Raw genomic sequence first — 54,044 nt, forward strand, 5'->3', positions numbered from 1 at the left:
GCGCACCATGCCCATGTCGCACTTCGGCCGCAGCGTGTCATTGAGACCGCCGACGAGCGTGACGACATCCGCCTGCATGGCGGCCGCCGCTTCGACCTGCTCGTCGACTATCTGGCGGATCAGCTTTCCGCGGACGGCGAGATTCGCGTACCGGAACCCGGGGGAGCGGGTGGCGAGCCGGCCGGCGAGGACGTCGGCCCAGCCGCGGTACGAACCGTCCGGCAGCAGGTCCGACATTCCCTCGGTGAACGAGTCGCCGACCGCGACAAGACTGGTGTAGGAGGCATTCATTTCCATGGCGATGCGATCGTATCGCGGTGGGGTCCGGCGCCTTTCAGGGAGACCGGACCGAGCCCGCCGGGCGGTGCGCGGGCCCGTGGGGTCGGCGCGTACGCCTGACCACCACACGGCCCGCACCGGCCCCGTCAGCGTCCTGGCGGCCGGCCCACCAACTCGCGCAGGACATCCTCCATCGTGACCAGTCCGGCCAGCTTGTCGTCCTCGTCGAGCACCGCCGCGAGGTGTGTGCGACTCCTTCGCAGCGCGGTCAGCGCATCGTCGAGCGGTGTCGCGGCCCGCACCCGGGCGATCGGCCGCATGGCCGTCACCGGGAACGGCACATCACGCGGTGTGGCGTCCAGGGCGTCCTTCACATGGAGATAGCCCAGGATCCGCTGCTCGCTGTCCATCACCGGGAAGCGCGAGAAGCCCGACTCGTACGAGAGCCGTTCCAGCTCCTCGGGTGTCGTCCCGACCCGGGTGGACACCACCTGGTCGACCGGCAGCACCACATCCCGCACCGGGCGACGGCCCAGCTCCAGGGCATGCCGCAGACGCTCGGCCGCGCGGTCGTCGACGAGCCCGGCGTCTCCGGCGTCCTTCACGAGACGGGCCAGTTCGTCGTCGGAGAACGTGGCGGACACCTCGTTCTTCGTCTCCACCCGCAGAAGTTTCAGGAGGGTGTTGGCGAAGGCGTTCACCGTGAAGATCACCGGGCGCAGCGCCCTGGCAAGGGTGACCAGTGGCGGACCGAGTATCAGCGCGGTCCGTACCGGCTCCGCCAGCGCGATGTTCTTCGGCACCATCTCGCCGAGCAGCATGTGCAGATACGTCGCCACGCTCAGCGCGATCACGAACGAGATCGCATGGACCAGTCCGTGCGGCACACCCACCACGTCGAAGACGGGCTCCAGCAGATGCGCGATGGCCGGTTCGGCGACGATACCGAGGACCAGCGTGCACAGCGTGATGCCCAGCTGTGCCGCCGCGAGCAGCGCCGACACATGCTCCAGACCCCAGATGACGCTCCGCGCCCGCCGGTTTCCGGCCTCGGCCTGGGGCTCGATCTGGCTGCGGCGTACGGAGATCAGCGCGAACTCGGCGCCGACGAAGAACGCGTTGGCGACCAGGGTCAGCAGACCGATGAAGAGCTGGACGGCAGTCATCGTCCGTCCCCCGCCCCGTCGTCGGAGCCGGGCAGCGGTGCGTGCAGCAGTACCCGCGCCGCGCGGCGCCCCGAGGCGTCCGCCACGTCGAGCCGCCAGCCCGCCAGCTCGATGGAATCGCCCACGGCCGGGATCCGGCCCACCTCCGTGGCGATCAGTCCGGCGAGCGTCTCGTACGGTCCTTCCGGCACCCGGAGTCCGATGGTCCGCAGCTGGTCGGTGCGGGCGGCGCCGTCGGCCGACCAGAGGGTGCGTCCGTAGGCGTCCTCACCGGCCGGTGCGAGGTCCGGCGTCTCGTGCGGGTCGTGCTCGTCGCGTACCTCGCCGACCACCTCCTCGACGATGTCCTCCAGCGTGACGACTCCGGCAGTGCCGCCGTACTCGTCGATGACCACGGCCATCGCGAGCTTGCCGGACAGCCGGTCGAGCAGTCGGTCCACGGTGAGGGTCTCCGGTACGAGCAGGGGCTCGCGCAGCATCTCCGACACGCGTGTGCGTGGCCTCTCCTCGGCCGGGATCGCCAGCACGTCCTTGATGTGTGCGACGCCGACGACGGTGTCGAGGCTGCCCCGGTAGACGGGGAAGCGGGACAGTCCGGTCGCCCGGGTGGCGTTCGCGACGTCCTCGGCGGTCGCCTGCACCTCCAGCGCGGTGACCTGCACGCGTGGGGTCATCACATTCTCCGCGGTCAGATCTGCGAGGTTGAGGGTGCGGACGAAGAGTTCCGCGGTGTCCGCTTCCAGCGCGCCTGCCTTCGCCGAGTGACGGGCCAGCGCCACCAGCTCCTGCGGGCTGCGGGCGGAGGCCAGCTCCTCGGTCGGTTCGAGACCGGCGCGACGCACGATCCGGTTGGCCGTGTTGTTGAGGTGGCTGATGAAGGGCCGGAAGACCGCGGTGAAGGCCCGCTGCGGGGTGGCCACGGTCTTTGCCATGGCGAGTGGCGAGGAGATCGCCCAGTTCTTCGGGACGAGTTCGCCGACGACCATCAGGAACACCGTGGACAGCGCCGTTCCGAGTACCAGCGCCACCGAGGACGCCACGCTCGGGGACAGTCCGGTCGCCTCCACCGGACCGCGGATCAGTTTCGCGATCGACGGCTCGGAGATCATGCCGACGACCAGGTTGGTGACGGTGATGCCGAGCTGCGCGCCGGAAAGCTGGAAGGTGAGGCTGCGCACCGCCTTCATGGCGCTTGCCGCGCCCCGCTCGCCCTGTGTCACCGCCCTTTCGAGCTGACCGCGCTCGACGGTGGTCAGGGAGAATTCGGCCGCGACGAAGGCACCGCAGGCGAGCGAGAGCAGTACCGCCACGAGCAGCAGGAGCACTTCGGTCATCGGTTCACCTCCGTCCCATGATCGGGCAGGGACAGGAGGATCGCTCGATGTCGGCGATGTCGGCTTCTACTGGGAGGCTCGCCCATGGGCGGACGCTCACACCTTTCGGGAGGACGGGTCGACGGTGTACTTATAGTAAAGGGTCGGCAAAGTCGCTCGTTCCGCGGGTGTTCGCCGACCGGACCTCGGGCCCGCAGGGGCTTGATCCACAACAGTCCCTGCCTGTGCCTACAGCGGTTTCACCCAGCGACGCCAGTGGTCCTCGCGGTGGTATCCAGCGGCGGCCCATGTGTGCTGCGCCCGTTCGTTGGCTTCCAGGACCATGGCGTCGACCCGTCGCCCGCCCAGGTCGGTGAATCGTTGTTCCGCTGCCTCCAGCAAGGCGGTGGCGATGCCTTGCCGGCGGCAGTCGGGGCGCACGGCCAGCCGGTAGGCGGAGCATCGCCAACCATCGAAACCGGCTATGACGGTTCCCGCGAGGAGACCCTCACGCTCGGCGAGAAGCAGGGCTTCGGGGTCTCTTGAGATGAGTCGGGCCACCCCGTCGCGGTCGTCGCTGATGCTGGTTCCTTCTGCGGCTTCGCTCCAGAACTGCAGCACGGCGTCGATGTCCGAGAGGTCCGCGCAACGGATGTAGAGATCACTCATTGGGTGAGCCAATCAGAACGCCGACCCGTTCGGCGAACGTTTTCCGAACCGAGAGCCACCGCCTGGACCGGCCTGCGGAGTCATGTGCGTCGTTCGATCATCGAAGGTATGGCCCCGAATCCCGAGCGCGCCCCTTTCGCGCCGCCGTCGATCGCACCGATGCTCGCCGTGCCGGGGCCGCTGCCGGTGCACGACGAGGAGTGGGCGTTCGAGGCCAAATGGGATGGTGCCCGCTGCGTCCTGACCAGCGCGGGCGACGGAACCGTGCAGTTGACTTCCCGGGCGGGCAACGACGTCACCGTGACCTATCCCGAACTGCATGCGCTCGGCGGGATCCTGCGTGGGCGGGGTGTCGTCCTCGACGGTGAGGTCGTGGTCCTGGACGCCGAGGGACGGCCCGACTTCGGGTTGCTCCAGCGCCGGATGGGTGTGGCGAACGCACGCCACGCCACTCGCCTGGCACAGCAGACCCCCGTCCAGCTCGTGGTCTTCGACGTGATGTTCCTTGACGGCCGCTCGCTGCTCACCTCCTCCTACCGCGAACGCCGCCAGGTCCTGTCGGGACTGGGGCTGGCCGGTCCGCACTGGTCGGCGCCCGGATACGTGCACGGACACGGTGCCCGGACGTGGGAAGCGGTGGTGCGCGAGGGGCTGGAAGGCGTGGTCGCCAAGAGGCTTTCCTCCCCGTACACGCCAGGGGCCCGCTCGCCCAACTGGCGCAAGACCAAGAGGGTCGAGACCCTGGACGTGGTCATCGGCGGCTGGACGCAGAGGCGGGGCGCGGCCGGGGATGTGCCGGGCGCGGTTCTGGTCGGCGTGGACACGCCGGACGGCCTGCGGTACGCGGGATCGGTGGGGTCCGGGATGTCCGAGCGTGAGCTGGGCGAACTCGCCGCGTACCTGGCGGTCCTCGCGCGCCCGACGTCACCGTTCACCGACCCGGTACGGGTGGCTGACGCGCACTGGGTCGAGCCGCGGCTGGTCGCGGAGGTCACCGCCTCGGAGTGGACCGCCGCCGGCCGTCTGCGTCATCCGGTCTGGCAACGGCTACGGCCGGACCTGACCCGCCTTGACTGAGTACCGGAGACGGCCGACGGCGGGGCGATGTGGCACCGCTGCCCCTTCCGCTCCGGAGGCAGATGCGTTTCTTCATGCCGCTTCGTACCGGTGGGCCCGCCCGCCGCGCCATTCGATCCAGTGCGGGTCGTCGAGGCAATGCTCGGCGTCGTAGATGCCCGCACGTCGGAGAAATTCGATCAGGTCGCGGTCGTCGTGGGCGAGGCCGGCGATGGCACCGTTGATGGTGACCGCCCGGCCACCGGTCGGTGCACAGCCGTGCACGACTATCGGGGGGCTCATCCCCTCAGGGTGCCCCCGCCCAGCCGCTCGCGCGCGCCGTGATTCAGGCGGCCTTGTACTGATGCGCTTCGGCGCCCTGCCACTGGACCACGGCGCGGTTGTCGAGGATCCGTTTCGGGTCGGCCAACCCGGCATCGGCGAGGAACACGATGAGGTCGTTGTCGCTGTGTGCGAGCCCGAGTCTCTCGTCGCGATTGTTGACGTGCACGGTAACGGGCCGGGCGCCGGACGGAGTGGGTGCGTGGATGGTGATCGGTGGTGCAGCCATGACTCCAGGGTGACCCCGCGCGAGGGCGGGCGCATCCGGCAGGTGCAGATGCGGGGGCCCGGTCCGGCATGAGGATCGGAGCGTGCGGATCGAAGTACGTTCGGTGACCGGAGTTGCACTCGGTCCCGCCAGGTGCCTCCTGCCAGGTCGGTCCCGCCCGGCCGGTGAACGCGCGCCACCATGCGGTCAGCTGCCGGCGAGCTCCTGGACGATCGGGCCGAACGCCTCCATGTTCGGCTCCAGCACCGTCAGGTACGAGAAGCCGTACCGCTCCCGGCGCTCCCTCAGCTGATCGGCGATCGCCCGAACCGTGCCCATGGCGAGCAGCGGGAGTGCAAGGGCCTGGTCCTCGTCGAGGTGCGATGTCAGCGGCAGCGCCTCGCGCACGGCCGCGCGACGGTCGTTGGTCGTCCGGACGAACTGGATGAGCAGATTCAGCTCGGCCGGGCTCTCCCGCGCGGCGGCGAACCGCCGGTAGGCGGCGACGCGCTCGTCGAGCTGCTCGGCGGTGAGGGGCACGAGCTTGCCGGTCCGGTCGCTCGCCGCCCCGGTGAACGCCACGATCTCCGCGAAGCGGGCTGCCAGACGCAGGACCCGGTCCCCGTTCCCACCGATCAGCAGTGGTGGCCTGGGGTGCTGCGGGGACTTCGGGACGTGTTTGTCGTCGCGCAGCAGCCGGTCCAGCTCCTCGACCGTACGTCGCAGATGGTCCACCCGTCCGCCGGGGGAGAGGAACTCGATGCCCGCCCGGTCGTGCTCCTCGCGTACGTAACCGGCGCCGATCCCCAGCTCCAGGCGCCCCTCGGTCAGCGCATCCGTACCGGCCGCCTCTCTGGCCAGCAGCGTCGGGTTCCAGAACGCGGCATTGAGCACGAAGGTGCCGACACGGGGCCGTTCCGTGGCCTCCGCGGCGGCGACCAGTGCCGGGAAGGGAGCCGGCAGGCCCAGGTGGTCGGGGACCAGGATGACGTCGTACCCGAGCTGCTCCGCGCGGCGGCAGCGGGTGCGCCAGTCCGTCCCGCCGGCCGGCGTCAGCATGTTCACTCCGAATCGAAACGGCCTTGTCATGGGCTCTCCTCGCGCCGGGTTGATCGATGGGCAGGCCACACACTCTGCCAAGGGAGAGCGTTGTCCGTATGTCGAACCGCTCCCCTTGCCTGTGCTAGCAATCCCGCGCTAGCTTGTTGGTGTGCCCAAGACTCAGCTGAACGTACGAGTGGACGAGGCCACCGCCGAGGCCGCGCGGCAGCGCGCGCTGCAGAGGGGGATGAGCGTGAACCGCTACATAGAGGAGCTCGTCAAACAGGATGCGGGCGAAGTCGGACATACTTTTGTCGAAGCCGCTGCCGACTTCATGAAGCAGTACGAGTCGGTCTTTGCCGAGGAGTTCGGCCCGGAGCGCAAAGGCACCCGTTGAACCTCCGGATCGACCTTTCCTGGCTGCTCATGGTCGCCGAGCACAAGACGCCCGGCGATCCACAGGTCGTCGACTGGGGTGCGCTCGTCGCCGCGGTCGCGCGTCATGAGGCGGAGATCTTCGGCAGCCCCGTATACAGCGACCCGCACATCAGGGCCGCCGCACTCCTGCAGTTGCTGCTCCATGTCCCCGCGCTGGAACACTCCAACGCGATGTTCGCCTCCGCCGTCGCCTACGGCTATCTCGTCGCCTCCGGGCTGAAGGTCATCACTTCGCCCGAACAGGTACGCGACCTGGCCCGGCTGGTCAAGGAGGGCAAGGCCGACGTCCGGGCCATCGCCGACGAGCTCCGCCAATGGAGCCTGTGACTCCTTTTGCGCGAGGTTTCGAAGAAGGAGCCGGCCGACGCACTGCGGGCGTTCGCGGACGAGCTGGAGCAGGAGGACCGAAGCGTCAGTCCACCACCGTCGTCCGGCGGGCCACGCCCAGCACGCACGCGGAGGTGGGGAGCCGGATCCCCCTCTTCGGCATCTTGACCCTGCGGTACTCCTCGACCACGAACCCGGCCCTCTCGATCGCGGCGAGCGTGTCCCGCGACGTGTGACACCCGCCGCACACCAGCGGCCACACCGTCCGGTCCAGTGCCCGCTGGGTCGTCGCCATGGCGCGGTCGTCGGCCCGTACATGCTCGAAGAAGCGCAGCTCCCCGCCGGGGCGCAGCACCCGGAGGATCTCCGCGAGCGACCGTTCCACGTTCCGTACGGTGCACAGCACGAGTGAGGCGACGGCCCCGTCGAACGCCTCGCTCTTCACCGGCAGCGCCTCCGCGGCAGCCGGCACGACATCCACCGGCATACCGGCACGCAGCGCGGACCGTAGCGCCAACTGCCGCAGGTACCACTCGGGTTCGATTGCCACCACTTCGGACACGGCAGGCGGGTAGTGAGCGAAGTTCAGGCCGTTCCCCGCGCCGATCTCGATGATGCGTCCCGACAGACCCGTGAGCAGATCCGCGCGGATCGCCGCCATGCCGGATCTGGTCTCGGCGGCCACGCTCATCCGGGCATAGACCCGGGCGAAGACCGGATGGTGCACCGCGTCCTTCGGGATCTTCGTGCTCCGCAGGCGCATGACAGACCTCCTCGACAGGACCGGCTCCACCGGGTCGGCTCCACCGGGTCGGCTCCGCCGGACCGCTCGGCGCGGGGGGAACCGGACCCGCCCGAAACCAACCGGAGAAGTCCGACCGGCACAGCACGGCTACTTGGATTCTCCCCCGTCCCGCGCCGCTCAGCCGCTCAGCCGGCGGCCGGATTTCCGGCCGGCTCCGCTGCGCGGCTCAGGTGATGGTCCGGCTTCCGCCCAGCTCCGCCGTCAGCCAACTCGCGGCCCGGGCGCGGAAGTCCACGGGCGCCAGCGCCCCCGCCCCGGCGGGCACCACGCCCAGCAGCGGCGCACCCGCCACCACCGGAAGATCGTCGAGATTGCAGCGGGCGGCCAGGTCCGGCTCGGCGGGCATGCTGCCCACCACCACCCCGAGGCACCCGAGCCCCCGTGCCCGCAGGGCCTCCGAGGTGAGCGCGGTCGTGTTGAGTGTGCCGAGCCCGGCAGACGTCACGACCAGAACCGGGGCGGCCAGCAGCCGGGCCGCGTCCGCGAGAGTGGCGCCTTCCTCGTCGAACCGTACGAGCAGCCCGCCCGCACCCTCGACCAGCACCAGATCGTGCTCGGCCGCGAGTTTCTCGGCCGCTTCCGCGATCTGTTCCGGGTGCACGGGCGCCATACCCGCGCGCCGGGCGGCCGTGTCCGGTGCCAATGGCTCGGGGAACCGCGCCAGTTCGAGGCCGGTGACCGCCTCGCCCGCCAGCCGGCGCACCTCGAAGACATCGCCCGGTTCTCCCGGCGCGACACCCGTCTGAGCCGGCTTGAGCACGGCCACCGAACGCCCGGCGGCGACCGCCACCGCGGCCACCGCCGCCGTGACGACCGTCTTGCCGATCTCCGTACCCGTGCCGCTCACTACCAGTACCGCCATCTCAGCCCTCCCGCGCTGCGGCGCACACCGCACGGCAGATGCGCGCCAGATCGTCGTCGCCGGTCACATACGGCGGCATCGTGTAGATCAGGTCCCGGAACGGACGCAGCCACACGCCCTCGCGTACCGCGGCCTCGGTGGCCGCAGCCATGTTCACGTCGTGATCGAGCTGTACGACGCCGATGGCACCGAGGACGCGTACGTCCCGTACACCCGCGATCGAAGGCGCACCGGCAAGACCGTCCCGCAGCCCTGTCTCCAGGCGCTTGACCTCCTGCTGCCAGTCCTGGCCGAGCAGCAGATCGATCGAGGCCAGGGCCACCGCGGCGGCCAGTGGGTTACCCATGAACGTCGGCCCGTGCGCCAGCACCGGCACCTCGCCGCGCGAGATGCCGTCCGCCACCCGTGAGGTGCACAGCGTCGCCGCCAGGGTGAGATAGCCGCCGGTCAGCGCCTTGCCGACGCACATGACGTCGGGAGAGATCCCGGCGTGTCCGGCGGCGAACAGCTTCCCCGTACGCCCGAAACCGCTGGCGATCTCGTCGAACACCAGCAACACGTCATGCGCGTCGCACGCCTCGCGCAGCGCCCGCAGATACGCGGGGGAGTGGAACCGCATCCCGCCCGCACCCTGCACCACCGGCTCCACGATCACCGCGGCCAGCTCATCGGCATGGCGCGCGATCAGGTCCCGCAGATGCTGTACGTACGCCTCGTCCGGCTGCGCGTCGAAACCGCCGGGCGGCTCGTCGGCGAAGACCTGCTGGGGCAGCGCGCCCGACCACAGCCCGTGCATGCCGCCCTCGGGGTCGCACACCGACATCGGCTGCCAGGTGTCCCCGTGGTAGCCGCCGCGCCAGGTCAGCAGACGCCTTTTGGCCGGGCGGCCGGTGGAATGCCAGTACTGCAGGCACATCTTCACCGCGACCTCGACCGACACCGAACCGGAGTCGGCGAGGAAGACATGGCGCAGCGGCTCCGGCGTGATCTCGACCAGCCGGGCTGCCAGCCGCACGGCGGGCTCATGGGTGAGGCCGCCGAACATCACATGGCTCATCCGGTCCAGCTGGCCGCGCGCCGCCTCGTTGAGCACCGGATGGTTGTAGCCGTGCACCGCCGACCACCACGACGACATGCCGTCGATCAACTCGTGCTGCCCATGGGCCGGTTCGGCGAGCCGGAGCCGTACCCCGGACGCGGACTCCACGATCAGCGGCTCCTGCCGGCCCGGCATCGGGCCGTACGGGTGCCAGACGTGGGCCCGGTCCAGGGTCCGCAGCTCCGCGGGCGAGAGGGGGTCAGGCATTGGGGGCGAGATCCGTCCCCGCGCCGCGTCGGCGGACCGCCACCAGATCCGTGCGCGCGGCCGGAGCCTCGGCGTCGACGACCGCGGGCTCGTCGGCCACGTCACCACAGGGCGCACAGCCCGCGGAGTGTCCGACGCAACCGCCGCCGGTCTCCGGTTCGGCCCCCGCCTCCGTACGGTGCCGGGGCAGCGTCGTCGTACCCGCACCCTCCACCTCGAAACCGGCGTCGGCGATCATGTCCAGATCCGCCTGTCCCGCCTGGCCCTCGCTGGTCAGATAGTCGCCCAGGAAGATCGAGTTGACCAGGTGCAGGGCGAGCGGCTGCATCGAGCGCAGGTGTACCTCGCGGCCGCCCGCGAGCCGGACCTCGACATCCGGGCAGACGAACCGGACCATCGCCAGAATGCGCAGGCAGCGCTGTGGGGTGAGGTTCCACTCCTTGGCGAGCGGCGTGCCCTCGAACGGGATCAGGAAGTTCACCGGAACCGAGTCCGGGTCCAGCTCGCGCAGCGCGAAGACGACATCGACCAGATCGGCGTCGCTCTCGCCCATCCCGGCGATCAGCCCGGAGCACGCGGAGAGCCCCGCCGCCTGCGCCTGCTGCACGGTCTCCACCCGGTCCGCATAGGTGTGGGTGGTGGTGATGTCCCCGTACGTCCCCTCCGACGTATTGAGGTTGTGGTTGTACGCGTCGGCGCCCGCCGACCGCAGCCGGCCGGCCTGCCCCTCGGAGAGCAGACCCAGGCAGGCGCACACCTCGACGCCCTCGTTCTGCTCCTTGATCGCCTCAATCGTCTGCGACACCCGGTCGACGTCCCGGTCGGTCGGACCGCGGCCGCTCGCCACCAGACACACACGCTTCGCGCCGCCCGCCACCCCGGCGGCGGCGGCCTTCGACGCCTCGGCCGGCTTCAGCCAGGTGTACTTGAGGATCTCGGCCTTCGAGCCGAGCCGCTGCGAGCAGTACGAGCAGTCCTCGGGGCAGAGCCCGGACTTGAGGTTGACCAGATAGTTCAGCTTCACCCGCCGGCCGAACCACTGGCGGCGTACCTTTCCGGCCGCGGCCACCACTTCGAGCAGATCGTCGTCGGAGGTCGCCAGCACGGCGAGCGCTTCTTCTCGGGTCGGCAGCTCGCGCCGCAGCCCCTTGTCCACCAGCGTGTTCAGGAGGTCCATGGCGATGATCCTTACCTACTCCACCGCCCTCAGCCAAGGAGGAACCGGACAACAGAGCCAGCAGAGGGTGTGTGTATTGCCACACCATGCCCGGCTGCGCCCCCGGTTAGGGTCTGTGAGCTGCCTACAAAAGGGACCGTGCCATGCCCTTCGCCCCGTTCGACTGGATCGACGACGAGGCCCGCCGCCGTGCGGACGCCGGACTCGTCCGCACGCTCCGCCCCCGGCCCGCCGAACCGGAACTGCTGGACCTCGCGAGCAACGACTACCTGGGTCTCACCCGGCACCCCGAGGTGACCGAGGCCGCCGCCGAGGCCGCGCACCGGTGGGGTGCGGGCGCCACCGGCTCCCGGCTGGTCACCGGCTCCACCGCACTGCACGCCGGACTCGAACGCGAACTGGCCGCGTTCTGCGGCTTCGAGGCGGCCCTGGTCCTCTCCTCCGGCTACGCGGCCAATCTCGCCGCGCTCACCGCTCTCACCGGCCGTGGCTCCCTGATCGTCTCCGACGCGGGTAACCACGCCTCCATCGTCGACGGATGCCGGCTCTCCCGGGCCGAGACCGCCGTCGTACCGCATGCCGACCCCGAGGCCGTCGCGAAGGCGCTGCACGCGCACGACGGCCGCGCCCTGGCCGTCACCGACTCCGTCTTCTCCGTCGACGGTGACGCCGCACCGCTGCCCGAGCTGGCCGACGTCTGCCGCGCGCGGGGGGCCGCGCTGCTCGTCGACGACGCGCACGGGCTGGGCGTGCTCGGGGAAGGCGGGCGCGGCGCGCTCGCCGCCGCCGGTCTCGCGGGTGGCGAGGGGATCGTCGCCACGGCCACCCTCTCCAAGTCCCTGGGCAGCCAGGGCGGCGCGGTCCTCGGACCGGCCCGGGTGATCGACCATCTGGTCAACACGGCCCGTACGTTCATCTTCGACACCGGGCTCGCACCGGCCGCTGCGGGCGCCGCCCTCGCGAGCCTGCGTCTGCTGCGCCGCGAGCCGGAGCGGGCAGGCAGGGCCCGTACGGTAGCCACCGCCCTGTACGAACGACTGACCGCCGCGGGGCTGACCACGGTGCGCCCCGACGCCGCCGTCGTCTCGGTCCGGGCGCCTTCGGCGGACGCGGCGGTGCGCTGGGCGGCCGACTGTCGTACGGCCGGGATCGCGGTGGGCTGTTTCCGCCCGCCGTCGGTCCCGGACGGCATCTCGCGGCTGCGGCTCACCGCCCGCGCCGATCTGACGGAAGCGCAGATCGCGAACGCGGTGGAGACCGTCCTGCGGACGGCTCCGGCGGCCTGACCGGAGCCGCGAAACGGCCGGCCGGCCGGTCCGTCAGCCGGCCGGACCGTCGGTCAGGCCGGAGACGAACGACTTCCAGGCCGCCACCGAGAACCGCAGCGGCGGCCTGGACACGTCCTTGGAGTCCCGCACGGCAAGCCGCTCCTGGCCGAACGGCGCTGCTTCCACACAGTTGTTCATCCCCGTGCTGCGGCTGCTGCGCCGCCACCGTAACTCGTGCTCTGCGAGGCGATCGGACATCGGGCCCCCTCGGGCAGTCTGAGGTTCCTGGTGCCCCTCCCGGCAATCCCTGCCGGTCGCGGCACTAACCGTCGCGGTCGATCGCGGCGATCAGGTCCAACGAGTGCTCCGGCGACAGCGCGTGTGCCTGCATCGTGCAGAAGGCCGAGCTGTACGCCTCAAGGTCTTCTTTCCGTTCCAGGTAGAGGCTACTCGTCAAGTGGTCGAGAACGACCACATCCAGATCAGAGGTGTTCGGAAATGAGAAGATAACGAAAGGTCCGGTGAGGCCCATGTACCCACCTACCGAGAACGGCATCAACTGCAGTTCGACGTGTGGAAGTTGGGCGACCCGAATCAGATGGCGCAACTGATTGCGCATCACCAGGCGCCCGCCGACCTCCCGCCGCAGCACCGCCTCGTCGAGCACCGCGGTCAGCCGTAGCGGCGGATCGGTCCGGAGCACCCCCTGCCGGGCGAGCCGCACCTCCACCAGCGAGTCCAACTGGCCGGCGGGCAGTCCGTCCAGCGAAGCACGGGTCACCGCACGCGCGTAGTCGGCGGTCTGCAGGAGCCCCGGCACCACCGAGGTCTCCAGCGTGCGGGCGGTTCGGGCCTGGGACTCCAGACTGATGAAGTCCCGGTACTGGGGTGGGATGAGACCGCGGTAGGCGTGCCACCAGCCGGTTCCACCACCGCCCGCCGAGCCCGCGAGCGTCTCAAGGAGCGTCCGTAACTGTGGGTCGTCCAGACCGTAGGCATCCAGCAGCCGACTCACATCGGCCGGTCTCACACCGCTGGTACCGGTCTCGATCCGACTCACCTTCGACTGATGCCAACCGAGCAGCTGTGCCGCGTCGCGACTCGTCAGTCCGGACGTGTGGCGCAGACTCCGCAGCTCCTCCCCGAGCTTGCGGCGGCGCACCGCGGGACCGTGCTGCATACCGGCCTCCCTCCCTCTCGTGCCGAGGGGCCATCTTGCCGCCCATGTGCGGTGTTCGGGGCCCGAGTTCACCGCTTCGAGCGACAGATATATGCATATCTTGGTGGATCGCCGTCATGGAGGGCCGCATCAGTGGCAGTCTGGCGCGAAGCGCATCCCGGGTCGATCGCGAGTCGGTCCGGGCGGGAAAAGGACGGCTCGCCATGGCAGACCATCAAGAAGCAAGCGTCACTCTGCCGAGCGAGCCGCTCTCGGTCTCCTCGGCCCGCAGGTACGTGGCGGAAGTGCTCGCCGACTGGGGTCTCCCCGATGACACGGAGACTGCCGACGCCATCCGGCTCATCGTCTCCGAGCTCACCACCAACGCCGTCCAGCACACCTTCGGTCAGTCGCCCACCTTCACCGTGGACCTGCGGCTGGAGCGGGAGGAGCAACTGCATCTCGGGGTGACGGACAGTCATCCCCGCTGGCCCCAGCGACTGCCCGCCGCCGTGCGGCAGGACAACGGGCGCGGCATGGTGATCATTCGCTGTCTGGCCAAGGAATGCGGCGGACGCCTCACGGTCACGCCGACCGCCGAGGGAGGCAAGACCGTCTGGATCGAGCTCCCCTGGACGCTCCCCGTCCAGACCTGACCGCCGTCCTCGCGGACCCGGACTCAGGTCCGGCCGTCACGTTTCCATCAGCCGGCAGCCGGCAGCCGGCAGTCGGTGGCGTCGCCGGTCGTCGCGACGCACGGTCACTGCCCAGCAGCCCTGCCGAAGCCGCCGCGCAGCAGTGCGCAGAGCGTCGCGGCCGCCCCACTCGCCCGGTCGCCGTGGTGCACCACCGAGATGGTCCGCCGGAAAGCCGCGGGTTCCAGCCGTCGCACGGACAGGGGCGTCGGCGCCATGGCGGCGACCATCTCAGGCACCACCGCCATCCCGATCCCCGCACTGACCAGGGCGCACACCAGCGCATAGCCCGGTGACTCGCACACCACGGCAGGTGTCGCCCCCGCCTCGGCCAGGGCGTTCTCCACCCCCCGGCGGGGCGGATGGGCCGGAGCGCTGCTGATCAGCGGCCGGCCGGCCAGTTCCGTCACCGGCAGTCGCCCCGTTCCCCCGGACAGCATCTGTCCGACCGCCGTGATCAGCAGCAGCTCCTCGACCAGCAGCGGTTCGACGCAGAGGCCGGACGGCAGCGGCACCGCGGACGCCGGCTCGTACGCGTGGGTCAGCGCGAGATCGACCTCGCCCGCGGCCACCGCCGCGATTCCGTCAGGTGGCTCGTAGTCCGCGACGGTCAGTTCCACGTCGGGGTGGGCGCGGCGGAAGGCGCTCAGTACGGGCGGCAGCAGATGGACGCCCGCGGTGGTGAACGTGCCGACCCGGAGGCGTCCGCCGGAGAGCCCGGCGAGCCGGGTCAGTTCGTGCCGGGCCTGGTCCATCTCGTCGAGGACTCGTCGGGCGCGTACGACCAGCAGCTCGCCCGCGGCCGTAAGACGCGCGCCGCGGTGGTGGCGGACCAGCAGCGTGGCGCCCGCCTCCCGCTCCAGCTTGGCGAGCTGCTGGGAGAGCGCGGGAGCGGTGTAGCCGAGCCGGGCGGCGGCGCGCGTGATCGAACCGGCCTCGGCGACCGCCACCAGTGCCGAAAGGCGTGTCGGGTCGAACATTAAGCGTTCCTTTTGGCCCACCCAGAAGATTGCAAGTACATGGTGAAGGCTACCGCGGTCCATGGTGGACCCATGGATGCACAACTGATCGCCTTCATAGGGGTCGCCGCCGGGATGGTGGCACTGCCGGGCGCCGACTTCACCGTGGTCGTACGGAACGCTCTCGCCTCACGCGTGGCCGGGGTGGCGACGGCGCTCGGCGTTGCCGGCGGACTGCTCGTCCACACCGCGCTGGCCGTCGCCGGGCTCGCGGCGGTTCTGGTCACCGTGCCCGCGCTGTTCCGTACCGTGCAGATTCTCGGCGGGGCGTACGTCCTCTATCTCGGGATCAGCGCCCTGCACGCGGCACGGCGCCGGACCACGGACGGGGGCTCGGACGCGGACTCGGGCTCGGACGCGGGGCGGGCCGGTCGGCCTTCCGTGACCGGAGCCCGACGCGCGCTGCGCCAGGGCTTTCTGACCAACGCCCTCAATCCGAAGGCGCCCGTGCTCTTTCTCAGCCTGCTGCCGCAGTTCGTTCCGGACGGGCAGCCGCCCGTGCCCCGGACCCTGCTGCTGGCCACCGTCGTCGTGCTGCTCGCGCTGATCTGGTTCCCGGCCGTGGCACTCCTGGTGGACCGCCTGGGCCGGTGGCTGCGCCGGCCGCGTGCCGCCCGCGCCATCGAGGGCGGCAGCGGCGCGGCGCTCACCGCGCTGGGGCTGGCGTTGGTCACCGGGCCCCTGCTGCACTGACCGGCGGAGGTGACCGGCAGCCCAAAAGGCGGAAGAGGCGGAGGTCAGCGGACCCGTCCGTACCAGACACTCCTCGTCCAGATCTTCTCCAGCCGCACCACGGCGCCGGTCTTCGGCGAGTGCCAGATCCTGCCCCTACCGGCGTAGATCCCCACGTGGAAGACGCTGGGCCCCCAGTGGAAGAAGACCAGATCGCCGCGGCGCCGCTGTGAGGCCGAGATGTGCCGGGTCTTGTTGTACTGCTGCTGGGCGGTGCGGGGGAGCTTCTTGCCCACCCTTTTGAACGCGTACATCGTCAGACCCGAACAGTCGAAGCGGTGGGGACCCGTGGCCCCGTACCGGTACGGCGATCCCTTCTTCGACGCGGCGATGTTGAGCGCCTTCGCCGAACGAGCCACGGCCTGGGCTTCGGCCACACTGCCGGGGGCGATCACGGAGCCGCCGACGGCGGCGAGCGTCAGAACCGTGGCGGTGCCGGCCCGGGTGAGCAGAGACGGGACATGAACCTGCGCACTCATGCGCAACCCTTCGTCAGCCGCCTGTGAAGGATGACCTGTCGGGTTCGGGCTGGCGAAGTTGCCCGGCCGCATTCGGCGGCTTCACCCCGAGGGTCGACCGGATGTCCGGTCGACCCGTTGTGCTCGGGTCCTCCACTCCTGCCGATCCACTTCTGTCGACCAGGCATCCGGGCGGCGGCAGGACTCGGCGTCCACCCGGACCGCCCCGCCGCGGTGGCGGGGGCTTGTCGTCCCACGGATCTTGACTCACCGAGTGCCGGATTTCCTAGGATTGGTAGCGATATGGAAGATTAGTCGTGATTGATCCGTACGGGTGGGTACGGTAGTTCTGTGAACCCGGCGGATCGCCCCGACCGGTCCCGTACCAGCGGCGGAAGAGCAGAGTCCGTTCACCGGTCACGCCGGAGGCGCAAGTTGAATAATCCCTCGCGCGGGGGATCTCCTACGCCGAACGAGCGAGGAATTTTGATCAGGCCGCCGGGCGTGTCGCGGAAGGGAGTTGATCAACTCGTCTGGGCAGGGGGCACGGTGACCCGCCGGGCCCGCCGCTCCCCGTCCAACACGCGGAGCGCCCGCGCCAAGGTGGCGGCGTGGATCTGCCCTTCACCGCGCTCGTGCATCAACGCGAGTGCGTTCCGCAGGCCGACGGCCCGAGAGGCGAGTGCCTGCGCCGCGCGCAGCGCGCCGTAGGTGTCGCTGCCGTGGGCGGGGTTGATCCGCCCCAACTGGTCGAGCACTTCCAGGTAACAGTCGATGAACTCGCCCTCGGCGCGCGTCAGTGCGGGCAACGGCGGGAACTCCGGTGGCTGCATCGGGTGTTCACCTCGCACCGTTCGGCGGGAGCGAGGTCTTGCGGTTCTCCAGTACGTGGTCCACCAGGCCGTACGCCTTGGCGCCCGGGGCGTCGAGGATGAGATCGCGCTCGATGTCCGCGGCGATCCGCTCGGCAGCTCGGCCGGTGTGACGGGCCAGCAGGAGGGTGAGCTGCTCACGGACGCGGATCAGTTCCCGTGCCTCGATCTCGAGATCGGACGGCTGGCCCTGCAGCGGCTCGGGAAGCGCGGGCTGCTGCACGACGACCCTGGCCCCGGGGAGGGCGTGCCGCCGGCCGGGGGCACCCGCGGCGAGCAGCAGGGCCGCGCTGGAACCGGCCTGTCCGAGGCAGAAGGTCTCCATCTCGCAGGTGAGGTACTCCATCGTGTCGTAGATCGCTGCCATGGCGTCGAACGAGCCGCCGGGGGAGTTGATGTAGAGGGAGATGGGGCGGTCGGGTGCCGCGTGTTCCAGGTACATGAACTGCGCGATCAGGTCGGTGGCGGCGGTGTCGTCGACCGGGGTGCCGAGGAAGACGATCCGTTCGGCGAGCAGCTTCGAGTACGGGTCGAGGGTGCGGGTCCCGTCGGTCGTGCGCTCGGTGAACTCGGGCAGTACGTAACGGGCGGCAGGGCGGAACATGATGAAGCCTCTCCTCCGGTGTCTGCGTCTGCGTGCGGCCTGCATCAGCGTCTGTAAAAAATGTACAGGACGTACAGAAGGTTATGATGGGGACTATGGCCTACGAGATTCCGGTGACGCAAGCCCGAGCTGAGCTCGCCGAACTGATCAACCGCGTCGTCTACGGCGGCGAGCGAGTCGTGGTGACCCGGCACGGCAAGCCGCTGGTGGCGCTCGTTTCGGCCGCTGACCTGGAGCGACTCGAGAACGAAGAAGCGGCTGCCGAGGAACAGGTGATCAGCTCGGTCTCCTCGATCGGCTCCGCCGCGTCCGCTCCGGGCGAACGGCGGCGCTTCGGCATCGCGGCGGAACACCGGGGCGGACCGACCCGGGCAACTGACGGCCTGTGACCCCGCGGTGAGGTCGCCGGACGCCCGTCGGGTACCCCCGGCCCCGGCGGTGTCACCGCGCGGCCCGGCCCGGCCGCGCCCCGGTGACGCAGCGACTCCGTGACCCGTAAAGCAAGAGCGCCGCGCACCCCCGTCCGCTACAGGCGGGGGTGCACGGCTGCTCGGGAGGGGCGCTCAGCCCGCCAGGGCCGGCTCCGGGGCGCCGGATGCGGGGGCCGCTGTCGTGGGTGTCCGGCGTCGGCCCCCGACGAGGACCGCGGTCAGTCCGGCCGCCGCCCACAGGCCGAGTGTCAGCGCCGCGCCGCCTGCCGCACTGCCGTCGAAGAAGGCGACCGACCGCAACAGCGACCCGCCCGCCCCCGGTGGCAGCAACTGCCCGACGGCGCCGAGCGGCTGAGGCAGCAGCTCGGGTGCGCTGGTGATGCCGGAGAACGGGTTGCCCAGCAGCACCATCAGCAGGGCGCCGAGCCCGACCCCGGACAGGCCGATCAGTGCGGCAAGCCCGGCCACGGTCGCGCCGATGGCCAGCACGGTGAGCCCGAGCGCCCCGGCCTCGGTCCACCAGTCGCCCGTGATCGCCCCGAGCCAGCTGCCCGTGAGGGCTGCGGCGGCGATCCCGACGAGCGCGGCGACGCCGATCAGTGCCCCGGCGGCCCGGCCGCCGCGCAGCCTCAGCATCGTGACGGCGGATCCGGCGGCGACACCCGCGATCGCCAGCGGCAGGATGCTCGCGCCGAGCGCGCTGCCGCGCGGATCCCCGGCAGGAGCCGCCACGACATCGGTGACCCGCACCTGGCTGCCGGCCAAGGCCCGGGCGGTGACGGCCTCGCGGAGCAGCTGGGCCACCATCGGGCTCGCCGCCGAGGCGGTCAGCAGCTGCGGCCCCTTCGGTGTGATCACGACCGCGCCGTATACGACCCGGTCCTCGATGGCGGCGCGGGCTTCGGCCCCGTCATCGAAGCGGTGGATCTCGAAGGCGTCCCGGTGCTGCTCGAGCTGCTGCTGGAGCCGGTCGGCGGCCGGTGCGGAGCCCGCGATGCCCAGAGGGAGGTTCCGTGGTGCGATCCGGGCGGCGGGCCAGGCGAAGGCCCAGAGCGCGATGGTCACCACCACGGGGATCAGGAGGACGACCGCCACCATGCGGCGGTTCGGAGTGGTGGACATGGAGGGCCTCGATTCAAAGAGAAGGATCGTTCGTTTTATGGGCGGCCACACTGTCCTCCGGTGCGGCGTCTTGTCAAGAAAGAACGTTCGTTTTAGATTGGGGCCATGGCTCGCGTATCCCAGGCACACCTCGACGCCCGCCGTCGGCAGATCCTCGACGGTGCCGCACGCTGCTTCGCGCGGAACGGCTTCCACGGCACCTCCATGCAGGACGTGCTGCACGAGGTCGGGCTCTCGGCGGGTGCGGTCTACCGCTACTTCAGCGGCAAGGACGACCTGATCGCGGCCATCGCCGGAGAGGCGGTCGGCGGTGTCCGGCAGGCGTTCGAGGAGGCGGCCCGGGTCGGTCCGCCACCCGCCCCCGATGTCCTGATCGGCCGCGTGACGCGGACGCTGTTCAGCGGCGAGACCCACGGAATGGACCGACGGGCCTACGCCGGGCTGATCGTGCAGGTGTGGTCCGAGACCCTGCGCAGCGAGCGGCTCGCCGCCACCCTCGGCGAGGCGTACGGAGGGCTGCGACTGGCCTGGGCCGAGCTGGTCGAGGTCTACCGCGAGGCCGGCATTCTGACCGCCGACGTGCCGTCCGATCATGTGGCCCGCACCCTGATCGCCACCGCCCAGGGATTCATCGTGCAGTTGGCCATGTTCGGGGACACCGCGCCCGAGGTGCTGGAGAACGGCCTGCGCGGCCTGATGTCCATGGACCTGCAAAAGATCAGTTAACGCGCCGGAAAAACTTCCGTCCTAACGTGCAATACCTCGGCGTGAGACACCGGTTCTGAGTTCAACAGTCTGTTGAGCGCAGTTAATGTCTCGCTGCGCCCAGTACCGGTACTGGGCGGAAGACTGTGAGGTGGAAGCGTTGCAACTGACCCCGCACGAGCAAGAACGGCTGCTCATCCATGTGGCCGCCGACGTGGCGGAGAGGCGTCGGGCGCGTGGACTGCGGCTCAACCACCCCGAAGCGGTGGCGCTGATCACCGCGCATCTGCTGGAGGGCGCCCGCGACGGCCGTACGGTCTCCGAACTGATGGCGTCCGGGCGGAAGGTACTCACCCGCGACGACGTCATGGACGGGATCCCCGAGATGATCCACGACGTCCAGGTCGAGGCCACCTTCCCGGACGGCACCAAGCTGGTCACCGTCCATGATCCGATCGTCTGACGGGGCGCCGCCGATGATTCCCGGAGAGACCCTCCACGCGGACGGGACCGTGCCGCTCAACCCGGGCCGCCCGGTCACCCGCCTCACCGTCCTCAACGCCGCCGACCGGCCCGTCCAGGTCGGCTCGCACTACCACTTCGCCGAGGCCAACCCCGGCCTCGAATTCGACCGTCGGGCCGCCCACGGCCTGCGGCTGAACATCGCCGCCGGGACCGCGGTCCGCTTCGAGCCCGGCATCCCCGTCGACATCGAACTCGTGCCCCTCGCCGGACGGCGCATCGTCCCGGGCCTGCGCGGCGAAACCGGAGGTGCCCTCGATGGCTGAGCTCAACCGCGTCGTGTACGCCGATCTGTTCGGGCCGACCACCGGCGACCGCGTCCGGCTCGCCGACACCGATCTGCTCGTCGAGATCGAGGAGGACCGCTCCGGTGGCCCCGGACTCGCCGGCGACGAGGCGGTGTTCGGCGGTGGAAAGGTGATCCGCGAATCGATGGGGCAGGCGCGCACCACCCGGGCCGAAGGGGCTCCCGACACCGTCATCACAGGCGCCGTCATCATCGACCACTGGGGCATCGTCAAGGCGGACATCGGCATCCGCGACGGCCGGATCACCGGCATCGGCAAGGCCGGCAACCCGGACACGATGGACGGCGTCCACCCCGACCTCGTCATCGGCCCGGAGACCGAAATCATCGCGGGCAACGGCAAGTTCGTGACGGCGGGCGCTGTCGACGCACACGTCCACTTCATCTCGCCGACCATCGTCGACCAGGCGCTCTCCGCCGGTGTCACCACGCTCGTCGGCGGCGGCACCGGCCCGGCCGAGGGTACGAAGGCCACCACGGTCACGCCGGGCGCCTGGCATCTCGCCCGGATGTTCGAGTCACTGGAGTCCTACCCCGTCAACATCGGACTGCTCGGCAAGGGCAACACGATGTCCGGCGACGCTCTGTGGGCCCAACTGCGCGGTGGGGCCCTCGGATTCAAGATCCATGAGGACTGGGGTGCCACGCCCGCCGTCATCGACGCCTGTCTGAACGTGTGCGACGAGAGCGGCGCTCAGCTCGCCATCCACACGGACACCCTCAACGAGGCCGGCTTCGTGGGCGACACCCTCGCCGCGATCGCCGGCCGCTCCATCCACGCGTACCACACCGAAGGTGCCGGCGGCGGGCACGCGCCGGACATCATCACCGTGGTCTCGGAGCCGTACATCCTGCCCAGCTCCACCAACCCCACCCGGCCGCACACCGTCAACACCATCGAGGAGCACCTCGACATGCTGATGGTCTGCCACCACCTCAACCCGGCCGTCCCGGAGGACCTGGCGTTCGCCGAGTCGCGGATCCGGCCGTCCACCATCGCCGCCGAGGACGTCCTCCACGACCTCGGAGCGATCTCGATCATCTCCTCCGACTCCCAGGCGATGGGCCGCGTCGGCGAGGTCGTCCTGCGCACCTGGCAGACCGCCCATGTGATGAAGAAGCGCCGCGGCCCCCTGCCCGGCGACGGGCGGGCCGACAACCACCGGGTGCGTCGCTATGTCGCCAAATACACCATCAATCCGGCCGTCGCCCAGGGGCTCGACCAGGAGATCGGTTCCGTCGAGACAGGCAAACTCGCGGACCTGGTGCTGTGGGACCCGGCCTTCTTCGGCGTCAAGCCGCAGACCGTCATCAAGGGCGGACAGATCGCATACGCGCAGATGGGCGACGCCAACGCGTCCATCCCCACCCCGCAGCCGGTGATGCCCCGGCCGATGTTCGGCGCACTCGGCCGGGCACCCGCCGCCAACTCGCTCAACTTCGTGGCGAGCGCGGCCATCGAGGACCGGCTGCCGGAACGCCTCGGACTCGGCAAACGCTTCGTGCCGATCACCAGCACCCGGGGGGTCACCAAGGCGGACATGCGGGAGAACGACGCGCTGCCGCGGGTCCAGGTCGACCCGGACAGCTTCGCCGTGACCATCGACGGCGAACCGGTCGAACCCGCGCCGGCCGCCGAACTCCCCATGGCCCAGCGTTACTTCCTCTTCTGAGACAGGCCATGTGATGAGCCGCGCAGCACTGCTCGTCCTCGCCGACGGCCGGTTCCCCGCCGGGGGTCATGCCCACTCCGGTGGCGCCGAACCGGCCGTCGAGGCAGGACGCATCCGTAACGCCGAGGACCTCGCAGCCTTCTGCCGGGGCCGCCTGCACACCACCGGCCTCACCTCCGCCGCGCTCGCCGCGGCGGCCGCCCACGGCCTCGACCCGCTCGCACTCGACGAGGCCGCCGACGCCCGCACCCCGTCACCCGCACTGCGGGCGGTCGCGCGCAAGCTCGGCCGTCAGCTGATGCGGGCCGCCCGTGCCACCTGGCCCAGTCCCGAACTGGCCGCACTCGCGGCGGCCCGTCCGCGCGGCGCCCACCAACCCGTCGTGCTCGGCCTCACCGCACGCGCGGCGGGTCTCGGACCCGAGGACGCCGCGCACTGCGTGGCGTACGAGACGGTCAGCGGACCGGCCACCGCGGCGGTCCGCCTGCTGTCCCTGAACCCCTTCGAGGCCACCGCCGTCCTCGCCCGCCTCGCGCCCGAACTCGACCGGGTCGCCGAACAGGCCGCCGCCGCCGTTCACCACGGCATCGACGCGCTGCCCGCCGCCTCCGCGCCTCTGCTCGACGTCACCGCCGAAGCGCACGCCGCCTGGCCGGTCCGCCTGTTCGCCTCATAGGTCCACCCGCACCACACCCCTCAGGAGTCGCACCCCATGCACCTCGACCACTCCCACGACGGCCCGGCCGCCATCAGTGCCGACGCCGCACGCGCCGACGGCACCCGTCGCGCCCTGCGCATCGGACTCGGCGGCCCGGTCGGCTCCGGCAAGACGGCGACCGTCGCAGCGCTCTGCCGCACGCTGCGCGACCAGCTGTCCATCGCCGTCGTCACCAATGACATCTACACCCGCGAGGACGCCGCGTTCCTGCTGCGCAACGCCGTGCTGCCGCCCGAGCGCATCCAGGCCGTCGAGACCGGGGCCTGCCCGCACACCGCCATCCGCGACGACATCTCCGCCAACCTCGAAGCCGTCGAGGACCTGGAGGACACCGTCGGCCCGCTCGATCTGATCCTCGTCGAGTCCGGCGGCGACAACCTCACCGCCACCTTCTCCAAAGGCCTGGTCGATGCCCAGATCTTCGTCATCGATGTGGCGGGCGGTGACGACATCCCGCGCAAGGGCGGCCCCGGTGTCACCACCTCCGACCTCCTCGTGATCAACAAGACCGACCTCGCCCCGTACGTCGGCTCCGATCTGGACCGGATGGCCCGGGACGCCGCGGAGCAGCGCGGCGCGCTCCCCGTCGTCCTCACCTCCCTCACCTCCGGCGAGGGCGTCAGGCCCGTCGCGGACTGGGTACGGGCGCAGCTCGCCGCCTGGACCGCATGAGCGTCCACGCGACCGCCCGGATCACCGCCGTCCCCGACGGCCGTGGCGCCACGGCTCTCCCCGTCCTCGAGAGCGACGGGCCGCTCGCCCTGCGCCGGACCAGGGCCACCGTCGCCCCGTGCGCCCGGGTCACCGTCGTCGGCGCGATGAGCGCACCGCTGGGCGGCGACCGGCTCGCCATCGAGGCGCGGGTCGAGGACGGCGCCCGGCTCACCGTGGACTCAGCGGCGGCGACCGTGGCGCTGCCCGGTCCCGGACCGGATGTCCGACCCGCCACATACGACATCGAGTTGAAGGTGGGGGAGGGGGCGGAGCTCAACTGGCTTCCGGAGCAGCTCATCTCGGCGTGCGGAAGCGATCTGCGCATGACCACCAGGGCCGAACTCGCCGAGACCGCGAGGCTGGTGCTTCGGGAGGAACAGATCCTCGGACGCCACGGCGAGACCACCGGCACTCTCATCAGCCGCCTCACCGTCCACCGCGCCGGGCGCCCGCTTCTCGATCAGCAGGTGGCGTACGGACCGGGGGCGCCCGGCGGCTGGGACGGCGGCGCCGTGCTCGGCGGACATCGAGCGGTCGGCCAGCTCCTCGTCGTGGATCCGGCATTCGCCGACAAGTGCCCCGATACGAGGCTGCTGGGACCGACCGCCGTTCTCACCCGGCTGGTCGGCCCCGCGGTACTGGTGACCGCCGTGGCCCCCGACGCACGACTGTTGCGCAGCGTCCTCGACGGTGCGCTGGACGAGGTGCTGGCCGGCTGACGCGGTTGCGCACCGCTCAGCGGGACACGGGTGTCCGGTTATCGATTCGGTAAAGAAGTGCGTGTACGCCCTGTTCTCAGGAACCTCACAGGCGACAGGATCCGCGGGAGGTCTCGATGTGAACTGCGCTGCTTATCGCGGCGCTTCAGACAATGGGGGAGGTTCCACTTGAGACGCACAGCAGTGCTCGGCTCGGCCGGCACTCTGATCGCGGGCACGCTCATAGCGGGCGCGATAGCCGCACCGACGGCCACAGCCGACAGCCGCCACCACAGTGGTTCGGAGGCGCGCGGCGTCCAGATCGCCGCCGCACGTGCGGCCCACACCGGAATCGACTGGAAGGACTGCCCGGCGGACTGGGCCCTGTCCACTCCGATTCAGTGCGGCTGGGTGACCGTACCGCTCGACTACGCCAAGCCCCACGGCAAGCAGATCAAGCTCGCCGTCGACCGGCACGTCAGCACCGGTACGAAGGCGGAGCGGCAGGGCGCGCTGCTCTACAACCCGGGCGGCCCCGGCGGCTCCGGGCTGCGGTTCCCCACTCGGATCACCAACAAGAACCCGCTGTGGACGAAGGCCGCGAAGGCGTACGACTTCGTCGGCTTCGACCCCCGCGGTGTCGGCCACTCGGCGCCGATCTCCTGCGTCGACCCGCAGGAGTTCGTGAAGGCCCCGAAGGCCGACCCGGTACCCGACAGCGAGGCCGACAAGCGCGCCCAGCGGAAGCTCGCCGCCGAGTACGCGGACGGCTGCGCCGAGCGCAGCGGCGACATGCTGCCCCACATGACGACGCCGAACACCGCACGCGACCTGGATGTCATCCGCGCCGCGCTCGGTGAGAAGAAGCTCAACTTCCTGGGCGTCTCCTACGGCACCTACCTGGGGGCGGTCTACGGCACGCTGTTCCCGGACCACGTCCGGCGCATGATCGTCGACAGCGTGGTCAACCCGGCGAAGGACAACATCTGGTACGAGGCCAACCTCAACCAGGACATCGCCTTCCAGCAGCGCTGGGAGGACTGGACGGCGTGGGTGGCCAAGAACGACGCGGCCTTCCACATCGGCACCACGCCTGCCCAGGTCGAGCAGGAGTGGCTGAAGCTGCGCGCTTCGGCCAAGAAGAGCCCGATCGGCGGCGTCGTCGGACCCGCCGAACTCATCGGCTTCTTCCAGAACGCGCCGTACTACGACTCCACCTGGGTGCTCGTCGCCCAGACCTGGAGTGACTACCGGGCGGGCGACACCCAGGCGCTGGTCGACGCCGCGGGCCCCGACATGTCGGATCTCGCGGGGAACGCCTCCTCGGAGAACGGCAACGCCGTGTACACGGCTGTCGAGTGCGCGGACGCCAAGTGGCCCACCAGCTGGCAGAAGTGGGACCGCGACAACACCCGGCTGCACAAGGACTACCCGTTCATGACCTGGGCCAACGCCTGGATGAACCTGCCCTGTGCGACCTGGTCGGCCAAGCAGCAGACCCCGCTGGAGGTCAAGACCGGCAAGGGCCTGCCGCCGGTGCTGATCGTGCAGTCCACGCGTGACGCCGCCACTCCGTACGAGGGCGCCGTCGAGTTGCACAAGCGCTTCAAGGGCTCGCGTCTGATCACCGAGAAGGACGCCGGCTCGCACGGCGTCACGGGCCTGGTCAACCCCTGCATCAACGACCGGGTGGACAACTACCTGCTCACCGGGCAGACCGACCGGCAGGACGTGACGTGCGCCCCGCACGCCACCCCGAAGCCGTAACCGGCTGAGCGAGGGGATGGGCGGCCGGAGGATCATCACCGGCCGCCCGTCCCCCCGTACGGTCCCGCATGCCGCCCCCGGCCCTACCGCGCCGACGGTTCCCGGTCGTACCGCTCCAGCCAGACGTCCTCCGCCTCGTAGTTGAAGAGTCCCTCGCCGTACGCCCGCAGCATCGCCGAGAAGGCGTCCCGCCAGTCCCGGCCGTCCAGCTGCCCGACGAGCCACTCGACGGTCTCCGGCAGCGACTCCACGTAACCCGTCACCGGCCGGTAGCCGAGTTCCTTCCCGGCGGCCGTCATGTCGTACACGATGGGATGCGCACTGCTCCACGGCGTATCGCCGACGTCGCCCACCGGCGGCGCTCCGTCCACCAGCACCGTCTCCGTCTCCCGGCCGAGCACCCCGTCGACGGCCGACGCGATCTCCGCGACCGTCGGCGCCTGAGGATCAGCCGCGTTGAGCACCCTCGACCCGGGCTGCCCGGCGGCGAGCCGGATCAGTTCGGCCACGTTGGACACGTGGACCGGATGGAAGCGGCTCGTGCCGTTGTACGCGAGCACCCGTCGTCCGCGCCCGTCCAGCAGCCGCTTCACGAAATACAGCTCGCGCGGCGAGCGGCAGTGCGGGCCATGGATCGCACTGGCCCGCAGCAGCGTCACCGGCAGGGCGTCACCCGCCGCCAGCAGATCCTGCTCCAGCCGCACTTTCCGGGTGCTGTAGGTGGCATCGCCTGGTGCCACCGTGGCCTGCGTCTCCGGGATCGGCACCGGGTACCGCGGGGCGCCGTCGGGCTCGCCCTGGGTGTCGAAGCTGCGGCCGCGATCGTCCTCGTACACCGCACCGCTGGAGATGACGACCGCCGAACCTGTCCGGCCGGCGAGCCCGGACAGCTGCCGGGCGTGCTGCTCGCCGTACGCCACCATGTCGACGAGTACGTCACAACTGTCGCCCAGCGCCGCGGCGAGCGCGCCCTCCTCGTCCCGGTCGAGAGCCGTCGTCCGTACACCGTCGGCCCATTGCTCGTCCCGCCCACCCCCGCGCGAGGCCGCCGTCACCTCCCAGCCGTCCTCGACGAGCGCCCGCACCGCGGCCCGCCCGATCTGTCCCGTCGCTCCAAGAATCCATGCGTGTCCTTTGCCCATGGGAGGAACGCTAGGCGGAGGCGGCCCGGTCGGGCCATGCGAGTTCGCCGATCGCGGATTCGCGGTCAGCGTCGTAGTCTCGGGAACTTCTTCGTCTGTTCGGCCTGCCCGGCCTTCACCTTGGCCGCGTACTCGTCGACGTACTCCTGACCGGAGAGCCCGAGGATCGCGTACATGATCTCGTCGGTGACCGCCCGGATCGCCGCCTTCTGATTCTCCATCCCGGCGTAGCGGGAGAATTCCAACGGCTCACCGAAGCGGATGGTGACCCGCTTGATCCGCGGGACGACCTTGCCGGGAGGCTGGATCTCGAACGTACCGACCATCGCGCACGGCACCACCGGCACCTGCGCCTTGATCGCCATCACCGCGACGCCGACCTTGCCCTTGTAGAGCCGGCCGTCGTGCGAACGGGTCCCTTCCGGATAGATCCCGAGCAGCTCGCCCTTGTTCAGCACCCCGAGGCCTTCCCGGATCGCGGCCTGCCCCGCTTCCTTGCCGGACCTGTCCACCGGGATCTGCCCGGCGCTGTGGAAGAACGCGGCGGTCAGTCGCCCCTTCAGTCCCGGGCCGGTGAAGTACTCCGCCTTGGCGAGGAACGTGATGCGCCGCTTGATGATCGCGGGCATCAGGAAATGGTCGGAGAACGACAGATGGTTGCCGGCGACGATCGCCGCGCCCTCCTCGGGAATGTGCTCCAGCCCCTCGATCCTGGGGCGGAACAGCAACCGCAGCAACGGCCCCAGAATGACGTATTTGAGCACGTAATAGAACACGGGGCGGCTCCTAGCTCTGCCGGATCAGCTCCAGGGCTGCATTCTGCCAGGTCAGCGAAGATCTCAAGGAGGACAGCCTATGTGCAGCCGGCGTCACATGTAACCGTCTTCGGCCGGTCGATGCCGACCCTCTGCCGACTTCACTGACAAGGTGTCAGCTCGGCGTCGCGCGGGAGTCGGTGCGGGCCGGGTGCGGTCCGACGAGGGAGATCAGGCCGCCAGGCAGTCGCACCGGTCACGTGCGTGGCGCAGGATGTTCAAGTGCCCGATGCGGCAAAGGTCGTAGCCGCCCGGCGCGTAGCCCACGCGATACGCCTTGCTCGATGGCACAGATACCCCCCGCGATCGATGATGTCTCCCTGTGCGCACTCCTTTGCGGGGATGTGCGGACTTTGACGATAGCGTCCATGCTCGGTGCAGGAAGGGTGAACAATTGGGGTGCGTCCTGGTTCACTGCCGAGCAGTGCGTGGGACCGGGGGTCCCGTAAGGCGCGAACACACAGGGGAGGCCGCCGAGGCGGCCGGGGGGAAGGTTTCGTCGCGTGACACATACCCACGACGAGCGTCGTGACCGGAGCGGTACGGGGGTCGCCGGTCCGGTGGGGCCCGTACCGGTGCAGCGCACCAACGAGCCGGACATCGACGGACACACCGGCAAGGAGAGCGAAGTCGGGCCCTCCGGACGCAGGTTGCTCCTGGTATCCACCAACTACGCGCCCGAGCACACCGGCATCGGCCCGTATGCCACCGGTATCGCCGAGCACTGGGCGCGCCGCGGCCACGACACCCATGTCCTCGCCGGGCTCCCGCACTACCCGTCCTGGCGCCTCGACCCCGCCTACCGCACGGTGTGGCGGGCCACCGAGCAGCGTGCCGGAGTCACCGTGCACCGCAGGCGGCACAGCGTGCCACCGCGCCAGAGCGCCCTGCGCAGAGCTCTGTTCGAGAGCTCGATACTCGCCCACGGCCTGGTCGCGCCGCCCCGTACCGGCCGCCTCGACGCCGTACTCGCCCAACTGCCCAGCCTCGCCGGGGGTGTGCTCGGCGCCCGCGTCGCCGCCCGGCACCGGGCACCGTACGTGCCGGTCGTGCAGGACCTCATGGGGGCCGCCGCCGCGCAGTCGGGCATCCGGGGCGGTGGCCGCGCCGCCGAGCTGGCCGAGCGCGCGGAGTCCTGGGTGCTGCGGCGTGCCACGCTGGTCGGCGTCATCCACGAGACGTTCGTCGAGCGGGTGCGGGCCATGGGTGTTGACCCCGGACGCATACGCCTGGTGCCCAACTGGTCCCACATACAAGCACCTTCGGCGCCACGAGACCGTACCCGCGAGCGGCTCGGCTGGCGGCCGGAGCAGACCGTGGTCCTGCACTCCGGGAACATGGGCCTCAAGCAGGGCCTGGAGGTGCTGGTGGACGCCGCCCGCCGCGACCCGGCCACCCGGATCGTCCTGATGGGCGACGGCAACCAGCGCGAGCACCTCGCCGCACTCGCCGAGGGGCTGCCCAACCTGGAGTTCCTGCCGTCGGTGGACGACGCCGACTTCCCGGACGTCCTGGCCGCCGCCGACGTCCTCGCCGTGACCCAGCGCGCCTCTGTCATCGACATGAGCGTCCCCTCCAAGCTCACCTCCTACTTCGCGGCCGGCCGCCCGGTGGTCGCCTCGGTCGCTGCCGAAGGCGGTACGGCCCGCGAAGCGCTGCGATCCGGTGCCGGAATGCTTGTGGAACCGGAGAATCCTGATCAGTTCCTGTCAGCGGTGCGTAGACTCGCCGAAGATCCGAAGATGGCGGACGAGTTGGGCGCGGCGGGTCCGCGCCATGTAGCGGCCCATCTGTCACGGGAGGCGGGTCTCGCGCGCATCGACGCGCTGATCGACGAGGCAATGGGGGGACTTGGAAGGTGAACGAGACACACGTTCCCGTCCGGGGGGAGGACGAGCCGGAGCAGTTGCGTGAGCAGTTCCGCCAACTGCTGCGCTACCGGTGGCTGATAGGCGGCGGTGTCGGCATCGGACTGCTGGCCGGCGCCTGGCTCGGCGTCACCGGCGCCGACAGCTACGCCGCCACCACCGACATCGTGCTCCGCGCCCCCACCAGCGACCCCTTCGCGCCGACGCTCTCCAGCGACAAGGCGCTCAACATGGGGTCCGAGCGGCAGACGGCCCTCAGCCGCTCGGTCGCGCAAGGCGCCGCGAAGCAGCTCAAGATGAGCGCGGACGAGGTGGACCAGCTCCAGAGCGGGCTCCAGGTCACCAACCCGCCGCAGACCCTCGTGCTGCACTTCACGTACAACGCGTCCGACCCGAAGGAGGCGGCGCGCCGCGCCAACGCCCTCACCGCGTCGTACATCGACATGCGCAAGGACCAGTGGGAGTCCGTCCGCGACTCGATGCTCAAGAGCCTGCAGGACCAGCTCAATCCGGTCGCCAAGCAGAACGACGAGCTCTCCCGGCAGATCAAGCAGCTTCCCGACGGATCCGCCGCGGACTCCGCCTACGCGGTGCAGGCCAACCTGCTCAACCGCATCACAGACCTCCGCAGCAAGATCACCAGCCTGAAGGCGCTCGACATGACGCCCGGCAACGTGATCCGCAACGCCACGGTCCCCCTGTCGTCCGACGGGCCGGGCCTGCCGCTGTCGCTCGGCCTCGGCGGCCTCGTCGGCGTCGGTCTCGGCCTGCTCGGCGCCTGGGTGCGGCTCGTCTTCGACCCGGCGCCTCGCTCGGCCGGTGACGTCGCCCGCGCCGTCCGCGGTCCTGTCCTCGGCGCGCTGCCCCGCGGCTCGGCGGGAACCCTGGTGGTCGGCCACACCGACTCCCGGGCAGCCGAGGAGTACCGCTCGATCGCCTTCCGCCTCGCCTACGACGAGCGCTTCGCCGACCGGCGCCGACTGCTCGTCGTCGCCCCGCGCGGCTCCATGGAGTCGAGTGTCGCCGTCGCGGTCAACCTCGCCGCCTCGTTCGCCGAGACCGGAAAAAACGTCCTGCTGGTGGAGGCCGACCTGCGCACCCCGTCGCTCACCGAGCGGCTCGACGTGTCCGCCGCCTCCCGGCCCCGCTGGAGCCGTACCGGCGAGCACGCCGAGGGCGAGTGGCCGAGCCGAGGCCAACTCCTCGTCGACGCGGGCGAGTCGGGGGCCTTCGGGCTCGTCCCCGGCGAACGCGTGCGCAACGTACCGCGCGCGCTGACCTCCGCCCGGACCACCCGGCTGATCGCCGAGGCCGACGATCCGGACGCCACCGTCGTGGTCGTGGCCCCGCCCGTCCTCGCGTACGCCGACGCCCTAGCGCTCGTCGACCGGGTCGACGGCGCGCTCATCGTCTGCGACCCGCGGACCGTGCACCGCGCCGACCTGATGCGTATCCGCGAACTGATCGTCGGTGCCGGCGGTACCGTCCTCGGCGCGGTGACGCACACCGACTCCAAGAGGGCCCGGACGCGCGCCGCCCGCCGTGGCAGCCGACGCCGGGCGCCCAAGAGCCAGCCGGCCCCCACTCCCGAGCCGAGCAACACCCCCGAACCCGAGCGGCACTTCGACGGCGACGGCAGCGACACGGTCGCGCTGCGCACCGTCCGCTCCGGGGACCGGTGACCGCCCCGGAGGAAGAGCCGCCGTCCGAGAAGCCGTCCGACCCGCCTCGCACCCCGCGGCGGTCGGCGGCCGCCCTCGCCTCGGTGCTCGACCAGGCGGCGTCCAGCCTCACCAACATCGCCGTGCTGGTGATCGCCGCCCGCGTCTCCACCGCGCACGGCTTCGCCTCCTTCTCGATGGTGTACCTCACCTTCACGGTGCTGCTCGGCCTCAACATGGCGTACGTCGGCCAGGCCGTCGTCCTCACCCGGGGCGACACCGCCGCCACCGGCGCCGCCTGCCGGTCCGCGATCGCCTTCACCTCCCTCGCCTCCACCGTCGTCGGGGTCCTGCTCGCCGCCGTCGGCGCGGTCACCGGCGCCGTCACCGGCAACTGGGCCGGACCCGGCGGAGCCTTCCTCGCCCTCGGGCTCGTGCTGCCCCTGGTCCTCGTGCAGGACGGGCTGCGGTACGCGTTCTCCACCCTGCGGCGCCCCGGCCTGGCCCTGGCCGCCGACGCCCTGCGTCTGGTGTGCGTGGTGCCCGCGCTGCTCCTCCAGCCGCGGCACGCCGCGCCCGGACTCCTCGTGGCGGTGTGGGGCGTGTCGGCCGTCCCGGCGCTGCTGCTCGGCCTGAGCCTGCTGTGGCCCCATGTCCGCGGCGCGCGGGCGGACCTGCGGCCCTACCTGCGCCGGGGCCACCTCGGACAGCGCTTCGTCGTGGAGTTCGCCGTCGGCAACGCCTCCAGCCAGCTCGCCGTGCTCGGCCTCGGCCTGTTCGCCGCCCCGCTCGCGGTCGGCGCCCTGCGCGGCGCCACCACGCTCTTTGGGCCGCTCAACGTCCTGTTCAACTCGGTCAACGCCTTCGGGCCGCCGCTGCTCAACCGGCTCGGCGGCCGACGTGCCACCACCCGCGCCGCTGTGCTGCTCGGACTCGTGCTCAGCGCCGTCGGCCTCGCCTGGGGGCTCGTGCTGTACGCCCTTCCCGACCACGTCGGACGCCAACTCCTCGGCGCCACCTGGCAGTCGGCCGCCGCTCTGTTGCCCGCCTCGGGCGCCCAGTACGCGGTGATGGGCCTGGGCACCTGCGCCCTCGTGACCCTACGCGTGCTCAGGCCGCGCGCCACCCTGTCGGTGCAGGTGGTGTTCTCGCTGCTCTCGGTCGTCCTCATGCTCGCCGGATACCTGCTGACCGGCTCGGCGCTCGGAGCGGCCTGGGGTCTGGCCGCGGGCTCCGCACTGAAGGCGGTGGCGGCCTGGACCCGGGTCGCGCGCCTGCGGGCGGAGGAGACGAACCCGACGGCGGCGGTACCGGCGGTACCGGCGAACTGAGCGTCATCGCGTGGGGGAGCGGAGCGCACGGCGCGCGGCCGCTCCCCAGGGCCCCGGTCCTCCGGTCAGCGCAGCCCCGGCGCCCGGTCCTGGCGGAACGTGGTGATCAGGGCGATGCAGAACGCCGCGATGGCCACGCGCCCTGATGCCTGGAGCAGGGGGCCCCTCAGCAGGATGAACGAGTAGCCGGCGACCAGCGGGACGGCCAGGGCGATCAGGTTTCCCGGCCGGGCACTGCGCACCGCGCGGCGGGCGTAGCGCCGGTCGACCCGTGCCGCCGCGTATCCCATCGCCACGAACCCCGCCACCATCCCGACCGGGCCGAAGTCGATCCACAACTCGGCCCACACCGGCGACGAGAGGTTCGTGTTCGTCGCGCCCATCCACTGGCCGACCATGACCCCGGTGTCCATCGGCTTGTCGGGCCACACCGAGCGGGGGACCGCGAACAGCAGCGAGCCGGCCATCTGGCGGCCGAAGGTGTGGCCGCTGCCCGACCGGACGTAAGTGATGGTGTTGGCGAACATGCCGACCTGGTCGTAGTCCTTGAGTGCCAGCGGCTCCAGCGGCGAAGTAGTCTGCACCGGGCGGTAGTTGGCGTCGTCGTAGCGGAAGCGGTCCGCGAACGGGAAGACGACCAGCGCCACGATCACGCCCAGGCTGAGCGCGACCCGGTAGAAGGCCGCGCTCACCGGGAAGACGGTGAACAGCAGTGAGAAGAGGACGGTGAGGAACCAGAAACGAGGGTTGGAGATCGGGTTGTTGACCACCGCGTTCAGCACGGCGAGCGCCCCCCAGACCGCGATGATCAGCACGGAACGGCGGGCCCGTCGCGAGGTCACCAGCCAGCGCGTGTACGCCAGCCAGGCGATGAGGGCGGGCACGGTGCCGAAGCCGCGCACGATGGCCTGCCCGGCCTGCGAGTCCGCCTGGGAGAGGCCGACCTCCTGGACACTGCTGATGATCTCCTGGCGGCTCGTGAAGAAGACCGCGGGACCGCCCAGCTTGACGACGAGGAGCGCCGAGCCGAGGAAGGCGAGGAGGGTCAGCAGGTACAGGCGGCGGCGGTGCACCAGCGCCGGCCGCAGTCTGTCCTCCCGCTTCCGCTCGGGCCGCTGGCGTGCCAGCAGGGTGCCGATGTCGAAGGCGACACAGCCGATCAGGACGAGCGCGACCGCCTCCGTCAGATCGGAGCGCGCACCCACCACCGGGGTCGGCGTACGGCCGAGCACGGCCTGCGCGAGCGGTGCCACGCCCATCGCCATGTAGACGAACAGCCAGAACGAACCGGCGAGCAACTTGCGCCGGCTGGAGAGGGTCATCGCCGAGAGCCGGATGCCGGCGTACATGGTGAGCGCGAGCTGGAGCCACAGCGCCGAGTCGTGCAGACCGGTGCCGGGCTGGACCAGCACGAACAACGGCAGGAACACCGCGAAACCGAGGACGAGCGGCACCGACAACGCGCGGGAGAGGACCGTGCGCGGCCGGAAGGGCGGCACCGCCACCTGCCAGCCCCGCTCCGGTGACCCGGGCGTACTGGTCGTGCCCCGGTCCATCTGCTGCGTCATGGCGCCCCCGCCCCCAAAGAGATCCCCGGCGCAGTCTAACGAGCCCTGGCCTGCGGTGAACGGTCAGCTACTAGAGTGTGGCGAAGTCGCGTCCGGGGAGACGCTGTTGGGGGGATGGATCGATGCGTGATCTTCCGGGCTTCACACTGGCCGGATACGACAAGGGGCGCGGGATACTCGTCCAGGCGCTCTGGTTCGCGGTGATGAACACGGTCTTCATGGCGTGGTTCACCCCGGCCCGGGTCAGGACGGCACTGCTGCGGGCCTTCGGCGCCGAGATCGGCACGGGGGTGCTCATCCGGCACCGGGTGCGCGTGCTCTGGCCGTGGAAGCTGACGGTCGGCGACCACACCTGGATCGGCGAGGGGGCGTGGATCCTCAACCTGGAGCCGGTCACCCTCGGCGCCCATGTGTGCGTGTCGCAGGAGGCCCTGCTGTGCACCGGCAGCCACGACCACCGCGCCGCCGATTTCCGGTACCGCAACGCGCCGATCACCGTCGACGACGGAGCCTGGGTCGCGACCCGCGCCACCGTCCTCGCCGGGGTGAAGGTCGGCCGCTGCGCCGTCGTGGGTGCGGGCGCGGTCCTCCACAAGGACCTGCCCGAGCTGACTCTGCACGCCGCCGACAACCGGCGCCGACCCGTCGAGGAGCCGGCGTGAGAGTGCTGCACGCGGTCACCCTGCACAGCCCCACCCACGCCTTCGGCGGCCCGGTCCGGGTCGCGCTCAACCTCTGTAAGGGGCTGCGGGAACGCGGGCACGACGCCCGGCTCACCGCCCTCGCCGACGGTTTCGAGGGGCCGCTGCCCGAGGATGTGGAGGGCGTGCCCGCCCGCCTCCACCAGGCGCGCAGGATCCTGCCGTTGGGGTTCAGCGGCCTGACCTCACCGTCCCTGCTCGCCGGCGCCCAGCGTCTCGTACGGCAGGCCGACGTCGTCCATGTGCATCTGGCGCGCGACCTGGTGACCCTGCCGGTGGCGCTCGCCGCGCTGCGTGCCGGGAAGCCGCTGGTCCTCCAGACGCACGGCATGGTCGACCCGAGCGAGCGGCGCTCGGCCAGGGTTCTCGACGCGGTCGCGGTGCGGCGGGTGCTGCGCGGAGCCACCGCCGTTCTGCACCTCACCACCCGTGAACTGCGGGACCTGGAGGCCGTGGTGGGCGGGACGGGCCTCGCCCGCGCCGTCCGCCTGGTGAACGGCGTGCCCGCGCAGCCCGAGGGTCCGACACCGGAGGGACCGCCGCGTATCCTGTACGCGGCCCGGCTCCAGGCCCGTAAGCGCCCCGTCGACCTGGTGGAGGCGGCCCCCGCGATCCTGGCCCGGCACCCCGAGGCCACGTTCGTCGTGGCGGGCCCCGACGAGGGCGAACTCGCCGCGGTGCGGCGGCGGATCGACGAACTCGGACTCGCGGCGCGGGTGAGCTGCCCGGGACCGCTCGACGGGACACGCATGACCGAGGAGCTGCGCAGGGCGCACGCGTACGTCCTGCCGTCGGTGGACGAGCCGTTCCCGATGTCGGTCCTGGAGTCGATGGCCGTGGGCACGCCGGTTGTGGTGACCGACTCCAACGGCCTGGCCCGCGACGTGGACCGGGCCGGCGCCGGCCGGGTCGTGACGGGACCCGACGGCATCGCCCCGGCGGTGCTCGACCTGCTGGACCCGGCCGCCCGGCGCGCCGCGTCGGAGGCGGCCCGCAAGCTCACCGCCGAGACGTTCGCCATGGACGCGGTCCTCGGCACACTCCTCGACGTGTACGAGCGGGACAGTCCTTAGCGACAACGGTCTCGGTCGTTCGGATCGGTGCGGACCCGCGCCGATCCGAACGGCACCCGCTAGGCGGGGAGCCAGGCGTAGCAGCCCGAGGAGACGAACGTCCGGGTCCCGGACGGGATCTTCGCGGTGACCTTCTTCGGGGCGTCCGGGCCAGGGCCCGAGGCCAGCACCTTGTCGTCCGCGCCCAGTGCCTTCCAGGTGCAGCCCTCGGCGCTGGTCAGCGCACGGTAGGTGCCCGGCGCAGGCTTCTTGCGTGTGCCGTCGGCGAAGCCGGTCGCGGCCTTGTCCAGCAGCGGCTTCTGCTTCGGGCACAGCTGGGCGATGGCGTCGTCGGCGGACGGCAGGTCCCCGGCGATGAGCGCGCCGATCGCGGCGTCCCTGTCGTGGGCGGCGGTTCGCTCGATGCGCTGACAGGTCTCCTGGCCGGCCTGGAGCACGGCGGCCGGGTCCATGTTCTTCGGCACGCGGCCGTGCAGGTACTTCTTCTGCTCGGCGGTGAAGGAACCGGTCGCCGGAGTGAGCTTCGCGTCGGGCAGGACCGGGCCCTTGGAAGGGCTCGACGACTCCTCGGGAGCCGGGCTCGCCTGGTCGTCCGGAACGCCGGCCGCCTGGTCGTCGGAGATGCTCCGCGTCGGGTTCGCCGCCGCGTCGGAACCGCCGTCCGAGCTGCAGCCGGAGAGCGCGAGGAGCGCGATGAGGGCGCCGGCGGCGGCACCGCGCCGGAGGGACCGGAGAGTACGAGTGTGCATGGTGGCTCCTGCGGCCCGAGCGGGCCGGGTATGAAGGCGGACCCGCACACGAAGGTGCGGGCCCAGGTGGGGTGGGCGGGGTGCCGGGCCACAGCCCGGCACCCCGCCCACGGGGACGCCGTGAGGGTTACGGCGCCCCGAAGGTCAGCACCAGCTGCGGGGTGTTCTCCGCGGCCGACGCCTCACTGGACCACACCCACAGCGCGTCCGTCCCGGTGCTCGTGAGCGCCAGGTCGTAGCTGCCTCCCAGAGCGGGGGAGAGCGCCGAGGTGTCGAGCGTCGCCGAGTAGACCGTCGACAGGTCGGTGGCCCCGCTCAGGGTGCCGACCGAGGTCGAGGAGACGGCGGGCCGTGAGGTGTACGTGGTCCCCGCCTCCGTCCAGCTTCCGGTCACCGGCCGTACGGCGAAGTCGTCCGTGCTGCCCGCACTGCTCAGCGTGGTCGTCTTCACCGCGAGCCGCGCGCTCTTGAGCACGGTCCCCGCCGGGGCCGCCGGCAGGTCGAAACGCAGATACGTCTCGTACGCCGCGCTGCCGCGCACCGCCAGCGAGGTGGAGGTGCCGTAGTTGGTACTCGCGGCACCGGCGTTGGCGTACGTGTCGTCCGTGGCGCGGACGGTCTGCACGCTGTCGGCCGGGGCCGTGGCCAGGGTGTAGTGGCTCTGCACCTGGGCCGGGCTCAGCACCGACGGGTAGATCGCGGTCTCGTCGATCTGCCCGGCGAAGTAGTTGCTGGACGGCTGGTTCGGCCACCCGTTGAGGTTGTCGCCGCCGACGTGCCAGTAGCCTCTGTAGGCCTGGCTGTTGGACTCGGCGAGCGTGCCGATCTGGGTGCCGTCCACGTACAACGCCATCCCGGAGGAACCCTGGGTGGCGACGACGTGGTGCCAGGCGCCGTTGTTGTAGCTGTCGGGCGTGGTGATGGTGCGGGCCGATCCCGTCCACACGCCGAAGACCAGCCGGCCGTCGTTGCGCATGTAGACGTGCTTGTCGTAATTACCGCTGGCCCGCGTGGTGTTGTCGCCGAACCCGACGAGCTTGCCGCCACTGGTCGTGGTCGTCTTGAACCAGGTCTCGACCGAGTACTGACCAGGCACCGTGGTGCGCTTGTCGCTGTAGACGATCTGGTCGCTGCCGTTGAAACCGATGGCGGTGGACGGACCGGTCACGGCGGCCGGAGTCTGGCGCAGCGAGGGCCCGTTGACGTGGATGCCGCTCTGGTCGCCGGGCGAGGTGTCGCCGACGAACGGAGTGGCGGACTCGTTATAGCGCCAGTACAGGTTCGCGCCGTCGTCGAGCACCTTCGCCGGGTACTTCTGGGCGGAGGTCGGCACTGTCACCGAGGCCGTGGCGGACAGCGCGGAGGCGTTGCCCGCCCCGTCGGTCGCGGTCACCCGGTAGGTGTAGGTGGAGCCGGCCGTGACGTTGGTGTCGGTGAACGACAGCTGCGGACGCGACCAGTCCACGGAGTCGCCGTCGACCGTGTACACCGGCGTGGAACCGCCGTTGCGGTACACCTTGTACGTCAGCTCGGTGTCGTCCGTGTCGAGGCTGGCACGCCAGCGGACGAGCGCCTCGGTCGGCTTGACCGACTCCGCGCTGACCGACGGCACCGTCGGCGCACCGACGTCCGGGGTCGCCGCGAAGTGCGTCAGGCCCTGGGCCGCCGAGCCGTTGACGGTGGTGAACTCGCCGCCGACCCACATGTACTTGTTGTTGGAGGTCTCGGATACCGCCATGGCGCGCGGGCCGATGCCCTCGCCGAGACCGTCGTTGGTGTCCGGGAACCAGCCCAGCTTGTTGGTGCCGGAGGTCGGTTCCGCGAGCAGGTGGCGACGGCGCCCGTCGGGGTACTCCCCGACGCTGGAGCAGTCGTGCGCGTGCGAGGCGCTGTACACCACGTTCTGGTACGACTTGACGGCCTGGGTGGCTCCCAGGCAGGTGTCGCGCCAGCGCTGGTTCAGCGTGGACAGGTCCAGCGCGATGCGGCCGTCGAAGACGCCGCCGCCGGTGCCCTCGTTGCCGGTGTAGAAGCCGGTGGCGTCCGTGTCGAGCGCCTTGACCACCGAGTTGTTCTCGATGAACCCCGGGTAGGTACGGACGTTGGCGCCCGTAGCGGAGTCGACGACGGCCAGGGCGTGCGAGTTCGCGCCGTTGACGGTGAAGAAGTCACCCCCGAGGATCACGTTGTTGCCGTCCGGGGTGACCGCTACGGCCCGTCCGGGCTCGTCGACGTCCGCCTGGAAGGGCTTGACGGCGCCGCTGGTGGCGTCCACCGCCGCGTACCGCGCGTGCGCGCTGCCGCCGACCGAGGTGAAGTCGCCGCCCAGGTACACGGTGTCGTTGGTGACCGCGAGGGCCCGCACGGTGGCGGAGACGCTCGGGTGGAAGTTCGCCTTGGGCGTGCAGGTGGCGACGTCGATCGCGGCGAGGCTGCTGACCGGCGTGCCGTTGACCGCGCCGAAGTAGCCGCCCGCGTACAGCGTCTTCTTGTCCGGCGACACGGCGAGCGCGCGCACCGTCGCACTGCCGCTGCCGATCGTGAAGGACAGGTTGCAGGACGTCGGGTTGCCGGTCGCCGCGTTCAGCGCGACGAAGTTCACTGCGTTCTGCGCGGTCCCGCTGCCCCCCTCGGGCGGACGCACCTGCGAGAAGGTGCCGCCGGCGAAGACCGTGCCGCCCGCCTCCGCCAGCGCCCACACGATGCCGTTGGTCTGCCAGGTCGGCAGGTCGTCGGCGGTGAAGGCGATGGGCGGGGTCAGCGCGGCGGCCGGCTGCGGCAGGGCCACCAGGCCCAGGCCCGCCGCGGTGGACAGGGCGAGGGCGGCGCTGAGCCCTCTGGAACTTTGCATGTACCCCCCGGCTTCCGGGCCCGGTGGCGGGCCCTCTGCCTCGACGAGCCCGCCGGGGTCCCCAGGACCCGAACGGGCTGCATGAACGTGTTTGCTCGCGAACCATACGAGTACATGACACGCGATGGAGTGCACTTGACTCATCTAGTAGGAAATTCCGGTGTGTTCACGATGATCCCGTGCGTCCCGGACGTCCGCTTCCGGTACACGCGGTCGCCCTTCTGCGCGCACCCGGCGTCAACGGTCGATGCGCACAGCGGCGCCCGCGAGCTGGTCCTCCACCTGCCGCACGTCGGCGTCGACCATGATCCGCGCGAGCTCCTCGACCAGGACGCAGGGCCGCCAGCCCAGCGTCTCGCGCGCCTTGGACGCGTCACCGATCAGTGCGTCGACCTCGCTGGGACGCTCGTACTTGGGGTCGTAGCGCACGTACTCGTTCCAGTCGAGGTCGGCGTGGGTGAACGCGGTCTCCATGAACTGCCGCACGGTGGCCGGGACTCCGGTGGCAACCACGTAGTCCGTCGGCTCGTCGTGCTGAAGCATCCGCCACATCGCCTCGACGTACTCGGGCGCGTACCCCCAGTCGCGGACCGCGTCCAGGTTGCCGAGGTAGAGACGGTCCTGGAGACCGGCCTTGATCCGTGCGACGGCGCGGGTGATCTTGCGGGTCACGAAGGTCTCGCCACGGCGCGGGGACTCGTGGTTGAACAGGATGCCGTTGACCGCGAACATCCCATAGGCCTCACGGTAGTTGACGGTGGTCCAGTACGCGAAGACCTTCGCGGCACCGTACGGGCTGCGCGGATGGAAGGGGGTGTCCTCGTTCTGCGGGGGCGGCGTGGAGCCGAACATCTCAGAGGATGACGCCTGGTAGATACGGGTCTCCACCCCGCTCGCCCGGATAGCCTCCAGCAGGCGCAGCGTGCTCAGGCCGGTCACGTCGCCGGTGTAGAGCGGCGCGTCGAAGGAGACTCGCACATGGGACTGGGCGCCCAGGTTGTACACCTCGTCCGGCTGTATGTCGCGCAGCAGGTTCACCAGCGCCACCCCGTCGGAGAGGTCGGCGTGATGCAGCACGAGGCGTCGCTCGGCCTCCTGGGGGCCCTGGTAGATGTGGTCGATCCGCTCGGTGTTGAAGCTGGACGACCGCCGCACCAGGCCGTGCACCCGGTACCCCTTCGACAGCAGCAGTTCCGCCAGGTACGAGCCGTCCTGCCCGGTGACGCCGGTGATCAACGCGCTCTTGGTCATGCGGGGTTCCCCTCCCTGCCGGACCCGTCCCGGGGACGGATCCGGTCCGTACGCCCGCCGTGCGCGGGACGCATGTCGTGAACATCTGTAAATTTGGGCAGAGTTGGCGACAACACCCAGCCGGTGAAGTTTCCGGAGGAGAACCCGGCCTGGAGCCGCCGCACGTCCTGTCCGCCCTGATCCGCCGGACCCGGCTGGTTCACGGCCCCCGTGCGCGGCGTGCACCGGGGCACTGTCCGGCCACCTGCGGGGCTCTCAGTACGCCCCGCGGCCGTCGACGACGGCGCGGAACGTGTGGGACATGACGTCCACGCCACTGGTGAACGACCGGTTGTCGACGTAGCTGAGATCGAGCTGGACGGTCTCGTCCCAGGACCGGTCGGAGCGTCCGTCGAGCTGCCGCAGCACGGTCATGCCAGGTCGTTCGCCCGGCTGCCGCCACTCGACGGGCGTGTGGTGCGCCACCCCGTCATCCCGGCGGGACTTGCGGCTCATCCACAGCGAGGACGCGCGCGGCCGCGAGCACGCCTTAGGTGATCTTTCGGATTCAGCGGCCTGAACATCCCACATGTACCCCCCCAGGCACGTTCTGCGGCACGAGCTGCCGGATGTCGCGAACACATATACGGCGAACATGCGGCGCGATGGTGAACAGTACGGCAAACTTGTGCACACATGGGGGCGTTTACGTGAACGTCACCGAGGAGTGCCGAGCCGCGCGAAGTCCCGTACGGCGCCATCTGGTTGATCGTGCGTGGTGACGGTCGCGCGGAAAGTGATACGCAAGTCGAACGTGCTGGCTACAGTGTGCGCCTGGCGCGGAAGGGGCCGCGCCGCGTCCATGGGGGGAGTGCATGGTGGGGGACAGGAACACGACCGAGGCCGAAGCGACGGACCTGGACGAAGCGGCGGAACGGGAAGGGGCGGGCGGAGCCGGTCCGGTGGCATCCGACCCGGTGGCCGACGTCCACGATCCGTCAACCGTTCCTTCGCAAAAGGGATTTGATGCCGCCGGAATATCGCAGGCGGAGCCAAGGCGCGGCGGCAGAAGCCGCACGCGTCGGGTGCTCCTCGGAGCGCTCGCACTGCTCGCTGTGGGACTGCTCATGGTGGGCGGGTGCGCCTGGTGGGCCGTCAACCACTACACCGGGAAGGTCGACCGCATCTCCGGTGTCTTCCCGACGAAGGTCCCCGCAGCCGCGCAGCCGGCGCCCTCCGAGGGCGGGCAGACCTTCCTCCTCGTCGGCGTCGACAGCCGCTCCGTCCTGCCGACCACGGGTCGTGACGCCAAGGCCCCCGAGTGGAAGTACGGTGCCCAGCGCAGTGACACGATGATGCTGGTCCACCTCCCGGCCGACCACTCCGGCGCGTACGTCGTCTCGCTGCCCCGTGACGCGTGGGTGGACATCCCCGGACACGGCAAGGCCAAGCTCAACGCCGCCTTCTCCTGGGGCGGACCACCGCTGCTCATCGACACCGTGCAGCGGCTGACCAAGGTGCGCGTCGACCATCTCGCCGTCATCGACTGGGACGGTTTCAAGAAGCTCACCGACTCCGTGGGCGGAGTGGACCTCGTCGTGGACGGCGCCGATCGCCACATGAACGGAACGCAGGCCCTGGTCTACGTGCGCGAGCGTTATCACCTCGCCCGCGGCGACTTCGACCGTACGCACCGTCAGCAGTACTTCCTGCGGACGCTGTTGGCGAAGGTCATGCGTCCTTCGACCTTCTCCAACCCCGTCAAGGCCACCGAGGTGCTGGACGACCTCACCGCTGCCGTGAGCGTCGACGATCGGCTCGGCGACGGCGACCTGCGTGCCCTGCTGTGGGACAACAAGGAGGTCCGACCCGGGGACATCGTCTTCATGAACGCTCCCGCCAAGGGAACCGGCATGATCTCCGGTCAGTCCGTGGTCCTCCTGGATTCCGTCGCTGGCCCTCAGCTGTGGCGGGCCATGCGCGAGGACGCCCTCGACGGCTACCTGGAGTCGCACGACACCGACCGGCTCGGTGCCACGACTCCCTGACGGGACAGCGGTGGCCGCCGGAAATGCCCACCCGGTGACGTTTCGCCGGACAATGGGCCGTACGTGCACTAGAGTCCCGACCGGCGGCCCACCGGAGTCCGCGGAGGACACCCATGACGGATCATCCCGCTCGTCGCACGTACCAGCACCGAAGGCCGTCAGGCCGGCAGCGACGCGCCGTACTCGGTGCCCTGTTCGGCCTGCTGCTGATCGGACTGATCGCCGGCACCGGGCTGGCCCGTGACCGGGAAGACGCGACCCGAGCCGAGCGAACGGGCGCCGAGGCGCTTCCTTTCGACATGCCGACCGCCGATGTGCTCCGCGACGGTCCGCATCTGGTCTTCGCGCACTACTTTCCGCCATATCCGCTCTCCCTCGACAACCAGCCCGCCGAGCACGACTACTACGCTCGCAACTACCTCACCCCGCAGGGTGAGCAGGGCAGGCACGGGACCTACGGTGGACTGCTGCGTGACCGGCCGCTGCCCGTGCAGCCGTCCAGCGGCGACTGGCGACTCGCCAACCTGGAGCGGGAGGTGCGCACTGCCCGGGACGCCGGCCTCGACGGATTCACCGTTGACATTCTCTCCTTGACCGGCACCAACCGGCAGCGCGTCGACATGCTGCTGCGTGCGGCGCACCGCGTCGATCCGGGCTTCCGGATCGTGCTGATGCCGGACATGACCTCCCTGCACACCGACCCGCGCACCCTCGCCGACCAGTTGGCACGGTTTGCCGCGTCCCCGTCCGCATACCGGCTGGCCGACGGACGCCTCGTGGTCTCCCCGTTCAAGGCGGAAGCCCAGGACCCCGCCTGGTGGGGTCAAGTCATCGCGCGCCTGCGCGACCACGGCATCGGCACCGCGCTCGTCCCGGTCTTCCTGGACTTCCGCGCCAACGCCGAGAGGTTCGCGCCGATCAGCCACGCCTTCTCGTCCTGGGGCAACCGCAGCTACACCCGCCAGGACAACGTTCCCGGCGACATTCAGCTCGCCCACTCCCTGGGAAAGAAGTGGATGCAGGCCGTGTCCGTGCAGGACGCCCGACCGAACCAGGGCATCTACGACGAGGCGGGCAACACCGCCACCCTGCGGTCGACCTGGAACCACGCCATCTCCGACGGTGCGGACTGGGTGCAGCTCACCACCTGGAACGACTACTCGGAAGGCAGCCAGTTCGCCCCCTCACTGCACAACGGCCACACGTATCTGGACATCTCGTCCTACTACCTCACCCGCTTCAAGACCGGAGTTTGGCCGCAGATCGTCCGCGACACCGTCTACGTCACCTCCCGCATCCAGTTCACGGATGCCGGCAGTGCCTCGCTCCAGCCTCGACTGATGCGCCCCCGTCCGGGCACCGCGTCCCCGCGCGACCAGGTGGAGGTGCTCACCTTCCTGACCGCGCCCGCCACGGTCTCCGCACGCGTGGGCACCGTGCCCCACACCTACCGTGCTCCCGTCGGCGTGTACGCCCACGACCTGCCGCTGAGCCCCGGTCGCACCGAGGCCGTGGTGCGCCGCGCGGGGGGTACCGCCGCCGCCGTAACGACCCGCTTTCCGGCACGGCGTACGGTCACCGTGCAGGACCTTCAGTACTACGCGGTCTCCAGTGGCCGATGAACTCCTCGAAAGATGGGGTGCTGCCTCTCGGCCGGACGGGTCGTCCCGGCCCTGCCGGCCCCGCCCGGCGCACCGGAAATGGGATTCCGCTCAGGTGTCGCGCGTGGCGGCCATCCCCAGGGTGATCAGACCGAGCACCACCCAGCCGAACCAGAGCCAGCCGTTGCTCCCCAGCGCCACTGTGTAGGCGGTGACCGCCACCAGGGCCCCGACGGTGAGCATCCCCATCGTCTTCGTGGATCCGGACATGCGCGCACCCTCCTTGTCGGCCGCGCGGCCGTGGACCCCATCGTCACCCGGAAGGTGCGTCCACCGCTACTGTCCGCGCGCCTGCAACGAGGCGAGGTATGCGTTGTACGCCTTCAGTTCCTGGTCGCCGTCCCGGTCGGCGGCGCGGTCCGCGCGCCTCGCCGTCCGCTGCTCGGACCGGTACCACTGGAAGACCAGCGCGATCAGCACCAGCACCGAAGGGATCTCACTGAACGCCCAGGCGATGCCGCCCGCCCAGTTCTGGTCGCTCAGCGCGTCGATGCCGAGCGAGGCCGGCGGATGCTTGTACGTCTCCACCATCGGCGAGGTCGCCATCATCAGCGCGATACCGAAGAACGCGTGGAACGGCATTCCCGCGAACAGCTCCAGCATCCGCATCACGTAGCCGGGCCGGTGCGGCCCCGGGTCGACGCCCATGATCGGCCAGAAGAAGACCAGGCCGACCGCGAGGAAGTGCACCATCATCGCGAGGTGCCCGGTCTTCGAACCCATCAGGAAGTCGAACAGCGGGGTGAAGTAGAGCGCGTACAGGCTGGCGATGAAGAGCGGGATGGTGAACGCCGGATGCGTGATGATCTTCATGTACCGGCTGTGGAGCAGCATGAGCAGCAGCTCGCGCGGGCCCTTCCGGCCCCGGCCCGCGACGGGCAGGGCGCGCAGCGCCAGTGTCACCGGGGCGCCCAGCAGCAGCAGGATCGGCGACAGCATGCTGATCACCATGTGCTGCACCATGTGCACGCTGAACATGACCATGCCGTAGTCGTTGAGCCTGGTGCACATGACCAGGGCGATGGTCAGCACCCCGATGACGAAGAAGACCGTCCGGCCGACCGGCCAGCTGTCGCCACGTCTGCGCAGCCGCAGCACGCCGTACCCGTACAGGCCGAGCGCCAGGACGCAGCCGATCAGGAAGAACGGGTCCGCGGAGAATAGGAGCCCACGTCCCAGCGTGAACGGCGGCAGATCCATGTTCATGCCGTGCCCGCTGTGATCCATCTGTTCACTCCCGCTGGGGACGTCCCCGTTTCGTGCCGGTTGTCCCGACCAGAGTAGAACTGCCCCCGGCCGCAGCTGCGGCCGGGGGCAGTCGTCAGGATCCGGCGTTGCTCAGAGCACGCACTCGGCCTCGGCGTACCGCTCGGCCGGGACCGTCTTCAGCGTCTCCACTGCCTGGGCCAGCGGCACCATCGTGATGTCCGTGCCGCGCAGCGCCGTCATCATGCCGAACTCGCCGCGATGCGCCGCCTCGACCGCGTGCCAGCCGAAGCGGGTCGCCAGGACCCTGTCGTACGCGGTCGGGGTGCCACCGCGCTGCACATGGCCGAGTATCACCGGGCGGGCCTCCTTGCCGAGGCGCTGCTCCAGCTCGATGGAGAGCTGGGTGGCCACCCCGGCGAACCGCTCGTGGCCGTAGATGTCCTTGGTGCCCTGCTCGAACTCCATGGACCCGGCGCGTGGCTTGGCGCCCTCGGCGACCACGACGATCGCGAACTTCTTGCCCGCCGAGAAACGCTTGCCGACCAGTTCGGTCAGCTCGTCCATGTCGAAGGGGCGCTCCGGCACGACGATGGCGTGCGCGCCGGCCGCCATGCCCGAGTGCAGGGCGATCCAGCCGGTGTGGCGGCCCATGACCTCCACGATCAGCACCCGCTGGTGCGATTCGGCGGTGGTCTTCAGCCGGTCGAGAGCCTCGGTGGCGACACCGACCGCGGTGTCGAAGCCGAACGTCACATCGGTCGACGCGATGTCGTTGTCGATGGTCTTCGGTACGCCGACGATCGGCAGCCCCGCCTCGGAGAGCAGGTTGGCCGCCTTCAGCGTGCCCTCACCGCCGATCGGGATGATCGCGTCGAGACCGAGATCGGCGACATGGCCCTTGGCCTGTTCGACGCCGCCCCGCAGATGTGCGGGCTGGACCCGGGAGGAGCCGAGGATCGTGCCGCCGCGGGCGAGAATGCCACCGACCGCGTCGAGGTCGAGCTTGCGGTAGTCGCACTCGAGGAGGCCCTTCCACCCGTCGTGGAAGCCGATGACCTCGTCGCCGTGGTCGACCACCGCGCGGTGCACGACGGAACGGATGACGGCATTGAGGCCGGGGCAGTCGCCGCCGGAGGTGAGCACACCGATTCGCATTGCCCGGGAAACCTTTGCAAAGTGGGCCGACGACCGGACCACGTCGTCCGGTTGGATCCCCGCCACCCTACCGGCGCAGGGTGGCGGGACCGAACCAGGCGTCCGCCTGATGGACTCCGCTCAGCTGAGCGAATGATGCGTCATGCGGGCTGGGTCGCCGAGGCGATGCGCTCGGCGCGCAGCGCCTCGTACCAACGGTCGTCCGTCGGCGGCAGTGCGTTGACGTCGAGGGCCAGCTTCAGCAGCAGGTCCGCGATCATCGGGTTACGGGCCATCACGGGCCCGTGCATGTACGTACCGAAGACCGTGTCGTTGTACGCGCCCTCGGTGCCGTCACCCGTGCCGTTGCCCCCGCCGAACTGCACCCGGGCGAACGGCCGAGCCGTCGGACCCAGATGGGTGATGCCCTGGTGGTTCTCGAAACCGGTCAGCGGCGGCAGGCCCAGCTGCGGGTCGATGTCGGCCAGTACGTCACCGACGCACCGGGCTCCCTCGCCGCGGGTGGAGACCACGTCGAGCAGCCCCAGACCGGGCTCGCGCTCACCGAGGTCGTTGATGAACTCATGGCCGAGGATCTGGTAGCCGGCGCAGACCGAGAAGATGATCGCGCCGTTGGACGCGGCCCGGTTGAGACCGCCGTCGCGGCGCAGCCGTTCCGCGGCGAGCCGCTGCGGCCGGTCCTCACCGCCGCCGATCAGATAGATGTCGCCGGACGTCGGGATCGGCTGGTCGCTGCGCACGTCGACGCGCTGCACGTCGAGACGGCGCTGCCGGGCCCGGCGCTCCACGACCAGCGCGTTGCCCTGGTCGCCGTAGGTGCTCAGCAGGTCGGGGTAGACCCAGACCAGACGCAGACCGTTGTTGCTCATGCTTCGTCCTCTCCGGAGGTGGCCGGGGCCGGGGTCAGTTGCCGACACGGCGGCGCAGGTCCTGGAAGGCGGTGTAGTTGGCGATGACCTCGATGCGGCCGGGCGGGGCCTGCTGCACGGCCTCGTCGAGGCTCTCGCAGACCCGGAAGTCGAGACCGGCCACTTCGAGGCGGACCGCGAGGTCCAGCTTCCGGTCACCGAGCACGAAGATCGGGTGGCCGGCGAGCTGGGTGTAGTCGACGTCCCACAGCCACGAGGTGTCCGTGCCGTCCGCGCCCCGGGCGTTGACGGAGAGGATCACCGGCGTGGGCGGCGGGTCGATCAGCGAGAACGTTTCGAGCCAGCCCGCCGGGTTCTTCGCCAGCAGGAGCCGCAGCTCACGGCCGAGGAAGGTGACCACGTCGTAGCGGCCCGCGACGGCCTGCACCTGATACATGCGCTCCAGCGCGACCTGCGGAGGCACGCCGAAGACGGCGGCGACGGCGGCCGAGCTGGTGGCGTTCGCCTTGTTCGCGCGGCCGGGCAGCTGCAGGTGGATCGGCCACGCCGAACCGTGCGGGTCCAGGACGTAGTCGCCGTGCAGCACCCAGCTCGGCGCGGGGCGGCGGAAGCCGCACTCGCCGCAGAACCAGTCGTCGCCGGGGCGCTGCATCACACCGCCGCAGGACGGGCAGGACCAGGCGTCGTCCTTCCACGCCTGACCGGCCGCGACCCACACCACGTTGGGGGAGGAGGACGCCGCCCAGACGATCAGCGGGTCGTCGGCGTTGGCGACGATCACGGCCTTCGAGCCGGACAGCCCCTCACGCCACTTCTCGGCCAGCATCCGGGTCTCCGCGGCGCGGTCCAGCTGGTCACGCGAGAGGTTGAGCAGCGCGATCACCTTGGGCGTCGTGTCCCGCGCGACACCGGCGAGGTACTTCTCGTCGACCTCGATCACGCCGTACTTCGCGTCCGAGCCACCGGCCAGGGCGGAGGTGATGCCCGCGGGCATGTTGGCGCCGAGCGCGTTCGACACAACCGGGCCCGCGGCCCGCAGCGCCTCGGCGATCAGCCGGGTCGTCGTCGTCTTGCCGTTCGTCGCCGACACGAGGATCACGTCCAGGTGCTGCGCCAGTCGCCCCAGCAGGTCGGGGTCGAGCTTGAGCGCCACCCGGCCGCCGATCACCGATCCGCTGCCGCGCCCCGCAGCGCGCGACACCGCCGCAGCGGCCTTGCCCGCCGTCACCGCCAGCTTGGCCCGCGGCGACAACGGCTCCGTGTTGCCTGCCATCGTCCTAGATCCTCCTTGCATCGGTCCGCGCCCAGCCTATCGATGTCCGGCGCGGCGACCGCACCACGGCACCACCAGGAACGTGGAGGTCACGTGGAACGTACTCTTACGGCCATGCGAAACCGCCCGATCCCCGGCAGTTCCGGACTCGTCCGTGCCCTGACCCTGCTCGGCGGCCCGGTGCTCCACGGTGCCTGCGAGGAGGTCACCGACTTCGGGCCCTCGCTCGCCCGGCTGGTCGAGGACATGTTCGCCACGATGTACGCGGCGCAGGGGGTCGGGCTGGCCGCCAACCAGATCGGCGTCCCGCTGCGGGTGTTCGTCTACGACTGTCCGGACGACGAAGACGTCCGTCACCTCGGGCATCTCGTCAACCCGAAACTCGTCGAGGTGGACGGCATCACCGTACGCGGACCGGAGGGCTGCCTCTCGCTGCCCGGCCTGGAGGCCGCCACCCCGCGGTTCGACCATGCGGTGGTCGAGGGCGTGAACGTCGAGGGGGAGCCGGTAAGGGTCGACGGCACCGGCTGGTTCGCGCGCTGTCTGCAGCACGAGTGCGACCACCTCGAAGGCTCCGTCTACACGGACCGGCTGACCGGGCTGCGCCGGGCGAGAGCGCTGCGCGCGGCCCGCCGGGCGCCGTGGGGGCGTACCGACTGACCGCGACCGCGCACCCGACAGCATCTGGGCCGGCGGGCGTCAGAAACCGGGACCGCCCGGCCGGTCGCCCACGGCGGCCAGCCTGCCCCACAGCAGATCGGCCAGGCTGCGCACCAACTGGGCCCGTGAGCAAGGGCGTTCGCTCAGCCACCAGTCGCCCGCGGCGTGCATCATGCCGACGATGCCGTGGCCCCAGATGCGGGCCATCTCCTGACTGTCCGGCCCCAGGTCCACCCGCTCGGCGATCACCAGGGCAAGCTCCTCGCCCAGCCGGCGCAGCAGCGGGGCGGAGTGCCGCCCGACGTCGAAGCCCTGCTCGGGGGAGGGCGCCGCGTCGTCGGACGGGTGCATCAGGAAGCGGTAGACCTGCGGGCGGGCCTCGATCGCCGCGAGATACGTGTCGAGCGTCGCCTCGACCCGCTGGCGGCGTTCGGCGGGGGCGTCGAGCGCCGCCCGCAGTGCGCTCAGCAGGGCATCGGTGTGGCGCTTGGCAAGCGCACGGTAGAGGCCGCCCTTGTCGCCGAAGTGCCGGTACAGGATGGGCTTGGTGATGCCGGCCTCGGCCGCGATGGCGTTCATCGACGCCTTGGGCCCGTCCCTGAGCACCACGCGGTCGGCGGCCTCCAGCAGCTCCCTGCGGCGCTGTTCGGCCGCGGTCCGCTGTCGCTCGGCCTGTCGTGTGGTCTCCATGTCGCCTCTCCCCACCCCTGGCCGTGCATATGGCCATGCGAGTCCGTTACGCACGCGCAACGTAACACTCTGCCCAGCGGTGGTGCCGAACGAAGCCTGACCGGTTGACACAGGCTACTAGTCGGTAACAGACTGCCGTTACCGCAAGTAACGACTTGTTTTTACGGTAGTGCATGGAGGGGAACATGGCCGAGTTCACGCTCGAGCTCAACGACGACCAGAAGCAGGTCCGTGACTGGCTTCACGGTTTTGCCGCGGATGTGATCCGCCCGGCCGCTGCGGAGTGGGACGAGCGTGAGGAGACGCCCTGGCCCGTCATCCAGGAGGCGGCCAAGGTCGGCATCTACTCCCTCGACTTCTACGCCCAGCAGTTCTTCGACCCGACGGGGCTCGGCATCCCGATGGCGATGGAGGAGCTGTTCTGGGGCGACGCGGGCATCGCCCTGTCGATCGTCGGTACGGGCCTGGCGGCCGTCGGTGTCCTCGCCAACGGCACCGAGGAGCAGATAGGCACCTGGATCCCGCAGATGTACGGCGACGCGAACGATGTGAAGGTCGCCGCCTTCTGTTCGTCCGAGCCGGACGCGGGCTCGGACGTCGCCTCCATGCGGACCCGCGCGGTGTACGACCAGGCCAAGGACGAGTGGGTGCTGAACGGCACCAAGACCTGGGCGACCAACGGCGGCATCGCCAATGTCCATGTCGTTGTCGCCGTGGTCGACGCGGAGCTCGGCTCCAAGGGCCACGCCTCCTTCATCGTGCCGCCGAACACCCCTGGCCTCTCGCAGGGCCAGAAGTTCAAGAAGCACGGCATCCGGGCCTCGCACACGGCGGAGGTCGTCCTGGAGGACGTCCGGGTCCCCGGGCACTGCCTGCTCGGCGGCAAGGAGAAGCTGGACCAGCGCATGGCGCGGGCCCGTGAGCGCGCGCAGTCCGGCGGCGAGCGTGTGAAGAACGCGGCGATGGCCACGTTCGAGGCGTCCCGCCCGGCGGTCGGCGCGATGGCGGTCGGCACCGCCCGGGCGGCGTACGAGGTCGCGCTCGACTACGCCAAGACCCGTACCCAGTTCGGCCGGCCGATCATCGACAACCAGGGCATCGCGTTCCAGCTCGCGGACATGCGTACGCAGATCGACGCGGCCCGCCTGCTGGTCTGGCGTGCCTCCTGGATGGCCACCACGGGCAAGCCGTTCGAGTCCGCCGAGGGCTCGATGTCCAAGCTGTACGCGAGTGAGACGGCGAAGAAGGTCACCGCGCAGGCGATCCAGATCCTCGGTGGCAACGGCTTCACCCGCGAGTACCCGGTGGAGCGGATGCACCGGGACGCGGCGATCTACACCATCTTCGAGGGCACGAGCGAGATCCAGCGCCTGGTGATCGCGCGCACGCTGTCGGGCATGCCGATTCGCTAGCGCGGTGCTGCGTGGGTGGGGAGCCGGGGTGGTTGCGGTGCCCCCGCCCCGCTCCGTCCTCGATCGCCGGAGGGCCCGATTGCCGCGCCGCCGGCTTGAGATCGTGCCGGGCGGGCCGATGTTCGGCCCGCCCGGCACGATGCTGACCGTCAGGCGGGGAGCAGCGCCTCGATCGCCGTCACGAGCTCCGGGGCCTCCGGCTCCGTGCGGGGGCGGATGCGGGCCACCGGCTCGCCGGCCGGGGAGATCAGGAACTTCTCGAAGTTCCACTGGACGTCGCCGGCTTCGCCGTCCGCGTCCGCGAGCTGCGTCAGTTCCGCGTACAGCGGGTGCCGTCCGTCACCGTTGACGTCGACCTTCGCCAGCAGCGGGAAGCTCACCCCGTACGTCGTCGAACAGAACGTCTGGATCTCCTCCGCGCTCCCCGGCTCCTGACCCGCGAACTGGTTGCACGGCACACCGAGCACGGTGAAGCCGCGGTCCCCGTACGTCTTCTGAAGCCGCTCCAGGCCTGCGTACTGCGGAGTGAGCCCGCACCGGGAGGCGACGTTCACCAGCAGGACCGCTTGGCCGCGGTACGCGCCGAGGGTGGTCGGCTCGCCGGTCAATGTGTGGAGGGGAATGTCGTGCAGCGTCATGAGGGTCTCCTTGTAAGTGTCTTATCCAGTGCAAGCGGCTTGCCGCTCATTGTTATGCCCACGGCCTCATCGGCACGAAGTCGACTGCCCGGCCGTCCGGATCGCCTTGTAGTAGAACGTGGTCGGCTTCAAGGTCCCGGCGGCGTCGCCGGCGTAGTCGGGAATGGATCCGCACTCCGTCCAGCCCGCCGTGCGGTAGAGCCGTTCGGCGGCGCTGCCGGTCTCGGTGTCCAGGACCAGCAGCGTCAGACCGGCCTCGGCCGCCGCGCCCTCGGCCGTGGCCAGCAGCGAGCGTCCGACCCCCCGGCCCCGCATCGACGGGCGCACCATCACCTTGGTGACTTCGGCGCGATGACGGGCGTTCGGCAACGGGGCCGGGTTCAGACCGATGGTTCCCGCCACCCGCTCGCCGTCCCGGGCGATCCAGACGCGCTGGTCGCCCGCGTCGACCGCGGCGGCACGCCCCCGCCACCAGTCGGCGGCCGCACCGCGGTCGAGCGGCGCCAGGAACCCCACCGAGGCACCGCCTTCCACGGTCTCCACCAGGAGAGCGGCCAGCTCGTCGGCGTACGTGATCAACTCTGGTCCGGAGACGGAGACGATCTCGATGCCAGGAGTGGATGCGACGAACTGAGTGGCTTCGGTCATGACGCGGGTCCTTTTCACGGCAGAACGATCATCAGGGCATAGCGGACCGGGCCCGGGCCCGGGCAGTGGAAGTGCGAAGGGCCGCGCAGCCGGAACCGCAGACAGTCGCCCTCGCGGACGGTGTGCACGGTGTTCTCCACGGTGATCTCCACCGTTCCCTCCAGTACCCAGATGTGCTGTTCCAAGCCGGGCACCGGCGACTGCTCGTAGGCGATGCCGGCGTCCGCGTCGAGCGTCCCCTCGATGATCTCGGCACGTAGGCCGGCGTGCGGCGGCGAGACCGAGCGGCGCACGAAGCCGGATGCCTCGTCCCGCCACACCGGCTGCCGCGCGGCGCGC

57 protein-coding genes, 2 pseudogenes and 1 riboswitch (2 of these 60 cut by a window edge) are annotated in these 54,044 nt (G+C 70.6%); of the genes and pseudogenes, 24 read left to right on the forward strand and 35 right to left on the reverse strand.

The window, feature by feature from the left end; genetic code table 11:
• From OHB49_RS35175 to OHB49_RS35190, 4 genes are all read right to left on the reverse strand, one after another.
• Positions 1-297, reverse strand: the 5' portion of a protein-coding gene (locus OHB49_RS35175) for an SGNH/GDSL hydrolase family protein (protein ID WP_329164930.1). Its footprint begins 546 nt before the window's first position; 297 of the gene's 843 nt are visible here — the first part of the coding sequence; the start codon lies at positions 295-297; the stop codon falls past the left edge of the window.
• A gap of 128 nt (positions 298-425) precedes the next feature.
• Entirely contained in the window at positions 426-1,445 is a 1,020-nt protein-coding gene (locus OHB49_RS35180; RefSeq protein WP_030976398.1) for a hemolysin family protein, read from the reverse strand.
• Entirely contained in the window at positions 1,442-2,779 is a 1,338-nt protein-coding gene (locus OHB49_RS35185; RefSeq protein WP_329164932.1) for a hemolysin family protein, read from the reverse strand. Before OHB49_RS35185 ends, OHB49_RS35180 begins: the two co-directional genes overlap by 4 nt.
• A 228-nt stretch (positions 2,780-3,007) precedes the next feature.
• Positions 3,008-3,427 (reverse strand): GNAT family N-acetyltransferase, encoded by a 420-nt coding sequence (locus OHB49_RS35190; protein ID WP_329164933.1) that lies wholly within the window; start codon positions 3,425-3,427, stop codon positions 3,008-3,010.
• A gap of 108 nt (positions 3,428-3,535) precedes the next feature.
• Between OHB49_RS35190 and ligD the strand changes: the two genes are divergently transcribed.
• Entirely contained in the window at positions 3,536-4,504 is a 969-nt protein-coding gene (gene ligD, locus OHB49_RS35195; protein WP_329164934.1) for a non-homologous end-joining DNA ligase, read from the forward strand.
• Between the two features lie 72 nt (positions 4,505-4,576).
• Here ligD and OHB49_RS35200 read toward each other — a convergent pair whose 3' ends face one another.
• The 3 genes from OHB49_RS35200 to OHB49_RS35210 all read right to left on the reverse strand — a co-directional run bounded on the left by OHB49_RS35200 (position 4,577) and on the right by OHB49_RS35210 (position 6,122).
• Positions 4,577-4,786, reverse strand: coding sequence for a hypothetical protein (locus OHB49_RS35200; RefSeq protein ID WP_030976406.1), 210 nt, complete (start codon positions 4,784-4,786; stop codon positions 4,577-4,579).
• Positions 4,787-4,829: 43 nt separating this feature from the next.
• On the reverse strand, positions 4,830-5,054 hold the full coding sequence (locus OHB49_RS35205; RefSeq protein ID WP_030976408.1) for a hypothetical protein: 225 nt from the start codon (positions 5,052-5,054) through the stop codon (positions 4,830-4,832).
• A gap of 186 nt (positions 5,055-5,240) precedes the next feature.
• On the reverse strand, positions 5,241-6,122 hold the full coding sequence (locus tag OHB49_RS35210; protein WP_030976410.1) for an LLM class F420-dependent oxidoreductase: 882 nt from the start codon (positions 6,120-6,122) through the stop codon (positions 5,241-5,243).
• Positions 6,123-6,243: 121 nt separating this feature from the next.
• Between OHB49_RS35210 and OHB49_RS35215 the strand changes: the two genes are divergently transcribed.
• Positions 6,244-6,471 (forward strand): hypothetical protein, encoded by a 228-nt coding sequence (locus OHB49_RS35215; protein ID WP_030921856.1) that lies wholly within the window; start codon positions 6,244-6,246, stop codon positions 6,469-6,471.
• Positions 6,468-6,839 carry a hypothetical protein gene (locus tag OHB49_RS35220; RefSeq protein ID WP_030921860.1) on the forward strand — a complete coding sequence of 124 codons (372 nt, stop codon included), beginning with the start codon at positions 6,468-6,470 and terminating at the stop codon, positions 6,837-6,839. The genes OHB49_RS35215 and OHB49_RS35220 overlap by 4 nt, the downstream gene beginning before the upstream one ends.
• An 85-nt stretch (positions 6,840-6,924) precedes the next feature.
• On the opposite strand, the gene OHB49_RS35225 is transcribed toward OHB49_RS35220, so the two are convergent.
• The 4 genes from OHB49_RS35225 to bioB all read right to left on the reverse strand — a co-directional run bounded on the left by OHB49_RS35225 (position 6,925) and on the right by bioB (position 10,989).
• Positions 6,925-7,602: a class I SAM-dependent methyltransferase gene (locus OHB49_RS35225; RefSeq protein ID WP_329164936.1), complete on the reverse strand. Its 678-nt coding sequence runs from the start codon at positions 7,600-7,602 to the stop codon at positions 6,925-6,927.
• 208 nt (positions 7,603-7,810) lie between these two features.
• Complete coding sequence (gene bioD, locus OHB49_RS35230) at positions 7,811-8,506, reverse strand: dethiobiotin synthase (RefSeq protein WP_329164937.1); 696 nt, start codon at positions 8,504-8,506, stop codon at positions 7,811-7,813.
• A gap of 1 nt (position 8,507) precedes the next feature.
• Complete coding sequence (locus tag OHB49_RS35235) at positions 8,508-9,812, reverse strand: adenosylmethionine--8-amino-7-oxononanoate transaminase (protein ID WP_329164938.1); 1,305 nt, start codon at positions 9,810-9,812, stop codon at positions 8,508-8,510.
• Positions 9,805-10,989 carry a biotin synthase BioB gene (bioB, locus tag OHB49_RS35240; protein ID WP_329164939.1) on the reverse strand — a complete coding sequence of 395 codons (1,185 nt, stop codon included), beginning with the start codon at positions 10,987-10,989 and terminating at the stop codon, positions 9,805-9,807. Before bioB ends, OHB49_RS35235 begins: the two co-directional genes overlap by 8 nt.
• Before the next feature lie 143 nt (positions 10,990-11,132).
• Here bioB and OHB49_RS35245 point away from each other — a divergent pair, with 143 nt between their 5' ends.
• A complete protein-coding gene (locus OHB49_RS35245) occupies positions 11,133-12,275 on the forward strand; it encodes an 8-amino-7-oxononanoate synthase (RefSeq protein WP_329164940.1) in 1,143 nt (380 codons plus the stop codon).
• A 33-nt stretch (positions 12,276-12,308) separates the two neighbouring features.
• On the opposite strand, the gene OHB49_RS35250 is transcribed toward OHB49_RS35245, so the two are convergent.
• Positions 12,309-12,515 (reverse strand): DUF397 domain-containing protein, encoded by a 207-nt coding sequence (locus tag OHB49_RS35250; RefSeq protein WP_030976423.1) that lies wholly within the window; start codon positions 12,513-12,515, stop codon positions 12,309-12,311.
• A 64-nt stretch (positions 12,516-12,579) separates the two neighbouring features.
• Complete coding sequence (locus OHB49_RS35255) at positions 12,580-13,437, reverse strand: helix-turn-helix domain-containing protein (RefSeq protein WP_329164941.1); 858 nt, start codon at positions 13,435-13,437, stop codon at positions 12,580-12,582.
• Positions 13,438-13,640: 203 nt separating this feature from the next.
• On the opposite strand from OHB49_RS35255, the gene OHB49_RS35260 reads away from it, so the two are divergent.
• A complete protein-coding gene (locus OHB49_RS35260; RefSeq protein ID WP_329164942.1) occupies positions 13,641-14,072 on the forward strand; it encodes an ATP-binding protein in 432 nt (143 codons plus the stop codon).
• Between the two features lie 104 nt (positions 14,073-14,176).
• On the opposite strand, the gene OHB49_RS35265 is transcribed toward OHB49_RS35260, so the two are convergent.
• Complete coding sequence (locus OHB49_RS35265; protein WP_329164943.1) at positions 14,177-15,091, reverse strand: LysR family transcriptional regulator; 915 nt, start codon at positions 15,089-15,091, stop codon at positions 14,177-14,179.
• 72 nt (positions 15,092-15,163) lie between these two features.
• Between OHB49_RS35265 and OHB49_RS35270 the strand changes: the two genes are divergently transcribed.
• Complete coding sequence (locus OHB49_RS35270) at positions 15,164-15,823, forward strand: LysE family translocator (RefSeq protein ID WP_329164944.1); 660 nt, start codon at positions 15,164-15,166, stop codon at positions 15,821-15,823.
• Between the two features lie 44 nt (positions 15,824-15,867).
• Here the strand turns inward: OHB49_RS35270 and OHB49_RS35275 are convergent, their stop codons facing one another.
• The 3 genes from OHB49_RS35275 to OHB49_RS35285 form a co-directional block, all read right to left on the reverse strand.
• On the reverse strand, positions 15,868-16,341 hold the full coding sequence (locus OHB49_RS35275) for a C40 family peptidase (protein ID WP_030976433.1): 474 nt from the start codon (positions 16,339-16,341) through the stop codon (positions 15,868-15,870).
• Between the two features lie 3 nt (positions 16,342-16,344).
• Positions 16,345-16,517, reverse strand: a riboswitch (cyclic di-AMP (ydaO/yuaA leader).
• Between the two features lie 327 nt (positions 16,518-16,844).
• Positions 16,845-17,153, reverse strand: coding sequence for a hypothetical protein (locus tag OHB49_RS35280; RefSeq protein WP_030976435.1), 309 nt, complete (start codon positions 17,151-17,153; stop codon positions 16,845-16,847).
• A 7-nt stretch (positions 17,154-17,160) separates the two neighbouring features.
• Positions 17,161-17,796 (reverse strand): ATP-dependent Clp protease proteolytic subunit, encoded by a 636-nt coding sequence (locus OHB49_RS35285; protein ID WP_329164945.1) that lies wholly within the window; start codon positions 17,794-17,796, stop codon positions 17,161-17,163.
• Between the two features lie 95 nt (positions 17,797-17,891).
• On the opposite strand from OHB49_RS35285, the gene OHB49_RS35290 reads away from it, so the two are divergent.
• Complete coding sequence (locus OHB49_RS35290) at positions 17,892-18,185, forward strand: type II toxin-antitoxin system Phd/YefM family antitoxin (protein WP_030976439.1); 294 nt, start codon at positions 17,892-17,894, stop codon at positions 18,183-18,185.
• A 174-nt stretch (positions 18,186-18,359) separates the two neighbouring features.
• On the opposite strand, the gene OHB49_RS35295 is transcribed toward OHB49_RS35290, so the two are convergent.
• Positions 18,360-19,349 (reverse strand): ABC transporter permease, encoded by a 990-nt coding sequence (locus tag OHB49_RS35295; RefSeq protein ID WP_329164947.1) that lies wholly within the window; start codon positions 19,347-19,349, stop codon positions 18,360-18,362.
• 105 nt (positions 19,350-19,454) lie between these two features.
• Here OHB49_RS35295 and OHB49_RS35300 point away from each other — a divergent pair, with 105 nt between their 5' ends.
• The 8 genes from OHB49_RS35300 to OHB49_RS35335 all read left to right on the forward strand — a co-directional run bounded on the left by OHB49_RS35300 (position 19,455) and on the right by OHB49_RS35335 (position 26,453).
• The gene (locus OHB49_RS35300) at positions 19,455-20,075 is read left to right on the forward strand and encodes a TetR/AcrR family transcriptional regulator (RefSeq protein WP_329164948.1); all 621 of its coding nucleotides are present in this window, start codon (positions 19,455-19,457) and stop codon (positions 20,073-20,075) included.
• 139 nt (positions 20,076-20,214) lie between these two features.
• Positions 20,215-20,517, forward strand: coding sequence for an urease subunit gamma (locus OHB49_RS35305; protein ID WP_199919267.1), 303 nt, complete (start codon positions 20,215-20,217; stop codon positions 20,515-20,517).
• A 13-nt stretch (positions 20,518-20,530) separates the two neighbouring features.
• Positions 20,531-20,842 carry an urease subunit beta gene (locus OHB49_RS35310; protein ID WP_329166741.1) on the forward strand — a complete coding sequence of 104 codons (312 nt, stop codon included), beginning with the start codon at positions 20,531-20,533 and terminating at the stop codon, positions 20,840-20,842.
• The gene (locus tag OHB49_RS35315) at positions 20,835-22,556 is read left to right on the forward strand and encodes an urease subunit alpha (RefSeq protein WP_329164949.1); all 1,722 of its coding nucleotides are present in this window, start codon (positions 20,835-20,837) and stop codon (positions 22,554-22,556) included. The genes OHB49_RS35310 and OHB49_RS35315 overlap by 8 nt, the downstream gene beginning before the upstream one ends.
• Before the next feature lie 13 nt (positions 22,557-22,569).
• Positions 22,570-23,232 (forward strand): urease accessory protein UreF, encoded by a 663-nt coding sequence (locus tag OHB49_RS35320; protein ID WP_030976450.1) that lies wholly within the window; start codon positions 22,570-22,572, stop codon positions 23,230-23,232.
• A 36-nt stretch (positions 23,233-23,268) separates the two neighbouring features.
• A complete protein-coding gene (ureG, locus tag OHB49_RS35325; RefSeq protein ID WP_329164950.1) occupies positions 23,269-23,946 on the forward strand; it encodes an urease accessory protein UreG in 678 nt (225 codons plus the stop codon).
• Positions 23,943-24,707, forward strand: coding sequence for an urease accessory protein UreD (locus OHB49_RS35330; RefSeq protein ID WP_329164951.1), 765 nt, complete (start codon positions 23,943-23,945; stop codon positions 24,705-24,707). Before ureG ends, OHB49_RS35330 begins: the two co-directional genes overlap by 4 nt.
• 168 nt (positions 24,708-24,875) lie before the next feature.
• Positions 24,876-26,453, forward strand: a complete 1,578-nt coding sequence (locus OHB49_RS35335) for an alpha/beta hydrolase (protein ID WP_329164953.1) — start codon at positions 24,876-24,878, stop codon at positions 26,451-26,453.
• Between the two features lie 83 nt (positions 26,454-26,536).
• Here the strand turns inward: OHB49_RS35335 and OHB49_RS35340 are convergent, their stop codons facing one another.
• The 3 genes and pseudogenes from OHB49_RS35340 to OHB49_RS35350 form a co-directional block, all read right to left on the reverse strand.
• Positions 26,537-27,595, reverse strand: a complete 1,059-nt coding sequence (locus OHB49_RS35340; RefSeq protein WP_329164954.1) for an NAD-dependent epimerase/dehydratase family protein — start codon at positions 27,593-27,595, stop codon at positions 26,537-26,539.
• A 65-nt stretch (positions 27,596-27,660) separates the two neighbouring features.
• On the reverse strand, positions 27,661-28,371 hold the full coding sequence (locus OHB49_RS35345) for a lysophospholipid acyltransferase family protein (protein ID WP_329164955.1): 711 nt from the start codon (positions 28,369-28,371) through the stop codon (positions 27,661-27,663).
• Between the two features lie 213 nt (positions 28,372-28,584).
• Positions 28,585-28,701: pseudogene (locus tag OHB49_RS35350) on the reverse strand (adenylyltransferase/cytidyltransferase family protein); the annotation flags it as partial.
• Positions 28,702-29,066: 365 nt separating this feature from the next.
• Here OHB49_RS35350 and OHB49_RS35355 point away from each other — a divergent pair.
• From OHB49_RS35355 to OHB49_RS35365, 3 genes are read left to right on the forward strand one after another with little or no spacing between them, the layout of a single operon-like run.
• Positions 29,067-30,272 (forward strand): glycosyltransferase family 4 protein, encoded by a 1,206-nt coding sequence (locus tag OHB49_RS35355; protein WP_329166742.1) that lies wholly within the window; start codon positions 29,067-29,069, stop codon positions 30,270-30,272.
• A complete protein-coding gene (locus OHB49_RS35360; RefSeq protein ID WP_030976463.1) occupies positions 30,269-31,960 on the forward strand; it encodes an LPS biosynthesis protein in 1,692 nt (563 codons plus the stop codon). The genes OHB49_RS35355 and OHB49_RS35360 overlap by 4 nt, the downstream gene beginning before the upstream one ends.
• Positions 31,957-33,270 (forward strand): hypothetical protein, encoded by a 1,314-nt coding sequence (locus OHB49_RS35365; protein ID WP_329164956.1) that lies wholly within the window; start codon positions 31,957-31,959, stop codon positions 33,268-33,270. Before OHB49_RS35360 ends, OHB49_RS35365 begins: the two co-directional genes overlap by 4 nt.
• A 65-nt stretch (positions 33,271-33,335) precedes the next feature.
• Here OHB49_RS35365 and OHB49_RS35370 read toward each other — a convergent pair whose 3' ends face one another.
• Positions 33,336-34,838 carry a hypothetical protein gene (locus OHB49_RS35370; RefSeq protein ID WP_329164957.1) on the reverse strand — a complete coding sequence of 501 codons (1,503 nt, stop codon included), beginning with the start codon at positions 34,836-34,838 and terminating at the stop codon, positions 33,336-33,338.
• A gap of 122 nt (positions 34,839-34,960) precedes the next feature.
• On the opposite strand from OHB49_RS35370, the gene OHB49_RS35375 reads away from it, so the two are divergent.
• Both OHB49_RS35375 and OHB49_RS35380 read left to right on the forward strand, forming a co-directional pair.
• Positions 34,961-35,500, forward strand: coding sequence for a WcaF family extracellular polysaccharide biosynthesis acetyltransferase (locus OHB49_RS35375; protein ID WP_030976469.1), 540 nt, complete (start codon positions 34,961-34,963; stop codon positions 35,498-35,500).
• The gene (locus tag OHB49_RS35380) at positions 35,497-36,612 is read left to right on the forward strand and encodes a glycosyltransferase (RefSeq protein WP_329164959.1); all 1,116 of its coding nucleotides are present in this window, start codon (positions 35,497-35,499) and stop codon (positions 36,610-36,612) included. Before OHB49_RS35375 ends, OHB49_RS35380 begins: the two co-directional genes overlap by 4 nt.
• Positions 36,613-36,671: 59 nt before the next feature.
• Here OHB49_RS35380 and OHB49_RS35385 read toward each other — a convergent pair whose 3' ends face one another.
• The 4 genes and pseudogenes from OHB49_RS35385 to OHB49_RS35400 form a co-directional block, all read right to left on the reverse strand.
• Positions 36,672-37,361: a hypothetical protein gene (locus tag OHB49_RS35385; protein ID WP_329164960.1), complete on the reverse strand. Its 690-nt coding sequence runs from the start codon at positions 37,359-37,361 to the stop codon at positions 36,672-36,674.
• Positions 37,362-37,488: 127 nt separating this feature from the next.
• The gene (locus OHB49_RS35390) at positions 37,489-40,212 is read right to left on the reverse strand and encodes a LamG-like jellyroll fold domain-containing protein (protein ID WP_329164962.1); all 2,724 of its coding nucleotides are present in this window, start codon (positions 40,210-40,212) and stop codon (positions 37,489-37,491) included.
• Between the two features lie 237 nt (positions 40,213-40,449).
• Positions 40,450-41,463, reverse strand: a complete 1,014-nt coding sequence (gene gmd, locus OHB49_RS35395; protein ID WP_329164964.1) for a GDP-mannose 4,6-dehydratase — start codon at positions 41,461-41,463, stop codon at positions 40,450-40,452.
• A gap of 255 nt (positions 41,464-41,718) precedes the next feature.
• Positions 41,719-41,892, reverse strand: a pseudogene (locus OHB49_RS35400) (sugar transferase); the annotation flags it as partial.
• 425 nt (positions 41,893-42,317) lie between these two features.
• On the opposite strand from OHB49_RS35400, the gene OHB49_RS35405 reads away from it, so the two are divergent.
• The gene (locus tag OHB49_RS35405; protein WP_329164965.1) at positions 42,318-43,490 is read left to right on the forward strand and encodes an LCP family protein; all 1,173 of its coding nucleotides are present in this window, start codon (positions 42,318-42,320) and stop codon (positions 43,488-43,490) included.
• Between the two features lie 113 nt (positions 43,491-43,603).
• The gene (locus tag OHB49_RS35410) at positions 43,604-45,112 is read left to right on the forward strand and encodes a glycoside hydrolase family 71 protein (protein ID WP_329164966.1); all 1,509 of its coding nucleotides are present in this window, start codon (positions 43,604-43,606) and stop codon (positions 45,110-45,112) included.
• A gap of 90 nt (positions 45,113-45,202) precedes the next feature.
• Here OHB49_RS35410 and OHB49_RS35415 read toward each other — a convergent pair whose 3' ends face one another.
• The 5 genes from OHB49_RS35415 to OHB49_RS35435 form a co-directional block, all read right to left on the reverse strand.
• Positions 45,203-45,361 carry a hypothetical protein gene (locus OHB49_RS35415; RefSeq protein WP_037822362.1) on the reverse strand — a complete coding sequence of 53 codons (159 nt, stop codon included), beginning with the start codon at positions 45,359-45,361 and terminating at the stop codon, positions 45,203-45,205.
• Positions 45,362-45,427: 66 nt separating this feature from the next.
• The gene (locus tag OHB49_RS35420; protein WP_329164967.1) at positions 45,428-46,378 is read right to left on the reverse strand and encodes a cytochrome c oxidase assembly protein; all 951 of its coding nucleotides are present in this window, start codon (positions 46,376-46,378) and stop codon (positions 45,428-45,430) included.
• Positions 46,379-46,489: 111 nt separating this feature from the next.
• Positions 46,490-47,515 (reverse strand): 6-phosphofructokinase, encoded by a 1,026-nt coding sequence (locus OHB49_RS35425; RefSeq protein ID WP_030921961.1) that lies wholly within the window; start codon positions 47,513-47,515, stop codon positions 46,490-46,492.
• A 140-nt stretch (positions 47,516-47,655) separates the two neighbouring features.
• Positions 47,656-48,384: a type 1 glutamine amidotransferase gene (locus tag OHB49_RS35430; RefSeq protein WP_030976485.1), complete on the reverse strand. Its 729-nt coding sequence runs from the start codon at positions 48,382-48,384 to the stop codon at positions 47,656-47,658.
• 34 nt (positions 48,385-48,418) lie between these two features.
• Entirely contained in the window at positions 48,419-49,657 is a 1,239-nt protein-coding gene (locus OHB49_RS35435) for a Mur ligase family protein (protein ID WP_030976487.1), read from the reverse strand.
• 114 nt (positions 49,658-49,771) lie between these two features.
• Here OHB49_RS35435 and def point away from each other — a divergent pair, with 114 nt between their 5' ends.
• Complete coding sequence (gene def / locus OHB49_RS35440) at positions 49,772-50,317, forward strand: peptide deformylase (RefSeq protein ID WP_329164968.1); 546 nt, start codon at positions 49,772-49,774, stop codon at positions 50,315-50,317.
• A 39-nt stretch (positions 50,318-50,356) separates the two neighbouring features.
• On the opposite strand, the gene OHB49_RS35445 is transcribed toward def, so the two are convergent.
• The gene (locus OHB49_RS35445; RefSeq protein WP_030976491.1) at positions 50,357-51,007 is read right to left on the reverse strand and encodes a TetR family transcriptional regulator; all 651 of its coding nucleotides are present in this window, start codon (positions 51,005-51,007) and stop codon (positions 50,357-50,359) included.
• Between the two features lie 185 nt (positions 51,008-51,192).
• Here OHB49_RS35445 and OHB49_RS35450 point away from each other — a divergent pair, with 185 nt between their 5' ends.
• Positions 51,193-52,419, forward strand: a complete 1,227-nt coding sequence (locus OHB49_RS35450; RefSeq protein ID WP_030976493.1) for an acyl-CoA dehydrogenase family protein — start codon at positions 51,193-51,195, stop codon at positions 52,417-52,419.
• A 149-nt stretch (positions 52,420-52,568) separates the two neighbouring features.
• Here OHB49_RS35450 and OHB49_RS35455 read toward each other — a convergent pair whose 3' ends face one another.
• From OHB49_RS35455 to OHB49_RS35465, 3 genes are all read right to left on the reverse strand, one after another.
• Positions 52,569-53,057: a glutathione peroxidase gene (locus OHB49_RS35455; RefSeq protein WP_326743908.1), complete on the reverse strand. Its 489-nt coding sequence runs from the start codon at positions 53,055-53,057 to the stop codon at positions 52,569-52,571.
• 66 nt (positions 53,058-53,123) lie between these two features.
• Positions 53,124-53,705, reverse strand: coding sequence for a GNAT family N-acetyltransferase (locus tag OHB49_RS35460; protein WP_052189942.1), 582 nt, complete (start codon positions 53,703-53,705; stop codon positions 53,124-53,126).
• 14 nt (positions 53,706-53,719) lie between these two features.
• Positions 53,720-54,044, reverse strand: partial view of a helix-turn-helix domain-containing protein gene (locus OHB49_RS35465; protein ID WP_329164970.1) — the 3' portion only. 257 nt of this gene lie beyond the right edge of the window; 325 of the gene's 582 nt are visible here — the last part of the coding sequence; its start codon lies beyond the right edge, outside the window; the stop codon is at positions 53,720-53,722.

The sequence above is a fragment of the Streptomyces sp. NBC_01717 genome (assembly GCF_036248255.1).
Classification (GTDB): Bacteria; Actinomycetota; Actinomycetes; order Streptomycetales; family Streptomycetaceae; genus Streptomyces.

Excerpts from the sequence above, each read along its gene's own strand:
- OHB49_RS35185 (WP_329164932.1), bottom strand. The coding sequence starts at position 2,779 with ATGACCGAAGTGCTCCTGCTGCTCGTGGCGGTACTGCTCTCGCTCGCC.
- ligD (WP_329164934.1), top strand. The coding sequence starts at position 3,536 with ATGGCCCCGAATCCCGAGCGCGCCCCTTTCGCGCCGCCGTCGATCGCA.
- OHB49_RS35200 (WP_030976406.1), bottom strand. The coding sequence starts at position 4,786 with ATGAGCCCCCCGATAGTCGTGCACGGCTGTGCACCGACCGGTGGCCGG.
- OHB49_RS35300 (WP_329164948.1), top strand. The coding sequence starts at position 19,455 with ATGGCTCGCGTATCCCAGGCACACCTCGACGCCCGCCGTCGGCAGATC.
- ureG (WP_329164950.1), top strand. The coding sequence starts at position 23,269 with ATGCACCTCGACCACTCCCACGACGGCCCGGCCGCCATCAGTGCCGAC.
- OHB49_RS35180 (WP_030976398.1), bottom strand. The coding sequence starts at position 1,445 with ATGACTGCCGTCCAGCTCTTCATCGGTCTGCTGACCCTGGTCGCCAAC.
- OHB49_RS35310 (WP_329166741.1), top strand. The coding sequence starts at position 20,531 with ATGATTCCCGGAGAGACCCTCCACGCGGACGGGACCGTGCCGCTCAAC.
- OHB49_RS35270 (WP_329164944.1), top strand. The coding sequence starts at position 15,164 with ATGGATGCACAACTGATCGCCTTCATAGGGGTCGCCGCCGGGATGGTG.
- OHB49_RS35455 (WP_326743908.1), bottom strand. The coding sequence starts at position 53,057 with ATGACGCTGCACGACATTCCCCTCCACACATTGACCGGCGAGCCGACC.
- def (WP_329164968.1), top strand. The coding sequence starts at position 49,772 with ATGCGAAACCGCCCGATCCCCGGCAGTTCCGGACTCGTCCGTGCCCTG.
- OHB49_RS35225 (WP_329164936.1), bottom strand. The coding sequence starts at position 7,602 with ATGCGCCTGCGGAGCACGAAGATCCCGAAGGACGCGGTGCACCATCCG.
- OHB49_RS35445 (WP_030976491.1), bottom strand. The coding sequence starts at position 51,007 with ATGGAGACCACACGACAGGCCGAGCGACAGCGGACCGCGGCCGAACAG.
- OHB49_RS35260 (WP_329164942.1), top strand. The coding sequence starts at position 13,641 with ATGGCAGACCATCAAGAAGCAAGCGTCACTCTGCCGAGCGAGCCGCTC.
- OHB49_RS35390 (WP_329164962.1), bottom strand. The coding sequence starts at position 40,212 with ATGCAAAGTTCCAGAGGGCTCAGCGCCGCCCTCGCCCTGTCCACCGCG.
- OHB49_RS35460 (WP_052189942.1), bottom strand. The coding sequence starts at position 53,705 with ATGACCGAAGCCACTCAGTTCGTCGCATCCACTCCTGGCATCGAGATC.
- OHB49_RS35190 (WP_329164933.1), bottom strand. The coding sequence starts at position 3,427 with ATGAGTGATCTCTACATCCGTTGCGCGGACCTCTCGGACATCGACGCC.
- OHB49_RS35405 (WP_329164965.1), top strand. The coding sequence starts at position 42,318 with ATGGTGGGGGACAGGAACACGACCGAGGCCGAAGCGACGGACCTGGAC.
- OHB49_RS35385 (WP_329164960.1), bottom strand. The coding sequence starts at position 37,361 with ATGCACACTCGTACTCTCCGGTCCCTCCGGCGCGGTGCCGCCGCCGGC.
- OHB49_RS35285 (WP_329164945.1), bottom strand. The coding sequence starts at position 17,796 with ATGTTCCGCCCTGCCGCCCGTTACGTACTGCCCGAGTTCACCGAGCGC.
- bioB (WP_329164939.1), bottom strand. The coding sequence starts at position 10,989 with ATGGACCTCCTGAACACGCTGGTGGACAAGGGGCTGCGGCGCGAGCTG.
- bioD (WP_329164937.1), bottom strand. The coding sequence starts at position 8,506 with ATGGCGGTACTGGTAGTGAGCGGCACGGGTACGGAGATCGGCAAGACG.
- OHB49_RS35330 (WP_329164951.1), top strand. The coding sequence starts at position 23,943 with ATGAGCGTCCACGCGACCGCCCGGATCACCGCCGTCCCCGACGGCCGT.
- OHB49_RS35275 (WP_030976433.1), bottom strand. The coding sequence starts at position 16,341 with ATGAGTGCGCAGGTTCATGTCCCGTCTCTGCTCACCCGGGCCGGCACC.
- OHB49_RS35435 (WP_030976487.1), bottom strand. The coding sequence starts at position 49,657 with ATGGCAGGCAACACGGAGCCGTTGTCGCCGCGGGCCAAGCTGGCGGTG.
- OHB49_RS35375 (WP_030976469.1), top strand. The coding sequence starts at position 34,961 with ATGCGTGATCTTCCGGGCTTCACACTGGCCGGATACGACAAGGGGCGC.
- OHB49_RS35320 (WP_030976450.1), top strand. The coding sequence starts at position 22,570 with ATGAGCCGCGCAGCACTGCTCGTCCTCGCCGACGGCCGGTTCCCCGCC.
- OHB49_RS35245 (WP_329164940.1), top strand. The coding sequence starts at position 11,133 with ATGCCCTTCGCCCCGTTCGACTGGATCGACGACGAGGCCCGCCGCCGT.
- OHB49_RS35425 (WP_030921961.1), bottom strand. The coding sequence starts at position 47,515 with ATGCGAATCGGTGTGCTCACCTCCGGCGGCGACTGCCCCGGCCTCAAT.
- OHB49_RS35420 (WP_329164967.1), bottom strand. The coding sequence starts at position 46,378 with ATGGATCACAGCGGGCACGGCATGAACATGGATCTGCCGCCGTTCACG.
- OHB49_RS35315 (WP_329164949.1), top strand. The coding sequence starts at position 20,835 with ATGGCTGAGCTCAACCGCGTCGTGTACGCCGATCTGTTCGGGCCGACC.
- OHB49_RS35430 (WP_030976485.1), bottom strand. The coding sequence starts at position 48,384 with ATGAGCAACAACGGTCTGCGTCTGGTCTGGGTCTACCCCGACCTGCTG.
- OHB49_RS35205 (WP_030976408.1), bottom strand. The coding sequence starts at position 5,054 with ATGGCTGCACCACCGATCACCATCCACGCACCCACTCCGTCCGGCGCC.
- OHB49_RS35450 (WP_030976493.1), top strand. The coding sequence starts at position 51,193 with ATGGCCGAGTTCACGCTCGAGCTCAACGACGACCAGAAGCAGGTCCGT.
- OHB49_RS35340 (WP_329164954.1), bottom strand. The coding sequence starts at position 27,595 with ATGGGCAAAGGACACGCATGGATTCTTGGAGCGACGGGACAGATCGGG.
- OHB49_RS35280 (WP_030976435.1), bottom strand. The coding sequence starts at position 17,153 with ATGCAGCCACCGGAGTTCCCGCCGTTGCCCGCACTGACGCGCGCCGAG.
- OHB49_RS35295 (WP_329164947.1), bottom strand. The coding sequence starts at position 19,349 with ATGTCCACCACTCCGAACCGCCGCATGGTGGCGGTCGTCCTCCTGATC.
- OHB49_RS35255 (WP_329164941.1), bottom strand. The coding sequence starts at position 13,437 with ATGCAGCACGGTCCCGCGGTGCGCCGCCGCAAGCTCGGGGAGGAGCTG.
- OHB49_RS35210 (WP_030976410.1), bottom strand. The coding sequence starts at position 6,122 with ATGACAAGGCCGTTTCGATTCGGAGTGAACATGCTGACGCCGGCCGGC.
- gmd (WP_329164964.1), bottom strand. The coding sequence starts at position 41,463 with ATGACCAAGAGCGCGTTGATCACCGGCGTCACCGGGCAGGACGGCTCG.
- OHB49_RS35265 (WP_329164943.1), bottom strand. The coding sequence starts at position 15,091 with ATGTTCGACCCGACACGCCTTTCGGCACTGGTGGCGGTCGCCGAGGCC.
- OHB49_RS35415 (WP_037822362.1), bottom strand. The coding sequence starts at position 45,361 with ATGTCCGGATCCACGAAGACGATGGGGATGCTCACCGTCGGGGCCCTG.
- OHB49_RS35235 (WP_329164938.1), bottom strand. The coding sequence starts at position 9,812 with ATGCCTGACCCCCTCTCGCCCGCGGAGCTGCGGACCCTGGACCGGGCC.
- OHB49_RS35370 (WP_329164957.1), bottom strand. The coding sequence starts at position 34,838 with ATGACGCAGCAGATGGACCGGGGCACGACCAGTACGCCCGGGTCACCG.
- OHB49_RS35410 (WP_329164966.1), top strand. The coding sequence starts at position 43,604 with ATGACGGATCATCCCGCTCGTCGCACGTACCAGCACCGAAGGCCGTCA.
- OHB49_RS35250 (WP_030976423.1), bottom strand. The coding sequence starts at position 12,515 with ATGTCCGATCGCCTCGCAGAGCACGAGTTACGGTGGCGGCGCAGCAGC.
- OHB49_RS35290 (WP_030976439.1), top strand. The coding sequence starts at position 17,892 with ATGGCCTACGAGATTCCGGTGACGCAAGCCCGAGCTGAGCTCGCCGAA.